Annotated in this window: 41 protein-coding genes (2 of these 41 cut by a window edge); 22 read left to right on the forward strand and 19 right to left on the reverse strand. The window is 44.4% G+C overall.

The window, feature by feature from the left end:
* From A2W93_02580 to A2W93_02605, 6 genes are all read left to right on the forward strand, one after another.
* Positions 1 to 155: the end of a hypothetical protein gene (locus A2W93_02580; GenBank protein ID OFY53555.1), read on the forward strand. 1,807 nt of this gene lie to the left of the window's left edge; only the last 155 of its 1,962 coding nucleotides appear in the window; the start codon falls outside the window, past its left edge; it ends in the stop codon at positions 153 to 155.
* 240 nt (positions 156 to 395) lie between these two features.
* Positions 396 to 1,820 carry a hypothetical protein gene (locus A2W93_02585; protein ID OFY53556.1) on the forward strand — a complete coding sequence of 475 codons (1,425 nt, stop codon included), beginning with the start codon at positions 396 to 398 and terminating at the stop codon, positions 1,818 to 1,820.
* A 58-nt stretch (positions 1,821 to 1,878) separates the two neighbouring features.
* Entirely contained in the window at positions 1,879 to 2,841 is a 963-nt protein-coding gene (locus A2W93_02590) for a hypothetical protein (GenBank protein ID OFY53557.1), read from the forward strand.
* Between the two features lie 11 nt (positions 2,842 to 2,852).
* Complete coding sequence (gene mscL / locus A2W93_02595; protein ID OFY53558.1) at positions 2,853 to 3,257, forward strand: large-conductance mechanosensitive channel; 405 nt, start codon at positions 2,853 to 2,855, stop codon at positions 3,255 to 3,257.
* A gap of 133 nt (positions 3,258 to 3,390) precedes the next feature.
* Positions 3,391 to 4,794: a hypothetical protein gene (locus A2W93_02600; GenBank protein ID OFY53559.1), complete on the forward strand. Its 1,404-nt coding sequence runs from the start codon at positions 3,391 to 3,393 to the stop codon at positions 4,792 to 4,794.
* The gene (locus tag A2W93_02605) at positions 4,794 to 5,813 is read left to right on the forward strand and encodes a hypothetical protein (protein ID OFY53560.1); all 1,020 of its coding nucleotides are present in this window, start codon (positions 4,794 to 4,796) and stop codon (positions 5,811 to 5,813) included. Before A2W93_02600 ends, A2W93_02605 begins: the two co-directional genes overlap by 1 nt.
* 110 nt (positions 5,814 to 5,923) lie before the next feature.
* On the opposite strand, the gene A2W93_02610 is transcribed toward A2W93_02605, so the two are convergent.
* The 3 genes from A2W93_02610 to A2W93_02620 all read right to left on the reverse strand — a co-directional run bounded on the left by A2W93_02610 (position 5,924) and on the right by A2W93_02620 (position 8,208).
* On the reverse strand, positions 5,924 to 6,907 hold the full coding sequence (locus A2W93_02610; GenBank protein ID OFY53561.1) for a hypothetical protein: 984 nt from the start codon (positions 6,905 to 6,907) through the stop codon (positions 5,924 to 5,926).
* On the reverse strand, positions 6,900 to 7,622 hold the full coding sequence (locus A2W93_02615) for a hypothetical protein (protein OFY53562.1): 723 nt from the start codon (positions 7,620 to 7,622) through the stop codon (positions 6,900 to 6,902). The genes A2W93_02610 and A2W93_02615 overlap by 8 nt, the downstream gene beginning before the upstream one ends.
* A 202-nt stretch (positions 7,623 to 7,824) precedes the next feature.
* Entirely contained in the window at positions 7,825 to 8,208 is a 384-nt protein-coding gene (locus A2W93_02620) for a hypothetical protein (protein ID OFY53563.1), read from the reverse strand.
* 128 nt (positions 8,209 to 8,336) lie between these two features.
* Here A2W93_02620 and A2W93_02625 point away from each other — a divergent pair, with 128 nt between their 5' ends.
* Together A2W93_02625 and A2W93_02630 are read left to right on the forward strand one after the other, a co-directional pair.
* Positions 8,337 to 10,736: a hypothetical protein gene (locus A2W93_02625; GenBank protein OFY53564.1), complete on the forward strand. Its 2,400-nt coding sequence runs from the start codon at positions 8,337 to 8,339 to the stop codon at positions 10,734 to 10,736.
* A 281-nt stretch (positions 10,737 to 11,017) separates the two neighbouring features.
* Positions 11,018 to 14,005 (forward strand): hypothetical protein, encoded by a 2,988-nt coding sequence (locus tag A2W93_02630; protein ID OFY53565.1) that lies wholly within the window; start codon positions 11,018 to 11,020, stop codon positions 14,003 to 14,005.
* On the opposite strand, the gene A2W93_02635 is transcribed toward A2W93_02630, so the two are convergent.
* The 12 genes from A2W93_02635 to A2W93_02690 all read right to left on the reverse strand — a co-directional run bounded on the left by A2W93_02635 (position 14,006) and on the right by A2W93_02690 (position 39,123).
* On the reverse strand, positions 14,006 to 15,031 hold the full coding sequence (locus tag A2W93_02635) for a hypothetical protein (protein ID OFY53566.1): 1,026 nt from the start codon (positions 15,029 to 15,031) through the stop codon (positions 14,006 to 14,008). It abuts the gene before it with no gap.
* A 12-nt stretch (positions 15,032 to 15,043) separates the two neighbouring features.
* Positions 15,044 to 16,801, reverse strand: coding sequence for a hypothetical protein (locus A2W93_02640; GenBank protein OFY53567.1), 1,758 nt, complete (start codon positions 16,799 to 16,801; stop codon positions 15,044 to 15,046).
* A 96-nt stretch (positions 16,802 to 16,897) separates the two neighbouring features.
* Positions 16,898 to 17,854, reverse strand: a complete 957-nt coding sequence (locus tag A2W93_02645) for a hypothetical protein (GenBank protein ID OFY53568.1) — start codon at positions 17,852 to 17,854, stop codon at positions 16,898 to 16,900.
* Positions 17,820 to 20,102, reverse strand: coding sequence for a hypothetical protein (locus tag A2W93_02650; GenBank protein ID OFY53569.1), 2,283 nt, complete (start codon positions 20,100 to 20,102; stop codon positions 17,820 to 17,822). Before A2W93_02650 ends, A2W93_02645 begins: the two co-directional genes overlap by 35 nt.
* Positions 20,071 to 25,869, reverse strand: coding sequence for a hypothetical protein (locus A2W93_02655; GenBank protein OFY53570.1), 5,799 nt, complete (start codon positions 25,867 to 25,869; stop codon positions 20,071 to 20,073). The genes A2W93_02650 and A2W93_02655 overlap by 32 nt, the downstream gene beginning before the upstream one ends.
* A gap of 323 nt (positions 25,870 to 26,192) precedes the next feature.
* Entirely contained in the window at positions 26,193 to 27,494 is a 1,302-nt protein-coding gene (locus A2W93_02660; protein OFY53571.1) for a hypothetical protein, read from the reverse strand.
* Between the two features lie 210 nt (positions 27,495 to 27,704).
* Positions 27,705 to 29,159 carry a sodium:solute symporter gene (locus tag A2W93_02665; protein ID OFY53572.1) on the reverse strand — a complete coding sequence of 485 codons (1,455 nt, stop codon included), beginning with the start codon at positions 29,157 to 29,159 and terminating at the stop codon, positions 27,705 to 27,707.
* Positions 29,160 to 29,549: 390 nt separating this feature from the next.
* On the reverse strand, positions 29,550 to 30,257 hold the full coding sequence (locus tag A2W93_02670; protein OFY53729.1) for a hypothetical protein: 708 nt from the start codon (positions 30,255 to 30,257) through the stop codon (positions 29,550 to 29,552).
* A gap of 5 nt (positions 30,258 to 30,262) precedes the next feature.
* Positions 30,263 to 32,173 carry a hypothetical protein gene (locus A2W93_02675; protein ID OFY53573.1) on the reverse strand — a complete coding sequence of 637 codons (1,911 nt, stop codon included), beginning with the start codon at positions 32,171 to 32,173 and terminating at the stop codon, positions 30,263 to 30,265.
* Between the two features lie 4 nt (positions 32,174 to 32,177).
* Positions 32,178 to 32,804 (reverse strand): 7-carboxy-7-deazaguanine synthase QueE, encoded by a 627-nt coding sequence (locus A2W93_02680; GenBank protein OFY53730.1) that lies wholly within the window; start codon positions 32,802 to 32,804, stop codon positions 32,178 to 32,180.
* 166 nt (positions 32,805 to 32,970) lie between these two features.
* Positions 32,971 to 33,342 carry a hypothetical protein gene (locus tag A2W93_02685; GenBank protein ID OFY53574.1) on the reverse strand — a complete coding sequence of 124 codons (372 nt, stop codon included), beginning with the start codon at positions 33,340 to 33,342 and terminating at the stop codon, positions 32,971 to 32,973.
* 24 nt (positions 33,343 to 33,366) lie between these two features.
* Complete coding sequence (locus A2W93_02690) at positions 33,367 to 39,123, reverse strand: hypothetical protein (protein ID OFY53575.1); 5,757 nt, start codon at positions 39,121 to 39,123, stop codon at positions 33,367 to 33,369.
* Positions 39,124 to 39,274: 151 nt separating this feature from the next.
* Here A2W93_02690 and A2W93_02695 point away from each other — a divergent pair, with 151 nt between their 5' ends.
* From A2W93_02695 to A2W93_02730, 8 genes are all read left to right on the forward strand, one after another.
* The gene (locus A2W93_02695) at positions 39,275 to 40,363 is read left to right on the forward strand and encodes a malate dehydrogenase (GenBank protein ID OFY53576.1); all 1,089 of its coding nucleotides are present in this window, start codon (positions 39,275 to 39,277) and stop codon (positions 40,361 to 40,363) included.
* A 75-nt stretch (positions 40,364 to 40,438) separates the two neighbouring features.
* Positions 40,439 to 41,038, forward strand: coding sequence for a nucleotide exchange factor GrpE (locus A2W93_02700; protein ID OFY53577.1), 600 nt, complete (start codon positions 40,439 to 40,441; stop codon positions 41,036 to 41,038).
* An 11-nt stretch (positions 41,039 to 41,049) separates the two neighbouring features.
* Positions 41,050 to 42,204, forward strand: a complete 1,155-nt coding sequence (locus A2W93_02705) for a molecular chaperone DnaJ (protein OFY53578.1) — start codon at positions 41,050 to 41,052, stop codon at positions 42,202 to 42,204.
* Between the two features lie 9 nt (positions 42,205 to 42,213).
* Positions 42,214 to 43,152 (forward strand): ABC transporter ATP-binding protein, encoded by a 939-nt coding sequence (locus A2W93_02710; GenBank protein ID OFY53579.1) that lies wholly within the window; start codon positions 42,214 to 42,216, stop codon positions 43,150 to 43,152.
* Positions 43,149 to 44,483 carry a hypothetical protein gene (locus A2W93_02715; protein OFY53580.1) on the forward strand — a complete coding sequence of 445 codons (1,335 nt, stop codon included), beginning with the start codon at positions 43,149 to 43,151 and terminating at the stop codon, positions 44,481 to 44,483. The genes A2W93_02710 and A2W93_02715 overlap by 4 nt, the downstream gene beginning before the upstream one ends.
* Positions 44,484 to 44,731: 248 nt before the next feature.
* Positions 44,732 to 45,406 carry a hypothetical protein gene (locus A2W93_02720; protein ID OFY53581.1) on the forward strand — a complete coding sequence of 225 codons (675 nt, stop codon included), beginning with the start codon at positions 44,732 to 44,734 and terminating at the stop codon, positions 45,404 to 45,406.
* A 51-nt stretch (positions 45,407 to 45,457) separates the two neighbouring features.
* Positions 45,458 to 45,970 (forward strand): hypothetical protein, encoded by a 513-nt coding sequence (locus tag A2W93_02725; protein OFY53582.1) that lies wholly within the window; start codon positions 45,458 to 45,460, stop codon positions 45,968 to 45,970.
* Positions 45,963 to 46,529 carry a hypothetical protein gene (locus tag A2W93_02730; GenBank protein ID OFY53583.1) on the forward strand — a complete coding sequence of 189 codons (567 nt, stop codon included), beginning with the start codon at positions 45,963 to 45,965 and terminating at the stop codon, positions 46,527 to 46,529. The genes A2W93_02725 and A2W93_02730 overlap by 8 nt, the downstream gene beginning before the upstream one ends.
* A gap of 89 nt (positions 46,530 to 46,618) precedes the next feature.
* Here the strand turns inward: A2W93_02730 and A2W93_02735 are convergent, their stop codons facing one another.
* A complete protein-coding gene (locus A2W93_02735; protein ID OFY53584.1) occupies positions 46,619 to 47,650 on the reverse strand; it encodes a hypothetical protein in 1,032 nt (343 codons plus the stop codon).
* Positions 47,651 to 47,883: 233 nt separating this feature from the next.
* On the opposite strand from A2W93_02735, the gene A2W93_02740 reads away from it, so the two are divergent.
* Complete coding sequence (locus tag A2W93_02740; GenBank protein OFY53585.1) at positions 47,884 to 48,384, forward strand: hypothetical protein; 501 nt, start codon at positions 47,884 to 47,886, stop codon at positions 48,382 to 48,384.
* Positions 48,385 to 48,543: 159 nt separating this feature from the next.
* Here the strand turns inward: A2W93_02740 and A2W93_02745 are convergent, their stop codons facing one another.
* From A2W93_02745 to A2W93_02755, 3 genes are all read right to left on the reverse strand, one after another.
* Positions 48,544 to 48,960: an OsmC family peroxiredoxin gene (locus A2W93_02745; GenBank protein ID OFY53586.1), complete on the reverse strand. Its 417-nt coding sequence runs from the start codon at positions 48,958 to 48,960 to the stop codon at positions 48,544 to 48,546.
* Between the two features lie 103 nt (positions 48,961 to 49,063).
* Entirely contained in the window at positions 49,064 to 50,212 is a 1,149-nt protein-coding gene (locus A2W93_02750) for a Na+/H+ antiporter NhaA (GenBank protein OFY53587.1), read from the reverse strand.
* Positions 50,213 to 50,217: 5 nt separating this feature from the next.
* A complete protein-coding gene (locus tag A2W93_02755; GenBank protein OFY53588.1) occupies positions 50,218 to 51,744 on the reverse strand; it encodes a hypothetical protein in 1,527 nt (508 codons plus the stop codon).
* 366 nt (positions 51,745 to 52,110) lie between these two features.
* Here A2W93_02755 and A2W93_02760 point away from each other — a divergent pair, with 366 nt between their 5' ends.
* The 5 genes from A2W93_02760 to A2W93_02780 form a co-directional block, all read left to right on the forward strand.
* Positions 52,111 to 52,563, forward strand: a complete 453-nt coding sequence (locus A2W93_02760; protein OFY53731.1) for a peroxiredoxin — start codon at positions 52,111 to 52,113, stop codon at positions 52,561 to 52,563.
* A gap of 7 nt (positions 52,564 to 52,570) precedes the next feature.
* Positions 52,571 to 53,596, forward strand: a complete 1,026-nt coding sequence (locus A2W93_02765) for a recombinase RecA (protein ID OFY53589.1) — start codon at positions 52,571 to 52,573, stop codon at positions 53,594 to 53,596.
* Positions 53,593 to 54,612: a hypothetical protein gene (locus A2W93_02770; GenBank protein ID OFY53590.1), complete on the forward strand. Its 1,020-nt coding sequence runs from the start codon at positions 53,593 to 53,595 to the stop codon at positions 54,610 to 54,612. Before A2W93_02765 ends, A2W93_02770 begins: the two co-directional genes overlap by 4 nt.
* A gap of 6 nt (positions 54,613 to 54,618) precedes the next feature.
* Positions 54,619 to 56,700 carry a peptidase S9 gene (locus A2W93_02775; protein ID OFY53591.1) on the forward strand — a complete coding sequence of 694 codons (2,082 nt, stop codon included), beginning with the start codon at positions 54,619 to 54,621 and terminating at the stop codon, positions 56,698 to 56,700.
* A gap of 217 nt (positions 56,701 to 56,917) precedes the next feature.
* Positions 56,918 to 57,671 carry the 5' end (the start) of a homoaconitate hydratase gene (locus A2W93_02780; GenBank protein OFY53592.1) on the forward strand. Its footprint extends 1,055 nt past the window's final position, so only the first 754 of its 1,809 coding nucleotides appear in the window; its start codon is at positions 56,918 to 56,920; the stop codon falls past the right edge of the window.

The raw sequence follows: 57,671 nt of genomic DNA on the forward strand, positions 1-57,671 counted from the left end.
AAAATGGTGTGCTGAATCCAGTTGATTTTGCACGAAAACCAATTGACAATCCGGCAACCATCGACAATCTAAACATTGTTTACGCCCGCGATTACAGGGTTTGGAACGATCTTCAGATTATTGCCCGGGGGATCCGCTTGCTTGGCCGACGGTAGGCGCATAAATAACAGATTCCCTGTTGCGATATATTTATCACTCCGTATTTCAATTGATTACGACAATCTAGACTTTAAGTGCTTAATGTTAAATAAAACATTGATAAAATACTTTTATTTTATTTATTTAACAGTCTAAATAATTGATTCCATACTTAATTCATTGTATCTTTACATTTCAAATTGAAATTAATATTCAGAAACATGAAAAAGTTAACAGGATTATTTTTATTAACCATTTTGTTATTACCTGCTTTAGAAGCACAAACAATCGATAACAAATGGTCTTTGGGACTCTACGGGGGAAAGAATGAGTATAATGGGGACCTTGGAAACGCCTTCGGGGATTTCAACAAAGCTTTTTATGGATTTGGGGCTCTGCAATTAAACCGCTATCTTAGTCCTTCTTTCGATCTCGGATTGAATGCCAGCTTTGGTGATTACGGCTATTACAATCAACCGACCGCAAATTTTCTAGGCAAGAAACTTGACCCGTCGGCATTATTTTCGTACAAATTGAACAATGATGTAATCTTCCCTTCCATGTGGAAGTTTTCTCCTTCAATAATTGCCGGGGTAGGCATTGCGTACTATTCCGGTGAAAGAATCAGCACCAGTGGCGTAGATTTCATCATTCCTCTTGGCGTGGGATTGAAGTATCAAATCAGTCCAAAATTGGCTTTTCAATACATTGGCATTTATCAGTTCACTCATAACGATGATCGTGATTTTCGCGTTGCAGTAAGAAATGATGGCTATGCTAAACATAACATAGGCCTTGTATTCAGCTTTGGTGCGCCATGTGATGGTGACAAAGATGGTGTGAAAGACAAATTTGACAAATGTCTCAATTCGCCTGCCGGCTCAGTCGTTAATACCGAGGGATGCCCTGCCGACAGCGATGGTGATGGCGTGATGGACAATGTTGATGAGTGCCCTGATGTTGCCGGACTTAGCAGTCTTGCCGGATGTCCGGACAGAGACAAAGATGGCATTGCCGATAAAAACGACAATTGTCCTGATGTTGCTGGTATTGTAAAATTTGCTGGTTGCCCGGATTCGGACAATGATGGCATTCAGGATAGCGAAGACAAATGTCCAAGCGTAGCTGGAATCGAAAAATTCCAGGGTTGCCCTGACACCGACAATGACGGCATTCAGGATAGCGAAGACCGTTGCCCGAAAGTTGCTGGTCCAGTTGAAATGAAAGGTTGTCCCGATCGCGATGGCGACAAAGTTGCCGACATTGATGACAAATGTCCGGATGTACCCGGTGTTGTTGCCAACAAAGGTTGTCCTGAAGTGAAGGCTGAAGTAATAAAAATATTTACTCAGGCCCTGACTGGTATTCAGTTTGAAACTGGCAAAGATGTTATCAGACCAACTTCTTTTATAATTTTGAATAATGTTGTGAAGATTATGCAGGAAAACCCGGAATACCTGCTCGAAATCAATGGTCACACCGATAATGTCGGTGACGACGATGCCAACCTCGATCTTTCGAATCGCAGAGCCAATGCCGTTAAGAAATATCTTTCCGACAAAGGTGTTGATGCAGCTCGCATGACAGCTCAGGGTTACGGAGAAGCAAAACCTGTTGAGGATAATGCTACAGCAGCAGGTCGCGCCAAAAACCGTCGCGTTGAATTCAAAGTAAACTTCTAATTATTAAACCATTAAAACGGCTATCTTTGAAATTCGGAGATAGCCGTTTTATTTTAAAATGCTGCTTATGAAAAATCTTTTACTTTTTTCTTTGTTGTTTCTGACCTTGTCTGTGTCAGCGCAGGTAACGGATAAAGAAACAGATTTACGCAAACTAAACAATGACTCAACCGAAGGTTGGAAAAAAGGCGGAATGTTTACCGTTGCGTTCAGTCAGGTGTCGCTCAGCAACTGGGCTGCAGGGGGTGAGAACTCATTCAGCGGAAACTCGCTGGTGAACACTTTTGCTAATTACAAAAAAGCGAAAATTTCGTGGGATAATACACTGGAACTTGGCTATGGCATAATGAAACAAGGCGATCAGGATATGCGCAAAACCGATGATAAAATCGACTTTTCATCCAAGTTTGGACGAAAGCTTACAACCAATAGTTTTGCTGCAGCCTTACTTAATTTCAAAACCCAGTTTATGCCTGGATACAATTATCCAGACGATTCCACGATTATTTCAAACTTTATGGCTCCCGGATATTTGTTGTTTGCCGCAGGATACGATTTCAAGAGAGGCGATTGGCTCAGTTTGTTTATAGCGCCTGTAACCGGCAAAATGACTATCGTTACGGACGAGCTTCTTGCAAATGCCGGTGCATTCGGGGTTGAACCAGCTGTGCTCAATCCGGTTGACAGCTCCATTGCGACACCTGGAAAGAAAATGCGTTCTGAGTTTGGTGGATATTTTAAAGGCGCATTTTCGAAGGACGTTATGAAAAATGTGAAACTGAATACCAAATTGGAATTGTTCACCAATTATCTCCATAATCCGCTGAACATTGATGTTTATTGGGAAACCAATATTGGTATGAAAGTCAATAAATTTATCACCGTAACGATTGGAACCACACTGATTTACGATGATGACATTGATATTGAGATCAGAAATGAGGCGGGTGATGTTATTGGAAAAGGCCCGCGTACTCAGTTTAAAGAAGTTTTCGGACTTGGATTTTCTTATAAATTCTAAATAAACAACCTATGAAAATGTTGAAAGAATTTCGTGATTTCATCAGCAAAGGCAATGTTCTTGACCTGGCTGTAGCAGTAATTATCGGTGCTGCTTTTGGAAAAATTGTCACATCGTTTGTCAATGACATTCTGATGCCACCGATTGGAATACTTATGGGTGGTGTCGATTTCAAAGACCTCTCCGTGGTGCTTCAGGATGCAGTCGGTGAAGTCCCCGCGGTTACTTTGAATTATGGCATGTTTATTCAAAATGTAATTGACTTTTTAATTATTGCGCTTTGTGTCTTCCTGGTTGTGAAGGTTGCCAATAACCTTTCGAAGAAAAAGGAAGAAGCTCCGGCTGCGCCACCTGCTCCAACTAAAGATCAGGAGCTGCTGAGCGAGATCAGAGATTTGCTGAAAGAAAGAAAATAAACCAGATTGAAACCGGATGAAGTCCGGTTTTTTTGTGGAAATGAGCAAAACCCACCCTGTGCTAACCATTTGATAACTGTAGGAAACAGCGCTGTATCGGGCTGATTGTTACTTTTGCGCAAATGTATATTGCATGCAAAAGTTTCTTGCCTTTCTGTTGTTTTTCTCAGCTACTCAAATTGTGTTCGCCAATAATGTTCAGCTTGGCACGCCGGTACTCAATGCTTCCAATGAATTGGTTTTCACCATAAGTTGGGATAATTCGTGGCATACGGCATCAGCTCCGCATAACTGGGATGGCGTTTATTTGTTTGTAAAGTACCGTAATTGTGCTTCGACCAATGCATGGAGTCATGCACAACTGAGCATGTCGGCTTCAGCACATTCCGTTCAGGCTCCGCTGATGATAGACCCATACAAGCTGAGCGATGGGAAAGGTCTCATCGTTCGCCGCTCATCTTCCGGCAGTGGCTCAATCAGCAACGATACGGTAAAACTTAAACTTGTTTCACCAGGGCTTGGCTCAAGCTACGATTTTCAGGTATTTGCTATTGAAATGGTGATGGTTCCGCGTGGCGCATTTTATGTTGGAGATGGGTTGTCATCGTATACTATTACGGATGGGGCAAGCAGCAACCCGTTTTATATTTCCTCTGATGGCGCTATAACCCGCAGTACAACGGCCGGCTGCATATACTGCAATAGCGCTTCAACGACACTTCCAGGAAGCATCGGAGCAACTTTTCCGGTAGGCTATGACAGTATGTATGTTATGAAATATGAATTATCGCAATCACAATATGTATCGTTTTTAAACACGCTTTCGTCCGATCAGGCAACAAACAGAACGCTTCTTGTGAACGCCAGCAGAGTGAATGTTTCGGGAACATGGCCCAATTATACCACTACCTTTCCCCACCGGGCAATGGCCTACCTGAGCTGGCAGGATTTGAGCGCTTATCTTGATTGGGCTGCATTGAGACCAATGACAGAACTTGAGTTTGAAAAAATATGCCGCGGACCGAATTATCCGGTTACGGGTGAATATGCCTGGGGAACCAATACAATCAATGATTGCAATACCGTTAGCAATGACGGAATGGCTACCGAGAAGAACACCTCGTTACCGGCTGCAGGTACCGGAATTGCCAACTTCAACAGCGATTATATTGTTGGACCCATGCGCAGTGGTTTTGCTGCAGGGCCTGCAACAGACAGGTTGCAGTCGGGGGCTTCTTACTACGGAGTCATGGAAATGTCGGGGAATGTTGCTGAGCTGTGCATTAATATTTATGATGCTTCTGGAAGGTCTTTTACCCCAACGAATGGTGACGGCTATCTGACCGGTTCACCCACCCCCGGATATGCTGATGCATCAACGTGGCCGAGTACTGTTACCGGAACTGCTGGAACAACTTTCAGGGGAGGTGGCTCCACCGAAACATATGGCTATTTGCGCGTGTCGGACAGAACTGTTTACATTGATGGTTCTTCGAACGGCAGATTCAATAACAGAGGAGGAAGAGGCATTCGCTGATGCGTTTTTTCAACTTCATATTGCTCTTTGCAATTCCGTTGCTTCAGGCTGTTGCTCAGGACTGTTATTTCGGTGGATCCGGAAGCGGTTGTGGATTGTCATCAGTTGAGTATTGCTCGATAAACACTCCATATACTTCATCAATGACGGGTGATGGGTTTGATGCCAGCAGCATGTATTATTGTGCTGACGGCGCACGATACACATCGAGTGGTACCGGATCCGGTCTGAGTAGTAGCGAAGTATGGTATTGCGATACATTAGGACAATTGATTGTTTTTCATTCGTCGGCCGATTACAGTAGCGGTTTTAGCATGTCTATGGTGGGTTATTGTCAGCCTTTTGGTTTTATTGGTGGATCGTCAGGGCAGGGCATGTCGTCAGTGGATTATTGTACAAACATCACCTTTTTGGGTTCGGATGCCAGCGGGTGGGGTAGTGTCATGGCTGTTTGTCAGGATCCATTGCCAGTTGAACTTCTTTCATTCACTGCGGTGAAATTGGGTGGTTCGGCTTTGTTGCTCTGGCAGACAGCATCTGAAATAAACAATAATTATTTTCGTGTCGAAAAATCAGTAAACGGATTTGATTTCAGTAGTATAGGGATCGTTTTTGGAGCTGGCAATAGCAATCAACTGCGGGAATATTCTTTTGTTGATGGAGCACCCGTTTTCGGATTAAATTATTACAGACTATCGCAAATTGATTTTGATGGTTCTGAAAATCAGAGTTCAGTAGTTGCTCTCGACTTTTTATTGGAAAATGAGTCGGAGGGAATTTCGATATATCCAAATCCTATAAGTTCTGAAAGTGTGATGAATATTGTCTTGCCATTCGATTTTGATGCACTTTTGAATATTTATGACATTAATGGCAGACTGGTTTATTCAGAAAAGGTTTCAGAAGATGATCAGTGTTTCAGGGTATTTGTGGATTCTGATTTATTTCGGCCGGGTGTTTATTTTGTTTCAATAATTTCCGGGAATCAGATTTACTCCGATAAATTCCTTGTTGAATAAAAAGGTCTCAGAGACTCAGATATTTTTCAACAACCGAAAAATGGCATCATGCATTTTTTTTCTGGCTTCAAAAATCAGATCAAAAATCTTAAATCGGATATCTTTTATCTCTATTCATCTTCCGGATTCGGCCGACCTTTCGGCTTTCCGTTTTTCCAAAGATATTCCAGCTCGTCCATTTCTTTCTGATGCTCTTTTGTGACTTCCTTTGTCATAAGTTTGTCCAGATCGGGCTGTCCTGCATTTACCCAGGCAGTATACCAGAATGAGGAGACATAGTAAATAGACATTACGAGTTTTCGGTAAACCATTTTCTGCATTTCCTGTTCCATCAATTTGCAGAAAACAAGACTGAATTGCTTTGATACAACCGTTCCGCGTTCTTCCATCACGTAAATGCTGCTCTGATCATAATTGAGCAACAGTGAATCAAAAATATTCAACACACTGTCCGATTCGTTATGACTCAACTCAACCAGTTCCCAAACTTTGTCCATAGGTTTGCCAATATATTTGGCACGGCCAATGAAGAAGTCGAAATTGCCAGCGATCAGTTCAGGAATGCGGCTTTCCCACAGGGCATGCACCCCTTTCTGATAGGGTTTGCGGCCATCGTAATATTTAGTTGTGTGAAGCGGCACGTTACAATCGCCGATGTAATGACCAAAATTGGCCGAAGCATTGATGATTTTATCTACGTCACCTTCCTTGAAAGCATCGGTTAAGCGATACATCATCCATTCAATATTCCAGGGCAGAATTCCGTGTTCTCTCAATGTGTCCTCGGTATACAGTTCAACTGCTTGTTTCCATTGGCGGGGAACAACATCAAACGGTTTTTCACCGAAACGATCAATGTCGATGTAGTGTTTTTCAGCCTCGCCTTCCACGGCATGGCTTCGCTTATCGGGATCAACTGAATGCTGGATGATATAGTCCATGTGTTTTTTATAGAATCCAACCATTTCGGGTGGCAACATAAATATCGCGTGTTTATTTATCAGCCGGTGACAGAAAAATCCCCATGCATTAGCTCCCAGTGGCAGAAATGAAATGACGATAATAAACAAAAAGGGTCTCAGTATTTTATTCATGCAAAGTGGCATTAATGATTTTGTGACCGTCGAAAATTGGCACTACATCAGTCAGGTCGGGAGTGAAGCAGTATTCAAGTATTGAATCAAGATTGAGTTTTTTCAGTCGTTCGCGGTGCATCGCTTTCTGAATATAAGCAACCGGATTTTGTTTTGCAATGGACCACAAATCAACTGCAGCCTGGGCGGAATCGCAGTTCATCGTCAGGCCCAGCTCCAGAAGTCCAGCCGTTAGTGCTCCGGCAAAAATGGAATCTTCAAGATTAAATTTGTTTTTCCAACCAGCGCATACAATAACAACGTTCTGATTTCGACTGGCAATATATTTTGAAACTGCTGTCAGATTAATGAATGAAGCAATGACAACCGGCTTGCCATTGTTTATTTGCTTGATGGTCTGTGTGCCATTTGTAGTACTATAAACAATACTGCGACCACGTACATGATCTTTTGTAAAGTTATCCGGAGAATTACCGAAGTCGGCAAAATCGAGTTTGACACCGTTTCGCTCGGCAGCAATCAGATATCCTTTGTTTTTATAATCCAGGGCCTCTTCGGTGGTGGCTACCGGAATAATTTCCTTCACCTGATTGTCGAAGGCTGCACAAATAGATGTTGTGGCACGCAAAATATCTACAATGGCCACCGTAAAAGGTGGCTCCGTTTGTATGTGACCGTATAGGGCCGGAGTAAAGCAGATTTCAATACTGTTCATAAAGGGCAGTTACAGAGGTGTAAAAATAATAAATTATTTTAAAGTATGACGCTGAATAGGAAAGCCAGATTGATTCAGAAAAATAAAAGTACAAAATAAATCTACGAAATGCTAAAATTTGTATGTTAAATAGTTTGGAATTGTTATACCAACGCAATTTGTAAGAAAAAGAAAAAATGGCAACACTTTATCCCAACCGCTATTACTCACTCTTTCTATATACCATCCCCTGAAATCCTGCCACCAGCTCTCCGTCTTTATTACGGATGTTAATTGAATAAGTTGCCAGTTTGCTGCTGCACGAAATTTCGCTGGCTTCGGCCGTCAGCAGTCCTTTTCCGGCGGGTTTGAAATATTTTATTTCGGACTGAATGGAAACCGCCACTAGCCCATGTGCATTCGAAGCCGCCGCCAGAGCCAGATCGGCCAGTGTAAACAGCGCACCGCCCTGTGCAATATTCACCGCATTCAGATGCTCGTCGGTAATTTGCATTTGTGTGACCGCATGTCCTTGTGCAGCTTCAATAAGTTCTATACCCAGCAGTTTCGCGAAGCGGTCGTTCTGTATAAAGTCTTTGATGTTCATTCTATTGTTTTACCAGTTCATATGATTATTTCAGCCAGCATGCACAAATGCGACTGGTTGGTTGCTCTGAATGGTCTTTTACAGTGGGTGCTGATCCACATGATTTCAAATGTACACAATTTTTCCACATGCAAAACATAAATCATTTTCATTTTGTACATTGCAACATAATTTTCAATATACTGTCTTATTCCAAAACTGATTGTATGAAAACCGCCATTATTCTTTTCTTCTTTGTTTTTGTGGCCTGGACTGCGAACAGTCAGGAAATGTATCAGCGTGCAAAAGTCAGTGGCAGCAACGATTTTCTGAATACCATCGGATCGCTTGGCATTCCGGTGGAAGGCGAAATAAAGAAAGGTGAATATCTGATCTGCGACTTTTCGCAAATACAAATTCAGAAAATGCGCGATGCCGGTCTTACCGTAGAGGTGATTATTCCTGATGTGCAGCAACATTATACAAAACAGAATCAATCCGACAATCAGCGAAGTGTACGAAATACGGGATGTTTTGAAATTCCGGATTACTCAATACCGTCTCATTTCAACCATGGCTCTATGGGCGGATTTCTGACACTTACAGAATTATATGCCGAGCTCGATGAAATGCGTTCGGTTTTTCCCTCACTGATTTCGGCGCGTCTGATTGTCGATACCATTCACACCATCGGCGGGCGTCAGTTGTATTATGTAAAAATCTCTGACAATCCCGATGTGGATGAAACCGAACCTGAAGTCATGTTTCTGGCGCTGAATCACGCGCGCGAGCCCATGGCCATGCAGCAGGAAATCTTTTTTATGTGGTATTTGCTGGAGAATTATGCGACCAATCCTGAGATCCAGTACCTATTGCAGAACACCGAAATTTATTTTATTCCCTGTGTGAATCCGGATGGATACGAATACAACCGAACGACCAATCCTTCCGGAGGCGGCATGTGGCGCAAGAATCGGAGAAACAACGGCGATGGAAGCTATGGCGTTGATCTCAACAGAAACTACGGTTATCAGTGGGGACTCGATGATATCGGATCATCACCAAACGGATCGGATGAGACGTATCGCGGTGATTCAGCTTTTTCTGAAGCCGAAACCCAGGCTGTGCGCAATTTTACGCTGGCGCACGATATCAAGCTGATTCAGGATTATCACACCTATTCGAATGTCATTCTGTATTCATGGGGATACGAAGATATGCCAACGCCTGATGATCTTTTGTACCGCACGTATTCGTCATACATGGCTTCGGAAAATTCATTTGCCTATGGAACTCCCATGCAATGCATCGGATACAATGCCAATGGTGGCTCGTTCGACTGGTACTACGGCGAGCAGACCGCAAAAGATAAAATCATTGCATGGGGACCTGAGGTAGGGGATCCTGCAGATGGCTTCTGGCCTGCTGCATCGCTGATTGATGATCTCTGCAAATTGTATGTTGCTGAAAATTTATACATGGTCCGTTTCGCCTGCAAATATGCTGAAGTGAAGGATTTATCGGATGTCGCAATTGAGATGTATGATAATATTCCTTTCAGCATTCAACGTCTGGGACTCGATTCGCCTGCAGTTTACACAGTGACGCTGACATCGTTGACTCCAAATGCAACGGTGATAACAACCCCATGGGTGTACAACGACCTGGCGCTGCTCGAAACCAGACTCGATGCTTTTCAGATCGAAACTTCAACCGGTTTATTTCCGGGCATGCCGCTTCCTTTTGAGCTTAGCATTTCAAATGGAATTTACACGGTGCGCGACACACTACAAAAAGTTTTTGGATGGCCAGCCGTGGTCTTTACCGACAGCGCTCAATCCATGGCAAACTGGAGTGGCGGCTGGGCTACAACCAGTTCGGATTTCGTGTCTTCGCCATCTTCTTTTACCGACAGTCCCGGCGGAAGTTACAGCAACTATACTTCGTCAACGATAACGCTGACATTACCCGTAAGTACGATGATGGCTGAGATGGCATGGGTTGAGTTTTATGCCAAATGGGATATCGAAGAAGGCTATGATTATTGTGTGTTTGAAATCTCCACCGACAATGGCAGCACATGGATCCCGCAATGTGGAAAATACACATCACGCGGAAGCGCTGATCAACTGCCGAATGAGCCACTGTATGACGGAACACAGAGCAGCTGGGTGAAAGAATACATCGACCTTTCGGATTACCTGCTCATGAATCTGAAATTCCGTTTCCGCCTGGAGAGCGATAGCTATGAGGAACGTGACGGCTTTTATTTCGATGACTTCACGCTGAATATTATTCAGTCTGTCGGCATGGAAGAAACGGAACTGAATACACTGAAGCTGTATCCGAATCCGGCTACCAATGAGCTTTACGTGAGTAATGTTTCATTAGGAAATTATTTTATTTCTGATGTCTCCGGCAACATTGTTCAACAAGGCGTCTGTGAAAACGGGAAGCTGAATATTTCGAACCTCGCTCAGGGACTGTATTTCATAACGGTCATTGAAAACGAAAAACGAATGCATGCGAAGTTTGTGAAAGCGGAATAAATTCAGTGGTCAATATTCAATAGTCAGTTGCCAGTACAATACCTCACAACTGGCTACTGACTACTATTACATTTTTCTCCCCGTTTTTCATCAGTATTTGACAAAATAGATAAAGCTATTGATTTGTAAGTCAACGTATACAGAAAACAAGTTCGGTCCTCTTTTTTTAATTATTATGAATAGATGAAACGCTTAAAAATGAGGATATATTTCAGCAATCATAATATCCCAATTTGTAAAATGTCGTAACTTGCAAGACTTTACCGAAAAATAAAAATGCCATGCGCATTTCAAAAATATTTTATATCATTCTTTTTGTTCTGATATTTTGTTCAGAGCGCGCTGCAGGCCAGATTCCGACCAAAGTATTTGAAATTACCAGCATTCTGGTAGATGGCTGCGCCGGAAACCTTGAAGGGCAGAATGAAATGGTCATGTTTCAGGTTGGACCCAATCCGGTAAACGTTTCGAATCTCAGGGTGGATGGCGCTATAGGAACGGGCTCCATCACCGCCGGTGTCTGGCCCAACAGTGCCAATTACTGGCGGGGGATTGCTGCATCTCCGGCCAAACCTGTTGAAGTTGCTGCAATCAATAATACGATTGTAAACTGCGGCCGGCTTATAGAGCCAACCGGAGGCATTCTGCCCGCTGGCAAAAAAGTGCTGATGATCACCAGTACTGACTTTGATTATACGGCACACAGCTTTGCATCACTTAGCGACACATTATATGTCATTTTTCAGAATGCCGGAAATACGGCCGGGCATTTTGTCAATTTCGGATCTTCTGCAACCCGGACCATGGTGCTGGTGCATCTTTCCACAGGTATTGCCGATACGATTACCTACGACAGATCTTTGCTTACAATGCAAAACGGATCGCCCGGTGCTCAGGATGGTGGCTCTGTTGCTTTCACCTGGCCAGGCGTTGCATCATATTACAACAACGGTTGTCAGGCTCCCTATATACCACCCAGTGCCGCATGGACCGCTCCGGCAGCCATGTGTCAGAATGCAGGATCTCTAAACCTGAATTCACTTGTAACCGGATCACCCGGTGGCACGTGGAGCGGCACAGGAGTAACCGGAAGCACGTTCAATCCGTCAGGACTTTCAGGGAATATCAGCATTACCTATACAGTTGGCTCTGCGCCTTGTATTTTTGACAGTACGCAGACGATCACTGTAAATGTTTCGCCTACCGTTTCGGTTTCGGCAACTGCATCGAGCATATGTACGGGTGGCAGCAGCACCCTGACTGCGAGCGGAGCAACATCATATGCATGGAGCACAGGTGCTTCAACAACATCAATAACGGTTTTCCCAACCTCTACAACAACCTATACCGTGACGGGTGACAATGGTACAAGCTGCAACGGAACGGCTACAATAACCATTGCGGTAAGTACCAATGCGACCATTGCTGCAACGGCTTCACCTGCTTCGGTCTGTGCCGGCGGCAGTACAACTATCTCCGCCACTGGTGGAACAACCTATTCGTGGAGCCCGTCCGGAACAGGATCTTCGTTTTCAGTTACACCGGCGACAACAACGACCTATTCCGTAACAGGTAGTTCTGGCGCGGGTTGTACGGGAACAGCATCCGTTTTGGTAACTGTAAATTCATATCCAACTGTTTCTGCCAGCGCTTCTCCGGCAACGGTATGTGCCGGGCAGACATCTGCACTTAGTGCATCAGGAGCTTCAACATACGTCTGGAGCAGTGGATCGGCCACTGTCAGTCCGGCCGCGACAACAACTTACACCGTGACCGGCACTTCTGCCGCGGGATGCACAGGTACAGCCAGTGTTACTGTTTCGGTGAATCCTGTCCCTGCAATTTCAGCCAGTGCTTCATCGACATCAATCTGCAGCGGAGCAAGTACAACCATTTCTGCATCAGGTGGAACAACCTATTTATGGAGTCCTTCGGGCAGTGGTTCTTCATTTTCAGCGACACCAGCTTTAACGACTACCTATAATGTAACCGGCACCGATGCACTGGGTTGTTCGGGCACAGCAACAGTTTCTGTTACTGTCAATCCGCTTCCTTCAATAACAGCAACTGCTTCTCCTGCGACTATATGCATTGGGTTCAGTACAACTATTTCTGCCACAGGTTGCTCAAGCTATTCGTGGGATAGCGGCCAGACTATTGACTCCTTTACGGATTCACCAATAACTTCTACGACTTATTCGGTCACCGGTTCCGATGCAAACAACTGCAGCAACACTGCAACGGTTACTGTTACAGTGATTACAGATCTGCCAGTGAGTATTACTCCGTCAACAATAAGTATTTGTGAAGGCGCAAGCACGACTCTCACAGTTTCATCGACCGGAAGCGGCGTTGGTTATTTGTGGGACACAGGCGCGAACACGGATGCTCTTACAGTCAGCCCTGTTGCGATGACAACATACAGTGTAACCGGCACCGACGTTTTGGGATGTTCAGGAACCGCAACTGCAGTGGTGAATGTCAATCCGGCTCCTGTTGCTATGTTTGATGCGGGACCATTAACAGGGTGCAATCCGACTTTGGTCAATTTTACCGATCAGAGTCCCGGAAACATTCAGTCGTGGAGCTGGGATTTCGGCGATGGAACTACATCGGGAGTCCAGAATCCAGACCATACGTATGATGCAGGCACTTTTTCCGTTTCGCTTACAGTGACAGATGCAGTCGGTTGTCAGGCGATTTTGTCAATGAATAACTACATCACAATTTTAGATAATCCGGTTGCATTATTTCGGGCCGATCCGGAGGTTGCATCCGAAAATGATCCGTTCATACAATTCATCAATCAATCTTCAGGTGCATTGGTTTATGCCTGGAATTTTGGAGATGGAGTGGGCGTGTCGCAGGCAGAACATCCGGCTTACACCTATGGCGGTAACGGTCAATATCTGGTTACTTTGTTGGTGGCAAATGCCGCGGGGTGCACGGATTCAACGGCATTAACGGTTTCGATAAGACCAATGTACACGATTTATATTCCCACGGCCATCAGCCCCAACGGCGATGGGATTAATGATGTTTTCAGTCCAAAAGGAACAGGGTGGAATACCGATTCCTATTTCATGGCAATATTCAGCCGATGGGGACAAATGGTTTTCAAAACCACCGACATCAACCATGGCTGGAACGGCTTTATGCCTGACGGAACTAAAGAAGCACCGGAGGATGTCTACACGGTGATTATTCACATCAAAGGATTCGACGGCAATGAGCGGGAGTATATACAGCAGGTGACTGTTATAAAGTAGCTATTGCAAAACTTTCCCCTTCATCTCCTGCAGATATTTTTCATCATACACTGTCCAGAACAAAGGTTTGAAGCCTCTGACAACATTGTATTGCGGATCGACTACAATCACTGAAGGATTAAGAGCCATCACGGTTTTGCGGAAGATAAACGGATTGCTTGAGTACTCCCAGCGTTCCGCAAATTTGATGCGACCGAATTCTTTTGCCGAGATCTTGTGCTCAATAATGGTACGAACCTCTTTATTATTTTCATCATAGTCGGTCAGTGTATCGCTGTAACCTTTCAAAACCCGCATGTCGGCTTCTTCGAGCGGATTGAAAAAGAAATTGTATCCGGTAACTTTTTTGTCAATGACAGAAGCGAGTAACGCATCGAAAAATTCTGTTTTGGCCGGATTTTTCAGATTGCAATAAAAATCAGCCGGTGTTGAATCAAGATATAAAATCATTTCAAGCTGATTGTAAACCAAAGCATCGGTGATAATATTTGTTGAAAGTACGTTTACTTCTTTCAAATCCTTTGCCGTATCGCACTGAATCCAGAATAGTGGTACAGCTTTGTAAACATAACCCAGCGTGTCGGCCAGTTCAATCAACGGTGCAACTGCAAGAACCGTTTTTTCTATTTTGAAATTCTCCGAATTGTAAACCCATTTTTCGCGGAAGCGGAGTTTGTTGATTTTCGCAGTGTTTAATTTGTAATACACCTCCGGATCTGATACCGTAGTGTCGGCATCCGGAAACAGTTCGCGGATGAGCATCAGTACTGATTTTGAATCTGTAGTGGCACCACTGTCGCTGAATGCTTTTCCGTTTTTGAGTTCTTCAAAAAGAAAATGGATAAATTCAACTCTGACATCTTCATTCACATGATTCATAATTGGATCCATTTTGCCGTCATTATTCACCATCACATCATATTCGATGCGATCAGTCAATACTTTCATTTCCGGCTCTCTGTCTCCTTTGCATGAATTCAGTACCACGACTGAAATGACGGATAAAAAAAGGAAAATCTTTTTCATAGGTTGATTTTTTTAAAACAGTTTGCTTATTGAAGAACTGTATTTTTCAGAAATTATTTTACGTCGGAGTTTTAAAGTTGGAGTAAGCTCGCCGGTATCTACCGACCAGGTGATATTAGTAAGCTCGAATTTCACTATGCGTTCGTGCTCACCCAGACTTGCATTCACGTTGTCGATCTCCTTTGCCACTCGTTTTTTTATGACCGGATTGCCAATAATTTCTTCGTTGGTTGTAAAGGTTATCCCTTTAATATCGCACCAGGAGCGCAGATGAAAGAAGTTGAGCGAAATGATCGCTGCCGGATATTTTTGATTTTCGCCCACCACCATCGCGTTGTCTATGAAAGGAGATTCCTTCAGTTTGTTTTCGATCAGCTGCGGTGAAATATATTTTCCTGCTGCTGTTTTGAATATTTCTTTTTTCCGGTCGGTGATTTTTACATTATTCAGTTTTGTGATCAGCCCAATATCACCGGTTTTGAACCATCCGTCTTCGGTCATCACTGACTTTGTTTGTTCTTCGTCCTTGAAATATCCTTTCATAACACTCGGTGCTTTGCATTGAATTTCGCCGTCATCGGCAATACGCACCTGCACGTTGGACAGCGGCGGGCCAACTGTTCCGAATTCGACTCCATTTTTACTGAAGTTGCTGACTGATATCACCGGGCTGGTTTCAGTGAGACCATATCCTTCGAGTACGCGAAAACCTGCTGCCCAGAAAATGCGTGCAAGCCGCTCCTGCAGCGCAGCTCCACCACTCACAATAATATCGAGTGAGCCGCCAAGTGCTTGTTTCCATTTTTTAAAAACCAGCCTGCGTAGCAGCCAGAGCTGCATGCGGTAAAAAATATTATTGCCTTCAATCCTGTAACGGTAGCCCAGATTGACGGCCCAGTAGAAAAATAATCTTTCGTAACCCGTGAGTTTGCGGCCTGTTGCCATGATTTTATCATGTATGCTTTCAAGAACCCGGGGCACACAGCAAACAATGGATGGATGCGTTTCGCGCATGGCTTCGGAAACCAAGGCAATATTATCGACATAATAAACCGTGTACCCATTGTATTGGTACATGTAATTTATGATGCGCTCAAGAACGTGACACAGCGGAAGAAAGCTCAGGGTCACCAGTTCCGGCTTCTGTGGCGGAATGGTATAAATGGCTTCTACATTGCTCAGCAGATTTTTATGCGTAAGCATTACGCCCTTGGGGATTCCGGTGGTGCCGCTGGTATAAATAATTGTTGCAACATCATCTTCCGTAATGGAATCTTTAATCGATTGCAGCTTTTCCTGTTGCGGATTCTTTGAACCCAATTCCATGAGTTCCTTCAAATGCTCGAGTCCATGCAGGTTTCGGAATGTATATACTTTCTCAATTTTTTTGCATTGCGGAAGGATTTCTTTGATGCGCGAATACATTTCTTCGCCTGCCACAAAAATCATCCGGGCTTCGGAATGATTAAAAATATGCCTGTATTCTTCGGAGCTGATATTCGGATAAACCGGCACATGAATGGCGCCACACATCATGATACCCATATCCAGAAAGTTCCATTCGGGGCGATTGGTAGTAATTGAAATAATTTTATCGCCGGGCTGAATTCCAAGCTGCATCAATCCATAGCTGATGTTCGTTGAGTTTTCGATGTGTTGCTGAAGGCTGTATCGCTGCCAGATACCATCAATCTTTCCACCGAAGAGTATCGGTTTATTGAACTTCTCTTTGTAGCGATCGAGTAAATCGAATAGTCGTTTTAATTCCATAGGCGTTGATGAAAAATCAAAAATAGTGTTTTCTTTTTAACTGAAAACGATCTTTCACAACCTGAATTTGTCAGCAATACATCACCGAGTTGCTTTTCAATTGAAATATCGCGGGCTTTTCAGATAAGGAAGTTTAGGTGGTTTGGGCTTTACAGAATACCGAAGTACAAGTTCATGCGACGATGGGCTCACATCGCATAGAGTTCCGTTGATAATATCATAGGCATACATGACTTCGAGGTTTTTGATGAGAGTAAGCCCCACAAGGAGCGCTAAACTTTCGCTGTAGCGGTAATTAAAGCCGAATCGCAATGTCTTTTCAAATTCAGCAATCAGACCAGCATTGTATTCCCAGTTTTGAAGATTGGTTTTCAAAAGTCCGTTTGGTTGTAAGGTGAGATGTTCATTGAAAGGAAGCATCAAGGAGGAAAACAGATAATAGTATCGTGCCGGTGAGAAAATCACCGTATTCTCAATTGAAGATGCATTTAGGTGGCGCGTGGATATTCCGGCGGTGAAGCGAGGAGCGTTGTAAGATAAACCCGCATTGGCGTTCAGATTATACCGGGTAACATTGTCATAAACAGCGTTGGGATCTGACATGTCATCGTAGATTAGTTGCGTGCCATCCAGATTTTTTGCCAGCAGATTCAGCCCGGTTCCTATTCCAAGACTGCGCGTATCACTGAGTTTGATAAAAAAAGAATAGTTGAGCGTAAGGTCATAATTATTCTCGTATCCGAGTTTATCATGAATAAACGCAAGTCCGATTCCGTGTTTTTTCCATGCGGGCATTTCCAGCGTAAGAAACTGTGTGGCGGGTGCTTTGGAAAAATCAATCCATTGTTGTCGCGCAAGCAGTGTGGCACGCCACGAGCGGTCGGCCGAGGTGAGCGACGGATTGAAAATACTTCCGGTGAAATTATTCAGCGTGAACTGAAGGTCTTTCTGGGCGCTGGCTGTCAGACTCATGATCAGCATCGCAAACAATGTATAAATTCCTGCTTTCATAATTTTCCTATTGAAGTTTGACAACACCGATTTTGTTTTCATCACGGAAAGCTGCAATATAGCAATCCGTCAAACCTTTGCTTCTGAGCTGGGTCAGCGCATCCATGGCTTCATCCATAAAAATGTAAGCCCCCATATAATAGCGATCCATTCCGTCTTCTTTCACAGTCAGGATATTCGTACCCGGAAACCATTGCCTGATATTGTTGTAATTCTCATCAAAAGCTGGTTCACCCTTTGTTCCGAAAAACACCCGAAAGAACATATGAGCCCTTGATTTCTGGATACCCTTGTCGATTTCAGCATACAGGTTTTCGAAATATTTATCTCCGTAATCACCGGCATTCAGAATATTGAAAGTGGTGCGGCGGTTCATTTGATGTTCTTCTTCGGACTGAGCATTTGTAATCATTAGCTTGCTTTCGCCCCAGCCTTTAAAGAGCAGTCGCTTCTGATCGATGCCTTGCTGTATCAGATATTCAACGACAGATTGCGCGCGTTTTTGCGAAAGATCCACATTGTAGATATCAGGTCCCCTATCGTCGGTGTGCGAGTTAAGCTGAATGCGCATTCCGGGATTTTCGTTGAGCAATTCAACAATCTTGTCAAGTTCTCTCTTCGATTCCTCGCGCAGATCCCATTTGTCGAAGTCGTAGTAAATATTGTTGATAGCAATTTCATCTCGTGTTATACGAAACAATTCAAAATCAATATCATGTCCGTTAGCTGCCGATAATTCGCGTGTATTCTTTTCACCGATGGTCACCAGTGTTTTGGTTTGTGGCATGTAGCCTTCCTTCACGGCATCAATCTGATATGTTCTATCGCACAGAATATTGGTAATAAAATATTCACCACTGGCATCTGTCAGCGTGGTATCGGTCACTTCACCGTTGAGTTTTACAATAACGAGTGCTTTGGTAATTGGTAGTCCCGATGTTTTATCAGTTACTTTTCCTTTGGCGCTCAAAACAAATGGTACAGGTTTGCACAGGTAAATATCATCCATTCCGTTGCCACCCGCCCTGTTGGATGCAAAAAGACCGTTTTCGGCGTTGAGAGGGAAATAACCAAAATCATCTCCTGCACTGTTGACCGGATATGGCATGCCCACAACTTCGCCTGTGATGCGGTTTCCGTTTATTTCTACCGCGTAAATATCCAATCCCCCCATGCCAGTACGGCCCGAAGAAGCAAAATACAATAGCGTGTCGCCTGAAATAACCGGAAACATTTCATCGCGGACAGTATTTATTTTTGCACCGCAGTTTTCGGGTCCAGACCAGTTCCCGTCGGGCTTTTTATGAGTAACGTACAAATCTTTTCCTCCAATACCTTCCGGATTATCGCTGACAAAAAACAATATTTCCCCAGTGCTGTTCAATGCAGGGTGGCCAACGCTGTATGTTTCGCTGCCAAGTGGCATAGCCGCCACTTTTGAGGCATCGTTGCGACCAAGATCAATCCGGCAACTGTAAATCCGGCAGATTTTTCCTTTACCGTTTGGTTCGTTGCAACGCATAAAGAGCATTTCTTCAGCTTTCGAATTCATTGAAACTGTACCTTCATTGAATTTTCCGTTTACGTCATTCGGAAGTTTTGTGATATTAATCCACTTTCGCATGGATGAATCGTATTGCGCCTGATAAATATCGCTAAAACCCTGTCCATCGAAATTGAATATCCTTGCCGAATCGCGGCCGGTGCGTGCCGAAGTAAACAGTAACCGGCCATTACTGAAGAAAGGCGAATATTCGCTGAATGGAGAATTCAGTTCCTGCACATTTACGATTTCATAAGAAGGCACTTTTAGCATTTGGCCGGCAGCAAAGCGACAGGATTCGGAGCGGTTGTAATATTTGCTTTTATCCGCACTGTTTTTAATCAGATGTGAATAGTGAATATCCGCTTCGGCATATTGACCCGCTGCCAAAAGCATTTCAGCAAGTTTGTCCTCAACTTTTAAATCCGAAGTAATATTGAAAGCAGTCTGATACCAGCGCACAGCTTTGCTGTAGTCAAGAAATCCCGCATAACAATCGCCGGCTTTTTCGGCAAACAATGCTTTTTCGTCATCGGCTTCGGTTGATTCCGCAAGCTTTTCATAGAGGCCTGCTGCCGAATAGAATTCCTGGTTTTCGAACAGTGCGTCGGCCTTTTCCTGTAATTTTCTGTTCTGGGCATGTAAGGCTGAAACTGAGAAAAACAGTACTATAACCGGTAAAAATAATTTCATTGCATTCATATCTCTGCTTTTTTTACTGGTTTCTGACCAATGTAACAACACCATTGAGAATTTTTACTTCGCTTTCCGGCTGAGGCAGGCGAATGATATAATAATAGGTTCCGGCTTCGGCAAATTCGCTTTTGTAGCGGCCATCCCATCCATCCATCCCTTTATAAATCTGTAATCCCCACCGGTTGACAATTTCCATATCAAGTCCTTTGACAAAAACGTCGTTGAATCCGTCTCCGTCCGGTGTAAAAGCATTGGGAATTTGCCGGATATGCATGAGCAGCGAATCTTCGGGACTTTCGCAAACAAAATCATTGGAGCTGACACTAACAATGTCGCCGTCGGTCAATCCATTGGTGGAATAAATATTTGATGAGGATTGTTGCACAAGAACTGAATTCACATAGAACAAGTACTCCGGATATGTGGAAGGAGTAGCTGTGAAAGTGACTATCTGTCCGGTGTACGAAGTATTCATAGGCATATCACTGGAGAGAATTACATAGGGCAGGCTGTTCATTCCGACAGCGACCGATACAGGTCCGCCAGCATTGTGGCACCCGTTGGAAGAAATATTTTCAGCATATACTGTTACGGGGCTGCTTACCGGGCCGAGCCACAGCGTATCGCCGGCACCGAGCAGATTTCCACCGGGGTTATCGTACCAGTTGATCACCGAACCAGTCTGATTGTAGAGCACATAGGCAAATCCGTTCTCATTCTCGCAAAACGACGGATTGTTGCTGGCTAGTACCGGGTCTAGCGGTGACGGGAGTACAGGAACCAGATGGAAAATGGTGGCAGAACAACTGTTGGTATCCGTCACAATAAGCTCCACCGGATAATATCCGCCTTCGCTGTAGCTGTTCTGAACCTGTGCTCCGTTTGCGGAATTGCCATCGCCAAAAGTCCATTGCCAACTACTGATAACGGAGCCGGTATTGGCCAGCAAAGTGTCATTAAATGAAGTGGGTGTTCCCGCACAGGCTGTATCGAATACAAAATCCATGATTATCGGCGGACTGATTGAAATGGTCTGTGATGCCGAATCGCTGCAGCCGCGTGAGTTTGTGACTACAAGAACTACGTCGTATGTACCGGCGCTGTCGTAATAATGAACCGGATTTTCGAGCGTGGAATAATAACTGTCTCCAAAGCTCCAGTAAAAATCAGTAATTACTCCGCCATTGGCCAGCGAAACATTGAAATACTGCGTTGTGTCTCCGGCACAGAAGTCCGAAATATTCAAAGCCGGAGTAGGAAGCGAATCAATGGCTGCTGTGTGGGTTATGCTGTCTATACAGCCATGAGCATCAGTCACGATCAGAGTCACAGGGAATACACCATAGCTTGAGTAGGAGTAGGTTGGATCTGAATCTGTGCTGGTGCCTGTCCCATCGCCGAAATTCCATAAATTGGCGGTAATGGCTCCGCCATTGCTGAATGATGAATTTGTGAATGGAGTCTGGTTGCCGAAACAGATGGTATCCATGCTGAAATCGGGCACCGGGAGCGGATATACAGCAACAGGCTTTACTACCGTGTCGCGGCAACCGTTTGCATCGGTGGTGATTAGTTGCGCGTTGTACATGAAAATATTTGCAACTGTGTCAGGATAAATATAAGTTACACTGTTGCCGGTCCCTGTGCCGGTGCTATCGCCAAAATTCCATTCCCATTGTGTAACAGCTCCACCAGTGCTGGAAGATGCGTCGGCGAAAGCGGTCGGAAAGCCGAAACAGGCCGAATCGCTTGCAAAATTGGCTATTGGCTGGGGATTGATCAGTACAGGCTGAACGATGGTATCGCGGCAGCCATTGTTGTCGGCTACCATCAATGTAACATTATAGGTAGTCGGGTTTAAAACAATATTGTAGAGATAGTCTGGATTTTGATTAACCGAGGTTCCTGTGCCATCGCCGAAATTCCAGTTCCAGACTGCCAGCGGGCCTCCAGCCCAGGTAGAATCGGTGAAAAAGGTTGTGTCTTTTGAGCATGAGATGGTTGCTCCGAAAGTGGCCATGGGTTTCGGATTTAGCCGGACTATGCTGGAAATGGTATCCAGACAGCCATGAGAATCTGTCACCGAAAGCGACACTGTGTAAAGCGTGTCTCCCGGATAGGGGTAAACATGAGTGGGGTTCTGTACTGCAGACGATTGCAAATCACCGAATTGCCAGGTCCATCCGTTGATGCTTGCTATTGGATTAAAGCTTGTGTCGGCAAAAGTAACCGGAAGTCCCTGACAAGCTTGTGTGGCGACGAATGCGGCGGTCGGAAGGGTATAAACATTTACTGTCTGTATTAGCGTATCGCGGCAGGTGAGCCCGTTTTCGGCTATGAGCGAAATTGAAAATGTAGTGTCTGTACCATAGAAGTGTGGTGAAGGATTTTGTACAGAGTCAGCGGTACCGTCGCCAAAATTCCATTCCCATGAAGTGATGGAACTTCCCTGAGTGGCATGAGACAGATTGTTGATAAAAACAGTATCGCCGAAACACACATGCGGGGCTGAAAAATTCAGGGCCGGCAGTGAGTCAATCTGAACCGGTAGGATGATTTCGTTGTGACAGCCATTGCTATCCCAAACGGTGAGCATGGTGTTGAAAATGCCTGGATTGGGAAACAGGTGGTTTGGATCCTGTAAGGTGTCAGTAGTCCCGTCTCCGAAGCTCCAGTCCCATGAAACAATATCAGCAGGCATGGGAACCGAAATATCCTGAAATTGAGTCAGTAGACCGTAACAAACAGTGTCGCGCGTGAAGGCCGCTACTGGAGGTATATATACTGTAATCGGCTTGTTGATGGTATCTGTGCAGCCGAATGCAGAATAGGCAATCAAACTGATATTATAAACACCAACTGCTCCGTAGGAGTAAACCGGATTTTGTATGGTTGTATCGTTGCCATCTCCGAAATCCCAATACCAGGCATTTACATTGCCGTTATCGGCCGGATTCATTATGGTGCTGGAATCTGTAAATACAACTCCGTAACTTACACAACCAGTCGAGAAACCGAAACCGGCCTGTGGCAATTCGTATACTCTTATTGGTTTTACAGCTGCATTACGACAGGCATTTGAGTCCGTAACAGTAAAAGTCAAATTATACAATCCCGGGCTGCCATAAAGATGACTGACCGTTTGTGCTGTATCGGCAGTTCCGTCTCCGTAATCCCATATCCACTGCTGGATTCCGGTATCCGTGGGCAAACTCAGATTCGTTGGGAACAGGGTGTCGTTGAAACACAAATTGGCGATTGAAAATGAATCAACCGGCAGATTATGAACAAGAATTGGTTTGACAATCGTATCGCGGCATCCATCAGCATTGGTCACAATCAACTGACTATTGACAGAACCCGGATTGCTGTAAAGGTGATCAGGATCTGTTAGTACAGAGTTATTACCATCGCCGAAAGTCCAGTTGTTCACTGTGATGGCTGATCCTCCGTCCGTTTGAGAGAGATTGGTAAAATGGGTTGTATCGAGCAGACAGACCGTATCTGTTATAAAACCTGCAATTGGGTTAATATGAACAATCAGTGGTTTTGTAATAGTATCGGAGCATCCGTAAATATTGGTCACAATAAGTATTGGGTCATAGGTTCCCGGAGGGCTGTAGCTGTGCGATGGACTGGCAGCATTACTTGCCGGTGATCCATCGTCGAAATCCCATTCATAACTCAGGGTAGTGTTCCAGTACCAGCCATCACACTGAAAGGTGGGATAACAATTCCATGACCAGCCATTCCAGCAGCAGCCGAAATGATGATGATCCAGTGCATAAGGCGATGAACTTGAGTTAGTAAACAATACCGATAGGTTTTCGCAGGCCAGTGAACTGGCATAGTCTGATGCTGGTTTTGGATAGGCAAGTACCTTTTTGTAGTTGCTGGTCCGGTAACAGCCGTTGGCATCGGTAACCTGCAGTGTGACCCAGTATTCGCCATGGGTAGGGAACAGATGATTGGGATTTGGATCAGTATCAACCGGGCTGCCATCATCAAAGTTGTAGGACCAGGCCGTAAGGGCAGCGCCATCAAGGCTGACTGTCGATAAGTCGGTAAAAGGAATACTGTCGTATTCGCAGCGGTTAGTGTAGGTGAAATTCGGATTTGGAAGATGCCAGACATATACCGGTTTAGTAATGCTTTCGGCACAGCCGTTGTCGGCATACACTGTCAATGTGGCATTCTGACTGCCTGGTGCGGTATAGGTCGTTGTTGGATTTGTTGCGTTAGATGAAGACGGTGATGCCGGGCTGAAGGACCATGAATAGGATGCTATGTTGATGATGGTGTCGGTTGACAGATTGGTGAAATGTGTCAACTCTTCTCCTGTACAGGCTGTATCTGATGAAAAATCAGGCATCAGGTCACCGATGGTAATGACCTGAGTAAAAATGGTGCTGTCGCAACCCCAGAGCGAACTGTTGCTGGCCCTGAGTTTTACAGTGTAAAAACCGGGATTGGTGTAGGTATGTGAGATTGTTTGCTGTGGCTGTGTTGAGGAGTTTACCAGTGTTGGTCCGAGTGTGGTTCCATCGCCGAAATCCCAGAAATAAACCGAGTTGGGATTGGCTGCACATTCATTGCGGGCCGAATAGTTGTAGAATGTTATTGCGGTATTGATACAGGTCGGCGACGAATGGGTAAAGGCTGCCTGCGGTGGCTCATACACCCGCACAGGAGCCCAGCTTGCCTGAGAAATTCCACACACATTTGAAACGGTCATGGTAATAACATACTGATTCAAAGGCTGAGAGCAACTCGATGTGCTGTAGGTGTGGTTGTAAAACCCTCCGGGTGCGGTTCCCAGCGGAAGGTTCTGAGTGTTTCCGTCGCCCCAGTTTATCGAAGATGCAGTCGATGAAGTGATGAAGGAATTGTTGTTCTGGACTGTAACTGTCAGTGGAGCACAGCCGAGGTTGGTTCCGGCCGGAGGTCCGATGATTCCGGCAATTGGAGTGTTTTCGATAAACAGGGTGGTGTCAAATACTGTTGAGCAACCATTGCTGCCGGTTGCCGTAATAACAATATTGTAACCGCCAAGGGCAGTGTACTCGTGTTCCAGTGTGTCGAATACAGCTGTATTGGTCAACGGACCTCCGTCGCCCCAGTCAATCAGATAGTTGGAGATATATCCGGCGCCCGGAGACATGTTCACGACTTCAAGAGTGTCCTTGATGATGGTGTTGTATGAACAGTGTTTCCAGTTGGTTTCCTCGAAATAGTACACATCGGGTTGCTGCAGGATCGTAACAATTTGCGACGCAGTAGCTGTGCATCCGTTGTCATCTGTAACCGTTAGTGTTGCGGTAAATGTCTGACTGGCGCCACCGGTCGATGTGTAAACATGCGATGGGTCTGCACTGGTATTTACCGGACTACCATCTCCGAAATTCCAGGAATAACTCAACCCGGTTCCGGTGGAGGTATTGGTGAATGAAATGGTACTTCCGGAGCAGACATTATCGGGTGCAAATGTAAACCCTGCTACTGGAACAGGAATCACATCAACGACCTGCAATGTAGTGTCAAGACATCCTCCGCTGCGAGTGATAATCAGCGTTACAGTGTAACTTCCCGATGCTGAGTACGTGTGCGAGGAATTGGCTGTGGTTCCGTGAACGCTTGCATCCCCGAAATCCCAGTCATAGTCTGTGATTGTTGCGGGAGTACTGGAAGTGTTTGTAAAGTTGATGGTCAGCGTGTTACAAGCCTGAGCAAGCGAAAAATCCACAGTCCCCGGGCACTGTGCATCGGCAACTTTAAAGATAATTAGCAGGGAAATCAGCAGGAATAAAGGTTTTCTCATAACCGTTGGATTAGCATTTACAAATATATGTATGTCTGATGCTTTAATTAATGTTGTGCTGGTTACAATTGGTTAACACGGACTTCAGTAGCTATCATATTTACGGGTGCTGCCGGTCATGAATATTTGTGTTTTAGGCAATCCCATTTGCCTAACCAGCGAAAATTACAGGCTGATTACCGAAAGATGTTCGAAATGGAATTAACTGCTTTTTCTGGGTTACGGACTCAGAATGCCTTTTGGCGTTATTTCCGAAAATCAAAAAATAGCAAAATTAATTTGAAGTTGTAGCTAAGTCTCAGACTACGCACAGTCCCATATCACTACAATTCTCTGTCAATGCAAAAAGCAGCATACAAGGGAATCGATTTTATCTGATTATCAAATCCAAAATTCTTTTCAGACAATCTAATGATTATTGACGAGTTATATTTTTTCCTAAAGACATCAATACTTCGCGATCGGGTATTGGTGCTGGCTTTCACTTCAATCGGAACAACACCTGTTTTGCCCTGAATTAAAAAATCAATCTCGGCTGTATTACCTGACTCCCAATAATAAAGTGGGATTCCTTGAGATTGAAAAGACGATGCTACATAATTTTCCACAATCGGGCCAATAAAGGAACTTGTGTGTTTTCCCTCCAGGAGTATTTCTCTGAGCGGCATTCCAGACTTCTGCACCAATAATCCCGGATCGTTCATGTACAGTTTGAATCCTGTCATGTCGGAATATGCTGCTAATGGTTCGTTGGGTACCGTTATCCGGTTGCATTTGTAAACTAGTCCAGCGGAAGAAAGCCAGTCAATGGCAGCTCCAAATATTCCGGCATAACCGCCTTTCTGAACAACTTTGTATTGAAACTTGCGGTTTTCTTTTGCCAGTTGAGCAGGGAGTGAGTTGTAGCTGGCGATTATTTTGCTGACTTCTTCGGGAGTAGCATATTTTGCCATATCAGCAATGTATGAATCAAGAATCTGTTGTTGTATGTCGGCAGCTTTCAGGTGATCATTGTTTTTTACGAATTCAGCAACAACTTCTGGCATCCCTCCGGTTATCAGATAATCGTGAAATAATGATAATGCCATTTCATGAAACGAACAAAATGCATCGTTTTCAAAACATGTCCTGATTTCTGGAATAAGTTTGGATTTCCCGACAGCCATTAAAAACTCCTCAAAATCCATGGGATAAACATGCTGCATTTGCGTTTGTCCTACCGGAAACGAGTATTCTTTTCTGTTCATGACTATTCCCAGCAAACTTCCTGCAGCAGCAATGTGATATTCGTTAGCGTCTTCATTAAAGTATTTCAGTGAAGACAAAGCCCGCTCCGATGACTGAATTTCGTCAAAAATCAACAAGGTTGTATTAATATCAAAATCCTCATTAAAAAAGATTCGAAGTTTTGAAATTATTGCGGCTGGCTCAATGCTCGTTTTAAATAGGCTGTCCAATCTTTTGTCGGATTCAAAGTTCAGGTAAAATACTTTACTGTACTCTTTTTTTCCGAATTCCTTTAACAAATAAGTCTTACCAACCTGCCTTGCACCTTGAAGTAAAAGCGGTTTGCGTTTTCTTGTTTTCTGCCAGTCAAGCAGTTTTTTATATACTTTGCGTTCCATATTAAGTACAAAGATAAACATTTATCTGGGTAAAAATCTAAATAAACAGATAAAAACCCACTTAAATATTTGTAATACGAGATAAAAACACACTTAAAAATTCATAAAAGCGCTAAGTTGTGCGAAGTCTCAGACTTCGCACAGCGCGACAATTTAATTTTCTCCAATACAGCTGCGCGAAGATTCTACCACTACGCTGTTCGAAGTTTCCTAACTTCGAACACCTCTCCGCGACAGCCCCCACAGCCCCATAAACGTCAGCAGCCCGTTAATGATCAGCAGCTCAAACCCAACCTGATAGCCACCAAACCATTCCTTGCTGTTGTTGGCCAAAATGTAGCACAGCACCGGAGCAACAATGACCGGAATAAATACCAGCTTATCGCGAATTGGACGCTTCGTGAATAATCCGAACGCAAACAGTCCCAGCAGCGGGCCGTAGGTGTATCCTGCTATGGTGAATAATTTATCGATGATGCTTCGATCGTTGATGGTGCTGAATAAAATAATGAGTCCAAGCAGCAGCAATGCAAACGAGAAGTGGACCAGCAAGCGAATGCGTTTTTGTTTTTTCTCGCTGTATTCTTTGCGGTTGATGCGCAATATATCGAGCGAAAATGAAGTCGTCAGCGAAGTGATAGCACCATCGGCGCTGGGATAGGCGGCCGAAATCAGACCAATCAGAAAAACAAATCCTGCAATGGCCGGCAGATAAGTAAAACTCACAGTCGCAAATAAATCGTCTGCCAGCGCCGGACGCACGATGTTCATGGTGTCGGTGTAAATGTATAATGCGGCTCCCAATACCAGAAACAGCAATGTGACACCTACAACAATAAAACTAAAAGTCACCATGTTTTTCTGCGCATCGCGCAGGTTGCGGCAGCTGAGGTTTTTCTGCATCATTTCCTGATCGAGTCCGGTCATGGTGATGGTAATGAAAATACCGCTCAGCAATTGTTTCAGCCAATGGTCCTTTGAATTGAAATCCGACACAATCATGTTGCTGTATTTGCTGTCGGCAATGGACGAAAATAAATCACCGATGCTCATATCAAGCTGTGATGCAATGGCAAATAGTGTGAACACAAGTGCCCCCAGCATAAAAGTTGTTTGCAGCGTATCGGTCCAGACAATGGTTTTGATGCCGCCCTGAAAAGTGTACAGCAACACTAAGGAAATAAAAATAACAGCTGTCATCACAAACGGAATTCCAAGCGCGTCGAACAAAAAATTCTGCAGAATCAGTACAACCAGAAACATACGCATAGAGGCGCCCAGTGAGCGCGACAGAATGAACAGCAACGAACCCGCTTTGTAGGAACCGTTGCCAAAACGCTGATCGAGATAGGTGTAGATGGATGTCAGATTCAACTTATAATAAAGCGGCAGCAACACAAAAGCCACCACCTGATATCCGATGAAATATCCGATGACGACCATGAAATAGGCGAAGCCATGTTGTTCCACCATACCCGGAACTGACATGAAAGTGACACCGGATAACGAGGCGCCGATCATTCCATAGGCCACTACATACCAGATGGAGCGCCGGTTTCCGATAAAATAAGTTTCGTTGTTTGCGCGCCGGCTTGTCAGCCACGTGATGAAAAACAACAACATCGTGTAAACAACAAAAACGAGAAGAATGATATTCGGGTTCATGAACAGACTCTTTGAAATACGAAAGTATGTGAAAATGTGGAAATGCGGAGATGTGGAAATACGAGATGCCGCAAAAATACGATTTTATGCGATGATTTGAATTTCAAAAAGAAAACGCATTCAGCTCCATGTCAGTGCTGAATGCTGCAAGCTTAAAGCTGACAGCTAATGTAATGTTTGTAACGCGTATCGTTTGTCTCTCTGTTACCCTGTCACATTGTTACTTCGTAACGATTGTAACGATTGTAACGTGTAACGATTGTAACGCGTAACGACTGTAACGGAAACGAGAACATGCAAACGTGAAGGCCTAAAATTACCTCACTGCAATTACTTCAAACTTCAAATTTATTTTTCAGATCAAAAATCTCAGATCTAATATCTCAAATCTTACTTCTTATGTATCCCGCACTCCTTGCTTTCCGGGTTTTCCCACCACCAGCGGCCTGCGCGAAAATCGTCGTCGTCGCTGACGGGGCGGGTGCATGGCAAACAGCCCAGGCTGCGGTATCCCTGCTTCTGAAGTTTATTGAATGGAATATTATTCTTTTCGATCTCGCTCCAGACCTCGTTTTCAAACATATCGGCCAGCGGACTTATTTTTATAATTCCGGTAGTTTCGTTCAGATCAAAAATCGGGATACCAATTCTTGTAACCGACTGCTCGCGACGTAGTCCGGTAAACCATGCGCTTTTACCTGCCAGTGCGCGGTCCATTGGATATTTTTTACGGATATGGCAACAAGCTTTACGCAGATCAAAACTTTCGTAAAAACAATTTACGCCATGGGTGTTTACAAGTTTCTCAACTTCGTTGGGGTCCGGGAAAAAAGTCTGTATTTTGATTCCAAAAAAATCTTCGGTTGCCGAAATTGTATCATAGGTTTCCTGGGGCAAACGGCCGGTGTCAAGCGTAAAAAAGCTGCAATTGTGTCCGCCTTTGTGAATAAGATAAAGAAGATACTGATCTTCAATACTTAGACTGGTAGCCATTGTGAGCGGTCCGTCAATATTTCTGAAAGCGAAATCGATAATTTGTTCCGGAGTAAAACCCGATGTTTCTTTGTTCCATTTTTCAATGGTTTCTGTCTTTGTCATCATTTTCAGTTGCTGATTACTTTAAATTCTGTTCTGCGATTCAGGGCGCGGCCCTCAGGCGTGTCGTTGGTGGCGCGTGGCATACTGTCGCCATAACCTTTATAAATCATCCGGTCTTTGGCAATGCCTTGGGCTGCGAGATAGGTGACAACAGCTTTCGCACGGTTTTCCGACAAGGTTACATTGTGTTGTTTACTCCCGGTGTTATCGGTGTGACCTCGGATTTCAATTTTCATTTTCGGATTGGCCAACATCATTTTTCGGACTTTTTCCAGTTCAATGAATGATTCAGTTTTAAGATCGTATTTGTCGGTGTCGAAAAATATATTGTTGAGCACGACCACGGCATCGCTTCCGATTGGTTGCAGATTTATATTCTTGATGTAAGGATCTGTTTTGGAATGTACGCCTGAAAGGCTGAAATTATCCGAATAAAAAAGATATTTATCTGCAGAAACATTCAGCATATAATCGCGGCCAGAAGGGATGCAGAGCAGAAAAGCACCATTTTCGTCCGACGTCGATTTGGCAACCACGTTACCGTTTTTCAGATCGGTGAGTTCGAACGATGCCTGCATTGGTCTTTCGGTGTTGATGTCGGTCACTACCCCTTTAAGGAAGGTAACCGGGTCTGGACGGGCTTCTTTGTAAAGTTCGAAATTGTAAATATCCATGCTTCGTACTTCAAGTCCGCCTGTAGCAAAGTAGGCTTTTTCACCTGAAGCCGAAACAAACAGAAACGCTTCGTCATTATGGGTGTTTATCGGATAGCCGATATTTACGGGGGTCGACCAGGTTAAGTCTTCATTGAGCCGGCAGTAAAAAATATCCAGTCCGCCCATGCCCAAATGTCCGTCAGATGTGAAGTACAGGGTTTTTCCATCGGGATGAAGAAATGGCGACATCTCGTTTCCGCCTGTATTAATATTCGCAGGAAGTACAACCGGTTCTGTCCAATCACCGTCATCGCCCAGATGTGTTACAAAAAGGTCCATTCCGCCATTGCGCGACGAGGTGAAATAAATGGTTTTTCCGTCTGGTGATATGCTTGGTTGGCTGTCCCATTCCTTTGAATTGATTTCATACAGATTCACCGGATAATCCCAGCCGCCTCTGTACCATTCGGACCTGTATAAATCACAACTGCCTTTTCCGGCCTCGCGGTTACAGGCGGTGAAATACAGAATTTTTCCATCAGGCGAAATGGTATGGGCGCCTTCGTTGCCCGCGCTGTTTAGTCTTTCGCTCAGTGGAATTGCGGTTGTCCATTGCCCATCAACAAGCTTGCTTGTATAAAAGTCTTCCTGCATGCTACCAGAGCTTTCCGTAGAAGTGCTTTTGATAAGACGGGTAAAAATGATGGTCGATTCATCAGCAGTGAGTGCAGGCATGTATTCCGAATTCTCTGTATTTATGCCAACTCCAAGTGGTTTCGGATCAAATTCTTTTGGGTTTTTAATTTGGTCTATTGCAAATTTGCACACTTCAATCCCATGCTCTGCCTGCATTTTAGGCCCTGGCTTGGGCGAATATTTCAGAAAAGACTGGAAATGTGACAATGCCTGTTCATATTTACCGGTCTTTATTTCCAGATTGCCTGTAATAAAAAAGGTGGATGGAAAAAAATCAGCATCCAGTGCAATACTCTTTTCATAATACTCGATTGCTTTGGGATAATCCTTTTTTTCCTCATACAAAGTCCCAAGCATGATGTAAGGCTCAATGAATTTTGGATCATACAGAATGGCGCGGTTGAATGAATTCACAGCGTCATCGTAATTGTATCTGTTCAGAAAACTTACTCCCTCATTGTATTCCTTGATCGCTTTTTTGTTTTTCGATGACAGTGTGTTTTCCTGTGCATTCATAAACAGTGGAAGCATTATCAGCAACGTGTATAAAAATATGTTTTTCATGACATCAGGGGATTTTAATGTATTTGTGTGTCTGTACTGATAAACGCCATTGGGGGTGCGTTGTTATGTAGTTTACGAGCATTGGCAATACTTCATTTCGCACACTCCATTCGGGCTGAAGTTGAATAATACAGGAAGGATTTACAAGATTGGCCAGCCCTTCAGCAAAAACCATGTCATTTTCTCCCTGAATGATAACTTTGAGTTCATGCGCCTTTGCAAACCAATAGGGATGAACAGTTACTCCTTTTTTAGGACTAACACATATCCAGTCGAATGAGCCGCTGGGGTTTTCACTCCCAGAAGTTTCCAGGTAAATGAAAATATTGTTTTTGTGCAACTCAGCTGTCAAATAGTCCATGCTCCACTTGAGTGGTTCTCCACCGGTAAGAACAACGGCCCCAAGCTTTGAGTTGACCACATTTTCAACAATACTTTCCGCGGGCATCAGTGGGTGAAGTTCCGGGTCCCACGATTCTTTCACATCACAAAAACTACAGCCCACATCGCATCCGCCCAAACGCACAAACCATGCGGCTTTGCCCGTATTGACACCTTCGCCCTGCAAACTGGAAAACTGCTCCATCACTGGCAGAAATCTGCCATCGTCCTGATTTATTTCTGAATTCATCAGCACAAAGATACAATTTTTTGCTCCTGTTTCAAAGCACAAATCAGTCAGTTTGTCTTTGAAAAAAGCTCGATAGATGTAAAATATATTTGATTGAAAGACGAATTCAGCTGGCGTTGAAAAAGCCATTGGTAGTGCCGAACATTTTGGCGTCTGTTGGACATTTTTAAAGCTGAGGTACGGACCCGGAATCGTTGGGCGCGGTTAAGCCTTTATTCCCGACGATTCCGGGTGGCTTCTTAAAATAGAAAAACGTTACGATATTCCATCGTTCCGGCCGGTTCGAAATCCCTCGAAGGGTTCTGAACCCTTCGAGGGATAATATTCGGCCGGAATATGGAATCGTCGTAACAGCTTCAAAAACAACGATTCCATATCCTCTCGCTCCTTCGTCGCTTTCGGACGATGGAATATTGTTTTTGAAGAAAGCGTTGTTTTGAGACAGCCTCGCTAATATATCGGGAATGCATTCAACATTTTGTTTTCCGTGACAGCCCAATCCATGCCCAACGCTAAGTCGTTGCACGCGGCCTTTCAACTTTACAACTTTATAAACTCTGTCCTACCTGACCACCGTCACATTTCCTTCGCGCTCAATTACAGATTCATCCAGCATGGTAGCTTTGATGTGCCAGAAATAAACACCACTCTGAACGGGTATGCCTTGAAATTCGCCATCCCAGCCAGTATCAATGCTCTTGCTGTCAAATACCTTTTCTCCGTAGCGGTCGTAAATATACCACGACATTGACTTTATGAAATTGCTGCGCACATACAAAACATCGTTTTCCAAATCACCGTTCGGACTGAAAATGTTTGGAACGTAAAGATCTGCTTCACCGCATGGTGTATCTTCGGCATTAATCAGAACACTGCTGGTTTCGGAACAAGAGCGGCTGTCTGAAATAGTCAGCAGGTAAGTATCGGGGGCAAGACCTGTTGTGGTGTCCGAAATCAAACTGCCGTCCAGATCATAGGCATAAGGGGGAGTGCCGCCGTAGATATTTAAAATCAATGTTCCGTCATTCAAATCGGGGCATGTTTCATCGGTAGATGTAAAATCGATAACCGGGATATCAGCTACTTCAATAACTGATGAATCCGTGTCTCCGCATAATCCGGTGATGGTGTAAACAATGGTGGTATTGCCAACACCTGCAACACCCGGATTGAATTCGCCCGTTGCCGCATTTGTGATTCCATCGCCGCTCCAGCTGCCGCCACCCTGTGCTGCAACAAATGAGAACGTAGTGCCGTTCAGGCACACATAAGCTACATCGGTAATCGAGGCATCTGCAAACGGGGTGGTTGAAACCATCACTGTATCCGCATTCTGACAGGTGTTTGCATCGGTAACAGTAACAGAATATGTTCCGGCTGTTGAAACCGAAATGGTTTGCGTTGCAACACTGGTGTTCCAGTTGAATGAAGCTCCTGCATTGGCTGCATCGAGTATTATATTAGTTCCTTCGCAAATATTAGTGTCGTTGCCGAGATCAACAACGGGCAAAGCATGAACGTCGATCTGATGGAAAGCTGTATCAAAACACAGGTTGGCACCAGTAACAATCACATAGACGTCATAGATTCCGGCGACCGAAGACGATACATTTGCAGCAGCGGTGCTCTGTCCGGTTGACCATTGATAGGATGCTCCGCCCGATGCAGTGAGTGTTGTGGAATTGAACTGACATATTTCAGTTACACCCGCAATGGCCGGTATTGGAAGAGGCAAAACGTCGAAACTTACAGAATCGGTGCTGGCACAACCATAAATATCGGTAACAATAACAGTCAGCGTATCTGTTGTCAGCGGAACGAATGTGATACTGGCGCCGGACAAACTGTTTTCCCACGCATATGAAACACCACCCGTTGCGGTAATTGTGATTGGATGACTATAGCAAACTACTGTATCTCCTCCAAAAGCAATGGTCGGATAGGGCTGCACTGCAACCGTGATGGAGTCAGCAAACTTACAGCCATTGGAGCCGGTGAGTTCCAGCTCGTAAGTGTCGGCCGTGCCAATCGTTATCGTTTGGGTGATTGCTCCTGTGCTCCAGTCATAGGCTGCAGCCGCAATTCCCGGTGTGAGTGTTATTGAGGTAAAAGCACAAATTGTGGTATCAGCGCCAAGATTAAATATGGGCTGTGGCAAAACGTTGACTGTGTGGAAAGCTGTGTCGCTGCAGCTGTGAATATCTGTTGCGACCGAATATACTGTATTGCTGCCAGCCGATGACCATACAAAATTGGCACTGGCAGCAGGTGTTCCTGACGACCATAAATACGAAATGCCGCCATTCACGGTCAGTGCTAAAGTATCATTGGTGCAAACGCTTAAATTGCCGCTTATTGCAGGCGTCGGCAGGGCATATACCATGAATTCCAGGCTGTCTGTCTTTGTACAGGTCAGCGCATCAGTGACTGTAACCGCAATAGTGTCAAGCCCGCTTGCGGTGGGCGTAAACGTGATGGTGGAAGTGTTTAATCCATTGCTCCACAAATAAGACGTACCAGTCGGCGCTGTTGCTGTCATCGTTATGGACGATTCAAAGCAGGTTGTGTCGGCTCCGCTGAAAGTAATGACAGGTAATAACTGAATGGCAACATCAATGGTATCCGCATATTTACAGGTATTTCCGTCTGTCAGTTGCAGCGAATAGCTGTCTGCGGAGTTTACTGTAATGGATTGCGTTGTCGCACCTGTGCTCCAGTTGTAGGTTGCGCCTGCAATTTCAGGATCCAGCGGAATCGATGTTAGGTCGCAAATGATGGTGTCCGGCCCCAGATTAAAGGTTGGCAATGCCAGAACGGTGGCTGTATAAAAAGCAGTGTCGCTGCATGCATGAATATCCTTTGCAATGGTGTAATAATTATAAGTCCCCATACTGTTGAAAGGAATGTCAACGGCTGTAGTAGTAGCGCCTGTGGACCAAACATAGGATATACCGCCGCTTGCAGTGAGTGTTGTGGTGTCATGCAGACACGGGGTAACATCGCCGGCAATCGTTGGAAGCGGCAGCGCGTATACCATGAATTCAAGACTGTCAGTTTTTGTACAGGTCAGCGCATCGGTGATTGTAACCGCAATGGTGTCAAGCCCGCTTGCGGTGGGCGTAAACGTGATGGTAGAAGTGTTCAATCCGTTGCTCCACATATAGGAAATGCCGGTTGGAGCAGTTGCTGTCATCGTTATCGATGATCCAAAACAAGTAGTGTCGGCACCGCTGAAAGTGATGACTGGAAGCGGCTGTACAGCAACATTGATGGTGTCGCTGAAATGGCAGTTGTTGGCATCGGCAAGGTCGAGCGAATATGTATCAGCCGATGAAACATCCAGTGTTTGTGTTACGGCTCCTGTGCTCCAGTTATAGCTTGCACCGGCTATTCCGGGATCAAGCGTAATGGTGGTAAGGTCGCAGATGATGGTATCGTTTCCAAGCCAGAATTCAGGCAGATTAGTTACCGTCGCCGTAAAAAATGCGGTATCGGAACAACCGTTCACGTCGGTGGCAATGACGTTGTAGTCAAATGTTCCGGTGTTGTTCCAGGCAATATCAATGGCGGGCGTTGTAGCCGTTGTGGACCAAACAAATGAAACGCCGCCGCTTGCCGAAATACTTGTGGTATCGTACAGACAGGGCGTATTGTCTCCGGTTATAAGTGGCACCGGTAATGGATAAACCGTTGTTTGAATGCTGTCTTGTGTTGTGCAGCCAAAGCTGTTCGTTACGGTCACTGTGAGAATCTCGCTGGCTGCGGGCAGGAATGAAATACTGTCGGTTGTAAATCCGTTTTCCCACACGTAGTTTACACCGCCATCAACACCGAGATGCATGGAATCGTTGAGGCAAACCATGGAATCGCCGGTGAAAGTGATTACTGGTAATGGCATAACCTTTACCACAAAAGTATCGCGCTCCACACAGCCCCAGAGATGAGTGGCAGTCACAATATAGGATGTGTCGGCAGTAATGGTCTGAATGATGGTGTCGTTTACCGATCCGGTATTCCAGGTGTAAGTGAAACCGCCTGTAGTTACCAGCGTGTCGGGCAGCCCGTAGCAGACTGAATCTAATCCGGCAATGGAGTTGAAATTTTCCGGGCAGGGAATGAATTTCATGATTACCGCATCGCGGTTTCCGTTGCCAGTACCATTGTTATTAATCTGGTTGTCAAAATAAGAAGTGCCCGGTGTCAGATCAAATAATGGATGATTTTGAGATTTTGTAAACCCAACCGCAAAAACATGATCAGATGGAGATACCCTTACATCCCTTAATTCATCATCATAGCTGCCACCAAGATAGGTTGCCCATCTGAGTGTGAAGTTTGAATCCAGTTCAAGTAAAAATTCATCGTAAGCTCCGGTATTTGAATTTTTAAAATATGAACCATCATTAGGATTAAGTGTAAGCAAGCCGGTTCCAGGCGTGTTCGTTGCACCAACAACGTATAAATTTTTACGAGAGTCAAAAGTTATTCCTTTTGCAGCATCATTTACGGACCCACCATAAAAGCTCGAGTAACGTTGTTGTCCGTTATTACCGAATCTTAAAATTACGGCATCAGCCCCCCCTCCTTTAATAGCCTGATAAAAGGAGGCGCTTATGTTATTAACAACAGGGAAATCAACCGATGCAGAAGAGCCAGTAAGCAACCAACCGTCATTAAAATCACAGATTATATCATTTATAAAATCATTTCCAGTGCCACCATAACATGTTTGCCAGGAAATCTGCCTCGATGTATTGAAAAGAGTGATTCCGTAATCAACTCCGCCGCTAAAAGCTTGCTGATAGCATCCGGGCAGCGTGTTTACCAATGGCAGATCTGAAGAAGTGCAGGCATAGGCTAACCCAAGCCGGCCGGATGAATCTATATCACAATAAACATCTTTCTCATCCACTGTCGCGCCTAACAGCGTACTCCAGCTCATAGAAAACGTTGTGGTAAACTCTGTGACAAAAACATCGTAGACCGAGAAAGTATTTTGAAAGTATGCCCCTGGCAAATTGACAAGCGGAAAGTCAGTTGCATCGGAGTAAGTATTTCCAACAACAATCAGCCGAGAACCATCAAAAGAGCAGTCATTTGCGTGATCATAATTGGATGTTCCTCCAAGATATGTTGCCCAGATACGCGTATCCATGGGGCCGAAAGTGATGATGAAACCATCTTTGGTTCCACCAAGGGTGTTATCGAAATAAGAGCCCGGAATTCCGGAATTCAGTGTTGGAAAATCAAAAGAAGTTGTTCCTCCGACAATCATCATAATGGTTCCGTTGTAAAAAAGATTACTGGGTTTGTCATCCAGTGCACCCCCGTAATATGAAGACCAGACGCGGATTCCGTCCTCGGTGAATTTCACGATTCCAACATCAACCGTCCCTGCGAAGGCGCCCTGATAAAATGAGGGAGCACCGGCATTGAGAACAGGAAAGTCGGTGGATGAAACTTCCATCAGTACATAGATGTAGCCGTTGTTGTTTCGTTCCATCACAATGGCCAGATCGTTTCCGGTGCCGCCATAATAGGTTCCCCACACCAGAGGCGGGTCGATAATCAGGGTTTCGCCGTCTTTCAGCTCCGGCATTTTTTCCAGCTGATAGCTGAGAATATTTTCATCAAGACTGGCATTCACACCAACGCTGATGCCAGTGGAGGTAAAGGACTCGATTTTATTTTCCTTCAAGGCTCCCAGCGAGGTTTCGATCAACAGACTATTTTCCTTCAGCGTTATTTTGTCCTGTCCTTCGAATTTCATTTTTATCTGCGACATATCAGCGCCGGCATGCAGTATGAAATTGTATTTGAGAAAATCTTCCTCAACCACAAACTGCCAATCGATGCCCGGATAAATATTTTTGAGAGTGACTGACTGAACCGGGCGCATATGTTCGAGTCCCTCTGGTACCAGCTCGTTGTAAAAACTTACGGTTCCGGTTTTTGAATAAACAATTTCAATATTTTTTTTATCGATGCTGGCTCCAACCGGAGTTGCATCTACGCGGTGCCATTGAATTTCCTTCAGCGGGGCAGGCCGGTCTGACATTATGGGATCATAAACCGCCTGTTCGTCCTCGATTCCGCGTTTAAACACATACGTTATTCCATCATTGGTCAGATAGAAATCGATTCCGGGGGTTGTCATGCTAAACAGCACCTGCGTGGCCGGCGTACCGTCGGAATTTGAAACCTGTCCGAGGTTTTCAATCAGATACGGGCTTTGTCTGCCGAATTCAGCAGTCTGAGCAAAAAGAGATCCCGAAAAAAGTAGAATAATAGCTACATTCAATAATCGCATAGTGTTCATATTACTGCGTTAAGACAATTATATTAATGGAACGTTGCAGGGCAAAGTTAGAACTTTTCCATTTACCCCTCGAAGGGTTTGAAACCCTTCGAGGGGTTTAAGTACCCTTCGAGAGGTGATAACAAAATCGTACTTTTGCAAAAAAATTGCAATGCAACGATACAGCAAAACACAACTGTTCTCACTGGTTGAAAAAATATTTCTCAAAGCCGGTTGTTCAGCCGACAATGCCCGGACGGTAGCCAATATGTTGATAGCTGCAGAAATGCGTGGCATTCCAAGCCATGGACTGATGCGGATCAAAGATTATATTGGTCTCTGGCAGAAAGGGCGCATCAACATGAATCCGGAGCTGAAAATAGTTCACGAAACTCCCTCTACGGGCACCGTGGATGGCGATCTGGCGCCAGGGATGATTGCCGGAAAATTCGCCATGGAGCTGGCCATCCGCAAGGCGGAGCAGGTGGGCTCGGGCTGGGTGGCCGTGCGCAATTCAAATCATTTTGGCATTGCTGGTTTTTACACCATGATGGCCGCTGAAAAGGATATGATTGGATTTGCAATGACCAATGCAAATGCACTGGTGGCTCCCACTTTCAGCATCGACCGCATGCTCGGAACCAACCCTATCGCGTTTACGATTCCGGGCAAGGAAGAGCCGGCGTTTACGGCAGACTTTGCTACAACGCCCATTGCCCGCGGTAAGCTGGAGCTCATGGAAAAGCAGGGTAAAGAGTCCCCGCAGGGTTTTGTGCAGGATGCTGAAGGGAAAGCAACCAACGATCCTTCAGTACTTCGGCGTGGTGGAGCTATTCTTCCGCTGGGAGGCGATTATGAACACGCCAGTCACAAAGGATTTTGCATGGGAGCCATGGTCGATATTTTATCAGCAATATTGTCAGGTGCCAATTTCGGACCTTTCGTGCCACCGCAGGTTGCTTATCTCGATCCAAAACCTGGTGCTCCGGGAGCGGGACTTGGACATTTTTTCGGCGCAATCCGCATCGACGGGTTCCGGCCTGCAGACGAGGTTAAGGAGTACATGGACCTTTGGATCAGAACATTCCGCCAATCGAAAGCTGCCGAAGGAAGAGAACATGTGATTATTCCCGGAGAGCCGGAGCTGTCACGTGAGCAGGAATACCTGCGTGACGGCGTACCCGTTGTTCCGCAAGTGTGGCAGGAACTGGTTGCCACCGCTTTATCACTAGGCATAGCTGAAGAAAACCTCCTGGCCTGACAAAACGACACTCAGAAGCCCGCTGGCAAACTTTTTGACAGCCACGCGCGCGAATAAATTGATAGATGTTTCAATATGAAATTTGGAAAAAAGAAAGAGAAAATGAGCGACAACGAAGAACTGAAAAATCAGGATCAACAACCTGTTGAGAATCCTGAGCAGAAAGAAACGGAATTGAATGAAGGTGAAACAAACACCGGCGACGAAAAGCAATGTCCCGATGTGGTAATAGAAACAATGGAAAGCCTGCAGATGAAAGCAAATGAATGGCAGGATAAATACACCCGGCTTTTTGCAGATTTCGAGAATTATAAAAAACGGATGCGCCAGGAACGTTTTGACCTGCTGCAATCTGCCGGATCAGAGCTGATGCTTGACATTTTACCGGTAATCGATGATTTCGAACGCGGCTTGGCAAGTCTGGCAACAGCCACCGAAATTGAAGCAGTGAAGCACGGATATGAACTTATCTACAACAAGCTTTTAGGCATCATGAAGCAGAAAGGACTGGAGTCGATGGAATCGGTGAACGAGGTGTTTGATACCGACTTCCATGAAGCCTTGACAATGGTTGAAAATCCTGAAATGAAGGGCAAAGTGGTTGAGGTTGTCGAAAAAGGATATACAATGCGGGGCAAAGTGCTGCGCTATGCAAAAGTAGTTGTTGGAAATTAATACTGAAAAGAGTGAGTAAACGCGATTATTACGAGGTACTTGGTGTCTCGAAAAATGCTACAGCCGATGAGTTGAAAAAAGCTTACCGGCAGATGGCCATCAAGTACCATCCTGACAAAAATCCGGATGATAAGACTTCGGAAGATAAATTCAAGGAAGCAGCCGAAGCGTATGAAGTACTGAGCAATCCCGACAAGCGTCAACGGTACGATCAGTTTGGCCATGCAGGCATGAACGGCTCTGGTGGCTATGGTGGTGGCATGAGCATGGATGATATCTTCAGCAATTTCGGAGATATTTTTGGTGACTTTTTTGGGGGCGGATTCAGTGGATTTGGCGGTGGATTCGGTCGCAGCCGTTCATCGCAACGCGTTCCGCAAGGATCGAATCTTCGAATCAGGGTGAAGCTAACGCTCGAAGAAGTTTCCAATGGCGTAGAGAAGAAAGTTAAAGTAAACAAGAATATTCATTGCGAAAGTTGCAATGGAAGCGGCGCCCGTTCAGGAAGCAAGCCAACAACCTGTACCACCTGTCAGGGTTCCGGCCGCGTGATGCGTGTGACCAATACATTTCTTGGGCAAATGCAGACAGCTTCTACTTGTCCGCATTGCAACGGAGAAGGAACGATTATTACAGACCGTTGTCCGACCTGTTCCGGATCTGGACTTACAAAAGGTGAGGAAGTGATTTCAATAAAAATTCCTGCCGGCGTCGAAAACGGCATGCAACTCAGTATGTCGGGCAAAGGCAATGCTGCTCCCCGAGGAGGAATTCCAGGCGATCTGATCGTTTTGATTGAAGAAATTGAGCATGAATTTTTCAAGCGCGACAATATAAATTTGCTGTACGAACACAATGTGTCCTATGCCGAAGCCGTGCTCGGTACGCAGGTCGATGTTCCCACGCTCGACGGAAAGGCCAGAATAAAAATTCCAGCTGGCACCACGCCCGGAAAAATGTTCCGGCTTAAAGGAAAGGGATTGCCTGCGCTCAACAGTTATGGACGCGGCGATCTGATTGTCAGCATTAATATCTGGGTTCCGCAATCGGTTACGAAAGATGAAAAATCTTTCCTGGAGCAAATGAACACCAAGAGCAGTTTCCAGCCCGACAATACGCAGAAGAAAAAATCGTTTTTCGACCGGATGAAGGAATATTTTGATTAACCTTGCACTATGATTTATTTCGAAGCACAGGATGTTTGTAAAAATTTCGCCAATCATACGGCGCTGGATCGGGTCTCGATTCAGGTAAAGGAGCAAAGTATTTTTGGTTTGCTTGGCCCCAATGGCGCCGGAAAAACCACCCTGATCAGAATAATAAATCAGATTATTGGTCCCGATAGCGGTCGTCTGTTGATCAAAGGTCATCCACTCGATGAGCAGCATACCGAGGATATTGGTTATCTGCCCGAAGAACGCGGATTGTATAAAAAGATGAAAGTTGGGGAGCAGGCGCTGTACCTGGCTCAGCTGAAAGGAATAAGTAAGTCGGATGCATATCTGCGGCTGAAACAATGGTTTGAGAAATTTGGTATCGAAGACTGGTGGAATAGGCGTGTTGACGAGCTTTCTAAAGGTATGCAGCAGAAAGTTCAATTCATAATTACGGTGATTCATGCTCCGTCGCTGCTTATTTTCGATGAGCCTTTCAGCGGCTTCGATCCTATCAATGCTGAAATGCTTAAGGAAGAAATTCTGCAACTGAAGGAAAAGGGTGCAACAATCATTTTTTCGACACACAACATGGCTTCGGTTGAAGAGCTTTGCGATGATATTGCTCTGATCAATCAATCAAAAGTTATTCTTTCAGGAAATGTCCAGCAAATTAAAAAACAGCACAGTTCAAACATCTACCAATTGAAATTGCGTGGTGTTTCCAACTGCGATGATTCTAGGTTAAGCCCGCTGGGAATTATCAGTGCAATTGAGCATAAAGAGGATTTTTGTTCTTACAGAGTTGAGCTCAATCCGGGTGTCAATTCAAACGACTTGCTAAAAGCTTCGATGGAAATTGGTCATGTAACTTCTTTTGAGGAATTGATGCCATCGATGAATGATATTTTTATTTCGGAAGTAACCGGAAACAAGATCCATAAAAAAAGCCGGAAATGAAAAAAATTCTTATAATTCTCAGAAGGGAATATCTCTCCAGGGTTCAGAAAAAATCATTCATTGTAATGACTATTCTTGGACCGATTCTCATGGCGGCTTTGTTTGTTGTTCCCGTGTATCTGGCCAATGTGTCCGATCAGCATAAGAAAATTGCCGTGCTTGATGAAACCGGGTTGTTTCAAAACAAATTTCCGAATTCGAACAAAGCTGTTTTCGAAAATATATATATGTCGTATCAGGCTGCCAGCGAAAATCTGGAAGGCCTTGGATATGACGCGGTGCTCTACATTCCTGAATCGGTAATTAATAACCCGAATTCTGTAAAAATGAGTTCGCAGAAGGACATGGGATTTGGCATTGTTGATCTGATTGAAGGTGTGATCAAACAGGAGCTCGAAGCGCACCGGCTCTCGCTTTCAGGTATTGATAAAAAAATTCTGGAAGACGTGAATGTCAATGTGAAAATCAGCACGTTTATCATGCGTGAAGGCGAGGAGGAACAGAGCTTTTCCGAAATCAGCTATATCCTTGGAATGCTTGGTGGAATTCTGATTTACACATTCATTTTCCTGTATGGTTCGCAGGTGATGCGGGGTGTTATTGAAGAAAAAACAAACCGTATTGTGGAGGTTATTGTCAGCAGCGTGAAGCCATTTCAGCTGATGCTTGGAAAAATTGTCGGCGTTGCATTGGTTGGGTTGACTCAGTTTGTTCTCTGGATCGGATTGACAGCGGTGATTGTTTTCAGTCTGCAGCAAATCAATCCTGAAATGTTTAAATACAAAGAACCTCCAAAAGTTGTTGTTCAGGACAAAGGCCTTTCGCAAACCGATATTGCTTCGCAGCAGGAATCCTTACAGCTTACCCAAAGCAGATCCAATCAGATTCTTGAGGGTGTTTCCCATATTCAATTCGGGAACATTCTGATTATTTTTATATTCTATTTTCTTTTCGGCTATTTGCTGTATGCATCCATGTTTGCAGCAATCGGATCGGCGGTTGATAACGATGCCGATACGCAGCAATTTATGCTGCCCGTAACGGTGCCCCTGATTCTCGCGCTGGTCAGTCTGAATTTCGTTCTCAATAATCCCGATGGGCCTGTGTCGTTCTGGCTTTCAATGATCCCATTCACTTCGCCCATTGTCATGATGGCGCGCATTCCATTCAATCCGCCTGTCCCTCTTTGGGAAATTGGATTGTCTATGCTTTTCCTGATTGCTGGTTTTATTGTCACAACCTGGATCGCCGGTCGCATCTACCGCACCGGAATTCTGATGTATGGGAAAAAACCAACCTTGAAGGAATTGTTTAAGTGGATGAAGTATTAGAAGCTGAGGGAATGGTCACGCGTTAGAGTCACGCGTCAGGAGACGCGCGCCCAGGTCGAGGTCAAGGTTGAGAGGCCGAAGGCATAAATAAAGCTACGATGTACAAAAAGCGCCAACGGCGCTGCAGATATTAGCCCGGAGCAAAGCTCCGTGAATAATAAAATCCGCGAAGCCCCATGATGATGTTTATTTTCAATTCGGTTTCAATCATTTTCCAAACAAGCGAAATTTCGTAGCTTTGTTTTATCATGACTATTAAAGAATACCATAAGTGCTTATCCGATGCGCTGCAGGCCGCAGCCAATCCGGTTGTTGCAGCAGGTGCAAAAAAATATATGAAAGATCAATCCGAATTTTTCGGAGTGGGATCACCGCTGCGCAAGGAAATTCTGGGCGACTTTCTGAAAACAAACAAACTGCCGGACATAAAGAATATACCTGCGTTTGCTGAACTTTGCTGGAATTCTCCGCAGCGCGAAATGCAGTATTGCTGCATGGAAATCATGTTTCGGGTGCGTAAAAAAATTACACCTGAGCATATTCCTCTTTTCGAAAAGCTAATCCAGAACAAAGGTTGGTGGGATTCAGTTGATTTTATTGCGCCGTCGCTGGCAGGTTTTGTTCTGAAAAATAATCCTGAAATTATCGATGATGTTGTTTCCCGTTGGCAGAACCACGACAATATGTGGATGCGCCGTTCAGCCATTTTGCATCAGCTGAAATATAAAAATGACACGAATGAAAAACGCTTATTTGAAACTTGCAAAAAGTTGGCTCACGAAAAGGAATTTTTCATCCGCAAAGCCATTGGCTGGGCGCTGCGCGAATACAGCAAAGTGAATCCTGAAGCTGTGAAACAGTTTGTTGCCCGCACCGAATTATCTGGCCTGAGTCAGCGCGAAGCGTTGAAAAGAATACAATAATTTCTGCTCTATTTTGGTGGCAATATCAATACTTTCATTAATTTTGGAATTATGAAATACACTTTTTTAGTATTAGCAATTCTTTTTGTCTCATGTAAAAATCAGAAAAACATGAAATCCGAAAAAACTGAAATCGGCACCATCCTGTATGAATATCAGGCTTCGTCAGTGGCACCGCAATATCATCGCAGCTACGAGCTGTTGGTAACCAAGAATGAAATAAAAGTAAAAGTCGATAGCTACGGCACAATACTGACCGATACTTCGATTGCAATTACCAATATTCAGTTTTTCGAAATAGTTGAATTTTACGATTCACTCGGTTTCAAAAATATTCCTAAAAAAGACAATAAAGGCTGCGTAGGTGGAACCGGTGCTGTTTTGAAAGTACATGACACCAATGATACATTAATTTTTGATGGTCACATAAGCTTTTGCGGAGGACAGGAATTTGGCACTATGGAAGGCGACGTGAAAAAATTGTCAGAAAAAATCAGATCATTTATACCTGATTTCGAATCTTTGCTGAAGCGCGACTGGAAGCCGGAGGGAATGGATGAATAATATTCTTGCAAATCTGCATCGCTTCGAAGTAAAAGATGAAGATTTCGATCATCAGTCATTTTTACATGGTCGGCTACACACACATCGGGTGATGGCCTGGGTGTGCGTACTGGCTCAAAAACTGAATATGGACGGGCAGGGCAGACTTGCTTTTTTTGCCGCCAAAGTGCATGATCTGGGACGTCTGACCGACGGCCGGGAACCAGGCCACGGGCTGCGTTCCGCTGATGAATTTCTGCCATACTATCGAGGATTATTCGAAGAATTTGGTTTGCAGAAATGCGATTATTTAACGGTGTACAATGCTGTGAAATGGCATTCAAAATCGGAAGAGCCAGCTGCAGAAACTGAAAATATTGATGTGATACATCTGCTGAAAGATGCTGATGGACTCGATCGAGTGCGGCTTGGTGACGATGAACCGGACATCCGCTTTTTCAGAAATGAAATTTCAAAAAGGTTTGCTTCACAAGCGCGACAATTGCATGACATCACCGAGGCGGAGCCGACCATATCGCTGCAGGAAATTGTGGCGCTGGCGTTTGAATTGTCGAAATAAGTTCACGGCCACGGAATGCAAATCCGCGTCAGTGCTAAAAAAATGGCTCGGATTACAAATGCGAGCCATTTTTTATTTCATTTCAAATATTATTTCGGAAGCTGTTTCGATTTTTTGTTTTTAGTAATGCGGGCGATGAGGAACCATACCAACGCACCGGCCAGCCAGAGCGGCCAGAGAGTGATCAGTCCGAGTACAAACAATTGCAGAACCTGCCAGCCGCGATTCAATGCATGCATCAAATTTCGTCCGAATCCGGGCTTGTAAGAGTCAATCTTATCTTCGTCTGCAAGCATGACATGACGGGTTTTGTCGCGACCGTATAAATGCAAGGTAATGGTTGCGTAATTCACCTTGTCATCCAGTTCCATGCGTTCAATCAATGATTCGTCGTTCTGAATCTGCTTCTGAAGTTGTGACTCCATTGCCGCCAGGCGGTCGCCTGTGTTTCCTGTGGTTGTCAATCCGCTCACCTGCATATTATACAGGTCGAGACGTTTCTTCTCCAGTTGCTTGCGCAGGTACGACAGACTAACGTCTTCAGCTTTGATGTTGCGATAGTCGAGAAAATCAATCATCGGCACTAGACATTTTAATGTGGTGTCCATATTTCGTACTGGAACACGAACGATCATTTCATTCGTAAAATGATAAGTGGTGGTTTCTACCAGCGAATCAGGGCTGACACGCGTGGTTTCCTTGTTCGAAATTTCGCTCGATAAATAAGTGCTTGCTGTGTAGCCACCATGTTTTTTTACCAGATCTTCGATGGCATACGAGGTTCCTGTAACGTCAAGGGTGCGGAATTTTAGCTCAGCTGTGCGAATGAGCTTGTGTGTTGAATCGAATTTGCTCATTTGTGCAGCAGATGAAGACACCATTGCAGCATAATCGTCTTTGGCATCTTTATCAGCTGTTTTTTTTGAACCATCAGATGTCGCTGTAGACGATGCATAGCCGCTCTGTTCCATTTCTTCGGCAGGCGCTTCTTCTTTGCTTATTTCATCAATTGTCGGCGCCTCATTGTTTTTTTGGTTCCCGTCGTAGCTCTTCTTGCCGCCACAGCTGAATGCTACCAATGTCACAATGATCAATGTGACAATCAGATTTCTTGTTTTCATGGGTTTCAGGTTTTAAGGTTTTGGTTTATTGGTACTAAAAGTAACATTTTCTCAGATGAAATATTGCAATTAATTCATAAAAGCTTTTTTGTTTCATTATATAGCTGTTTATCAGTTGTAATTAGTTGTTTAAAAATATCAATATAATGTGTATTATATCAGCTACATCGATAAAAAGTTTGATATAACATGCTAAATATGTATATTTGCACTCAAATTTAAATTCAACTGTTATGAAAAATCTGAAAATTTTTGCTGTTCTTCTTTTAGTTATGGGAATGATAGCTGTTTCATGCGAAGGTCCTGAAGGTCCGCGCGGACCAGCCGGTACTGCCGGAACCAATGGCACTGATGGAAATGCAAATGTGATTGTATGCGGTTTCCCAGGGGATACGATGACTACTGCACATCAGTACAATTACCTGATTTTACCAGTTTCGGCCGGCATGATGGATTCTTCTTTAATCATTCCCTATCTTCACCAGTACAACTGGTATCCGGTTGGCGGACTGGGCTATGGTGGCTACTACAATACCCGGTACTGGATTACTTCATTATACAATGAAGTTGGCGTGGCTATTACAAACCCTGATGGGTCTTCATATACAGGCGCTGACCAGATATGGGATTCATTACGAGTTTTTATAATCCCGGCCAGTCAGTTCCATGCTGCTGAATCCAAAGTGAATTTTGCCAATTACTACGAAGTCGAAGACTATTTCAGTCAGAAATAATCCATACTTTTTTAGAAATAAAGCCTGCTGATGTTTTATCGGCGGGCTTTATTATTTTATAAAAATTCCTGAAGCAGCTGTTAATCGAAATAGTACAACAAAACAGGCGCAGAAATCTCCGCGCCTGTTTTTAAGGTTATGAATTGTTGATCGAAAGGGTTAAGCGAGTTTTACTTTGAGATTGATTGTTGTATTCAGCAGTCCCGAAATAGGGCAGGTCTCCTTGGCAATCAAGGACAGTTCCTGAAATTTGGCTGCATCAATTCCGGGGACATTTCCAGTAAGATCCAAATTGATTTCGGTGATTTTCCCGTCTTCGAAAACAATACCTGATTTTGTATCCAGACTGGTCGGTGTAAATCCGTTTTCGCCCAGCACAAAACTGAGTTTCATGGTGAAACATCCTGCATGAGCCGCTGCTATCAGCTCTTCGGGGTTGGTCCCAATGCCTTCTTCGAAGCGTGAGCTGAATGAATATTGAGTGTTGTTTAAAACGGAGCTTCCTGTTGTCAGCGTTCCTTTGCCTTCTTTTCCCGATCCCTGCCAGTTGGCGCTTGCTTTACGTGTGAATTTCATGGTGTTTGTATTTTAAAATTGTCTGTTTTTATTGTTTATGCAAAATTACCTTTTATGAGTGAATTCTACAGACTGAAATGACAAATATCAGCTCTCGTAAAAATCAATCTGGTGTTCTTATCGGCTTTGCTGCTGTTCGTATCAAAAAGAAGCCTATGCTTCCGGCAACCAGCGAGGAAACAAGAATTACGAATTTGGTGTTGCTTATGATGGAGGAATCGGTAAAAGCCAGAATTGTAATAAATATCGACATGGTAAAACCGATCCCCGCCAGAAAACCAGCTCCCAGCAACGATTTCCAGCTGATATCGTCAGGTAGTCTTGCCAATTTCATTTTTACAGACAGAAAGCTGAAAACAATTACCCCAAGTGGTTTGCCTATGATTAATCCTGCAGAGACTCCGATGGCATAGTATTCTGAAAAGAGTTTGCCCAGGTCAGGACTGATTATGATAGCGGTGTTGGCAAGCGCAAAAAGAGGTACAATACCAAATGAAACAGGTATATGAATGGCATGTTGCAGCTTCCATGACGGAGATTTTTCGTCGCCTTTGCCAAACGGAATGACAAAAGCTAGTAATACGCCTGCAATCGTGGCGTGAACTCCTGATTGAAGCATAAAATACCACATTGCCACTCCCCCGATGAGATAAATCAAAAGGTGGTTTATTTTGATAATTCTAAAAAACAGCAACAGGGCAAATATGCCGAAAGCAGCAGCCAGCGCTGACAACAAAATGGTGTTTGTGTAGAAAATTGCAATTACGATGATTGCTCCAAGGTCATCTATTACTGCCAGCGCTGTCAGAAAAACCTTTAGTGAAACGGGCACACGGTTTCCGAGCATCATTAAAACAGCCAGCGCAAAAGCAATATCGGTGGCAGTCGGTATTCCAAACCCGGAGCTGGTTGATGTGCCTGCATTAAAAAATGTATAAATGGCTGCGGGTACTGCCATGCCCCCGATAGCTGCAAATATTGGCAGCAGCGCATCGCGGGGATTCGACAATTCACCTTTGTATATTTCGCGCTCAAGCTCAAGACCAATCATAAGAAAAAACACCGCCATCAGCCCATCGTTGATCCAGTGTTCAATGCTCATGATCCCGATTTTGGTCTGCCATAAAGCGATATAGTTTTCTCCGATTACCGAGTTTGAAATTAAAATGGATACAAATGTTGCGATAATCAGCAGCATGCCACTGCCTTTTTCGCACATACAGAATTCCTTGAACAGCCTCGTTGCAAGCATACAAATTACTTATTGAATGGTGATTTCAAAAAAGCTTTTTCAAGTTCATCGGCAATATCAGCGGGATTTGTCAACGGCATGTCCCGGCTGTATATTGAATAATCAAGCAGTTCTGATTTCTTCATTTTTTCAATCAACGGAAGTTTTGTTCTGTTGGTCGTTTCAATATGATTGCCCTTGTCATCCACAATAATAATTTTTGGAAAAAACACTTCTTTGCGTCCGATAAAACGATTCATTATTTCTACGGCTTCTTCGTATTCTTTTTTCTTTGCACGGCCTAATGATTCGTATCGCAGAATTGTCTTGCCGTCCCACGTATTAACCATCGCAAAACTTTCCGAAATTTTTTCATCGATATTCTCATTGTTGTTCAGTGTGTCGTGCCCAGAGGGCATCAGCAGCACTTTTCCGCCGCCTCCTTCAATATTCACCGCGTAGCGGGGCATGGTGACACCCGAAATCCATCCCTGCAAATGTTTCATGTATATTTTACCAACCTGTACAGGGGTAATGAAATGGACAATCCCTTTTTCTTTGTGACACTGTAACAAATAATATGGATGAACACCAATCCAGAACATGCGGCGGAAAGTTTCCGCCAGCGTTTTATAGTAATCATTTACATGATTTAGCAGAACCGTCTGATTTCGTATTGTGAAACCGTGATTTCGTATACGCCGCACACAGGCAGCCATCTCTGCTGTAATTTCATGATAGTGATTGATGTGTGTCATGAAATACACATATTTTTCAACCCCATTGTTGTATCGGTTCGACGCGGTATTAATCAGGTCAAGCAAATCATCGGTTACAGCCATGGGCATTACTACCGGAACACGTGTTGCAATCCTGATGACTCTCAAATGGTCTATTTTACTCAGTTCTTCCAAAATATATTGTAGTCGTTGACGCCCAACCATAAGCGCGTCGCCGCCTGTTACCAGGACTTCGTTTATATTGCTGTTCTGTGAAATATAAAACAAACCTTTGTCTATTTCTGTCTTGTTTACTTCATTGGTGCAATCGAGCGATTTAGCACGCTGGCAATGAACACAATACGATGCACAGCTGGTGTTTTGTGCCACAAAAAGTGCAACCCGGTTTGGATATCGCTGATACGCTGCGCCGAAACTACGGCTGCCTTCGCTCATGGCACCTTCGGCTCCGGTGTCCGGAAAAAAGAGGTTTGCCGGAGTGGGGACACTTTGCCAGAAAATCGGGTCCAGCCTGTGTTTTTCTTTCTCGCCGGGAAGCAATTTCGGATGAAATGGATCTTCCTGCATCAGCGATGCGTAATAAGGCGTTATGCGAAGAGGCTCTTTGCCCTCATTGCGCATAGTTTGCAGTGTGCGCTCAATTTCTGAAGCCTGATAATCACTGAGTTTTATTATTTTTCGAAGCTGAGTTACTGTGCGGATGGAATTTTTTTGCTGCCAGCCGGCATCGTTCCATTGCTCTTGTGAAATGTCTTTCCAAAGTTCAATTTGATTATATTGTCTTGGTTTGTACAAGAAATTTTGATCTTTCATTAAATCCTTTCCGTTGCTGATTCTCGGTTAATATTTGATTGATTTATGTCTGAATGTTTGTCAGCGTATTATAAAGCTGATAATCAATGCAGTTGTTAATGCATTGACGAAAATAATACTTTTTTTTGATTTAACCAAATTTCATGAATGTGTTTTTAAAGTCAATTATAAAGTAAAAGAGCTACTTAGAGTGAATTTATCCGACAACAAACGGTTACAAATAATTAAATCCGTTTACAAACGAAAGTAAGTACTTATTAACCGGATCAGGTAATGAAAACCATATACTTTTGTCAGCGAAATGTTGAAAACAAATTTCTTGTGCATTACATTATAAGTAGTAATTTTAAACCAAATTTCCCGAATATGGAAAAAGGCATGCAGGCACCCGATTTTTCCTTCAAAAACAGTGAAGGAAACGAGCAAAAACTAAGCGATCTCAAAGGCCGCAAGGTAATCCTGTATTTTTATCCGAAGGATTCCACTCCCGGTTGTACGGCTGAGGCCTGTGATTTCCGCGACAATTACAACATGTGGTTGAAAAAAGGATATGAGGTAATTGGAATCAGCGCTGACAGTGATGCTTCGCACATGAAATTTGCAGAGAAACATTCCTTGCCTTTTCCATTGGTGGCGGACATCGATAAAACCATCATAAAGGCGTACGGAGTCTGGGGCCCGAAAAAATTCATGGGCCGGACATTCGATGGCATTCTACGCACCACTTTCATTATTGATGCAGAAGGCAAAATCGAAGAAGTGATTTCGAAAGTTGAGACAAAAGCCAGTACGGCACAAATTCTTGAATTATTAAAATAAACACGATATGAGCAAAGAGAAAGAGAAAAAAGAAGAAAATTCGGTTCAATCCGAAAAAATGAAAGCGTTGCAATTAACCATTGAGCGACTTGACAAGACTTATGGCAAAGGATCAGTCATGAAACTGGGCGATTCTCCCATCGAAGAATTAGAGGTAATCTCTACGGGCAGCGTCGGAATCGATCTCGCTATTGGCGTGGGTGGATTTCCCCGTGGTCGTGTTGTTGAAATTTACGGACCGGAAAGTTCAGGAAAAACCACATTGGCCATACATGCTATTGCCGAAGCGCAGAAAAAGGGCGGAATCGCTGCATTTATTGATGCTGAACATGCTTTCGACATCACTTATGCAAAAAGACTGGGTGTTGATGTTGAAAACCTGCTGATTTCGCAGCCCGACAATGGAGAGCAGGCACTTGAAATTACCGAAAACCTTATTCGAAGCGGTGCCATTGATATCATTGTGATTGACTCAGTTGCTGCCTTGACTCCAAAGAGTGAAATCGAAGGCGAAATGGGCGATTCAAAGATGGGACTCCATGCACGTTTGATGTCGCAGGCCCTCCGGAAACTGACTGGAACCATTTCGAAAACACGCTGCGTTTGTATTTTCATCAATCAGCTCCGAGAAAAAATTGGAGTTATGTTTGGGAATCCCGAAACAACAACCGGTGGAAACGCGCTTAAATTCTATGCTTCGGTGCGTATCGACATTCGCAGGATTGCTCAGATCAAAGATGGTGACAATATTATCGGCAACCGTGTTAAGGTGAAAGTTGTAAAAAACAAAGTAGCACCTCCTTTCCATCAGGCAGAGCTTGATATTATTTATGGACTTGGATTTTCGAAATCCGGAGAAGTTGTGGACATGGGTGTTGATCTCAACATTATCAAGAAAAGTGGGTCCTGGTTTAGTTACGAAGAAACCAAACTGGGGCAGGGCCGCGAATCAGTCAAAGCACTCCTGCTCGACAATCCTGAGTTGATGGAAGAACTTGAAAATAAAATCAAAGAAAAACTCAGCACTCAATGAGAATGAAATATTTGATCGCTTTAATCATCGCCCTGGCTTTTGCTTCGGCGGTGATTTCGTGTGGAAACGGGAACGACAAAAACGAACAGCAAACGCAGGATTCAGCCATGTCGCCTCTCGAATTACTGAATAAAAAAATCGAAGAAAATCCAAAGGCAGATAGTCTGTACCAGCAACGGGCCGAACTGTTGCTCTCGATGGGCGAAACAGAGAAAGCTCTCAGCGATGTTCGCCAGGCCTTGCAACTGAACCCCGAGAAAACCGATTATCATATTCTTCTTGGCGATGTTTATCTGGCAATGGGAAATATTGAGTCCTGCAAAAAGTCGCTGATAAAGGCGTTTGAGATGGATCCGGGAAATCCGGAACCCAGTCTGAAACTGGCAGAGCTGAACTTGTTTCTCGAAGATTATGAAAAGGTCTTTCTCTACAGCAACAACGCTATTGAAATTGACAAGTACAACGCCAAAGCCTATTTCATCAAAGGATTTGCATTGCTTGAGCAGAAAGACACTGCCAAAGCCATCGTCAATCTTCAGAAGTCAACAGAGAACGATCCTGAATATTATGATGCATTTATTATGCTTGGACATGTGTTCGATGTCAAGAATGATCCCATTGCTGGGAATTATCTGAAAACGGCTGTGCGCATCAGACCTACTTCGGCCGAAGCCCGGTACAACTATGGCTTGTGGCTCCAGGAGCAGCAATTGATCGAAGAAGCTTTGCTGCAATACGATGCGTTGCTTGTAATAGAGCCAAAAAACAAGAATGCCTGGTACAACATCGGTTACATAAACCTTGTTGATCTGCAGAATTACAACACAGCCATAGATAAGTTTACGAAGTCAATTGAGTGTGATCCTACTTATGCCGAAGCCTGGTACAACCGCGGTCTGGCGTATGAAGAACTGAAGCAATACAGCAATGCCCGTGAAAATTATGCGCAGGCATTAAAGCTCAAACACAATTACGAAAACGCAATTATTGCACTTAACCGCATCGAAGGAAAATAAAATTGTATGAAAAAATCATTTCTGATTCTTGCATTGCCGTTTATCCTTGCGGCTTGCTGCCAGCCATGTAAGGAAGAGGCGAAAAGCGATATCATCGGTCAGCAGAATGTAAAACTTGAAAGCGACATCATGACTCCCGAAGTGATGTGGGCCATGGGTCGCGTGTCCGAAATACAGGTGAGCCCGGGCGACAGCCTGATTCTTTTTGGTGTCACATGGTACGACTGGAAACAGAATAAAGGCAATCGCGAACTATATACGATGAAGCCGGATGGAAGTGACCGAAAAAACATTACAAACACAAGCGGCGGTGAGTACAATGCTGTTTGGAATGCCAATGGCGAAATTCTTTTCATGACTGCGGCTGAAAACGATGAAATGCATATCTTTAAAATGAAATCCGATGGCACTGGTAAAACACAGGTCTCAAGCGACTCCGGCGGAGTTTCAGGATTCATTTTATCGCCCGACGAAAAAAATATTGCATATACCAAAGACCTTGCGCTGCCTACGGTGCAGGATATTTACAAGGATCTTGACAAAGCAAATGCGCGCATCATCGATGATCTGATGTATCGTCACTGGGATGAGTGGGTAACAACGCAGAGTCATTTGTTTGTGGCTCCGCTGACTGATGGCAAGTTAGGTAAAGGGACTGATCTGCTGCAAGGTGAACCTTACGAAGTACCGCAGAAACCTTTTGGCGGGCTCGAACAGATTTGCTGGGCACCCGATGGAAAGTCGATTGTGTACACTTGCCGCAAAAAAACCGGCGTCGATTATTCATTGTCAACAAATACCGATTTGTATTTGTATGATCTCAGTACAAAAAAGACCAGAAATCTGACCGAAGGAATGAATGGCTACGACTGGAATCCGGTCTATAGTCCCGACGGAAAAAAGCTGGCATGGGAAAGCATGGAGCGAGACGGATATGAGTCTGACAAACTTCGTCTTTTTGTACTCGATATAGCTTCTGGCGAAAAAGCTCAATACACTGGAAAGATTGATCAGAGCGCCGAACAATTGCGCTGGAGCAATGATGGAAAATTAATTTATTTCCTCAGCGACTGGCAGGGAACTCGTCACATTTATTCGCTGAACCTGGCTGATACAGCCATTACTCAGATATCAAAAGGCTTATGTGATTATCTGGCTTTTGAAATAGCTGGTGACAAATTTATTGCTCAGCGTCACAGCATTTCGAAACCGGATGAAATTTATTCGGTTGACATGAAGTCCGGAGCGGATAAAGAAATTTCTTTCATCAATAAAGATTTGCTTGCACAGCTCACCATGGGTCAGGTTGAAGAGCGCCGCGTTAAAACCACCGATGGAAAAGAAATGCTGACGTGGGTGATTTATCCGCCGCATTTTGATTCAACAAAAACTTACCCGGTCATTCTTTATTGCTCAGGCGGGCCGCAGGGAATGGTCGGCCAGTTCTGGAGTTATCGCTGGAATTTCCAGATGATGGCTGCCAACGGTTATATTGTTGTAGCGCCTAATCGTCGCGGCACGACTGGCTTTGGACAGGAATGGGTGGAGCAGATCAGTGGCGATTACGGTGGACAGAATATGAAAGATTATTTGTCAGCCATCGATGATGTTTCAAAAGAAACATGGGCTGATGAAAATCGCATGGCCTCAGTAGGAGCCAGTTATGGAGGCTTCTCTGTTTTCTGGCTGGCCGGACATCACGAAGGTCGCTTCAAAGCTTTCATTGCACACGATGGCATGTTCAATCTCGAAAGTCAGTACCTTGAAACCGAAGAACTCTGGTTTGTGGACTGGGATCTGGGCGGACCATACTGGGATAAAAATAATGCGATTGCTCAAAGGTCATACGCAAACAGTCCTCACCTTTTCGTTGACAAATGGGACACGCCAATTCTTATTTTTCACGGTGAGCGTGATTATCGCATTGCATACACGCAAGCCATGCAGGCCTTTACTGCAGCCAAAGTCAGAGGAATTCCATCACGACTTGTTTTGTTCCCCGAAGAAAATCACTGGGTCCTTAAACCGCAGAATGCTATTTTGTGGCAGCGCGAATTCAAAGGCTGGCTTGACAAATATTTGAAGTAGCTTTCACTTTGAACAGAAAAATGTAATTCTGAGCCCCGCCTGCTGTCATCCTGAGTGTCGCTCTTGCAGCGCTTTTTCAACAAAAGACTTGCGGCGTATCTCCACCGGCTTCACGTAAAACGAGATAAATCGCAGCGGACAAGGAAGGAGACAGCAGGATTAACTTAGTAAAAGGATGGAGATTTTTGCACGATTGACTTCCAAAAAAAACATAGATATGAAACAAACCCTTATTGAAAAAATCATTGCTAACCATAGCAATCAGAAAACAGTAAAACCCGGAGATATTGTTGACGTCTTTATTGACACACGTGCTGCGCGCGATTTCGGCGGCGCCAATGTTGTCAAGAATATTGTCGACAACGGACTCAAAGTCGCCGATCCGGCAAAAACGGTATTTACTTTCGACTGCAACCCGACAGGTTCAGATCAGAAGTACGCTGCCAATCAGCATTACTGCCGTCTTTTTGCACGCGACAACAACATTAAAGTCTATGACATCGATTCGGGTATCGGAACTCATCTTGCCATTGAAAAAGGGCTTGTATGGCCGGGTTCGACATTTGTCTCCACCGATTCACATGCCAATATCATGGGCGCTATTGGCTCGTTCGGTCAGGGCATGGGCGATCAGGACATTGCTGCCACCTGGGCCAAGGGCTCAGTCTGGTTTAAGGTTCCTGAATCAGTAAAATTAGTATTTAAAGGTAAGCGTCCTGCAGGTGTTTCCGCGAAAGACATGGTGCTCAATCTGCTTTCCATTTTCGGAGCCAACAAACTGCTGAGTTATTCAGTTGAATTTTATGGCGAAGCCATTGATGAGTTGACGCTGGATGAGCGCATCACCATTGCTTCGATGGGCACTGAGATGGGAGTGATTATTCTGTTGTTTCCGCCGACCGAAAAACTGCTGAATGACATCGAAAAACTCAGTGGAAAGAAATTTGAAATGATTGCAGCCGACGCTGATG

The sequence above is a fragment of the Bacteroidetes bacterium GWF2_43_63 genome, from assembly GCA_001769275.1.
GTDB lineage: Bacteria > Bacteroidota > Bacteroidia > Bacteroidales > DTU049 > GWF2-43-63.

Coding starts and splice junctions, on each gene's coding strand:
- A2W93_02710 (OFY53579.1), top strand. CDS start 42,214: ATGATTTATTTCGAAGCACAGGATGTTTGTAAAAATTTCGCCAATCAT.
- A2W93_02620 (OFY53563.1), bottom strand. CDS start 8,208: ATGAACATCAAAGACTTTATACAGAACGACCGCTTCGCGAAACTGCTG.
- A2W93_02655 (OFY53570.1), bottom strand. CDS start 25,869: ATGAGAAAACCTTTATTCCTGCTGATTTCCCTGCTAATTATCTTTAAA.
- A2W93_02625 (OFY53564.1), top strand. CDS start 8,337: ATGCAAAACATAAATCATTTTCATTTTGTACATTGCAACATAATTTTC.
- A2W93_02775 (OFY53591.1), top strand. CDS start 54,619: ATGAAAAAATCATTTCTGATTCTTGCATTGCCGTTTATCCTTGCGGCT.
- A2W93_02645 (OFY53568.1), bottom strand. CDS start 17,854: ATGAAAACAAAATCGGTGTTGTCAAACTTCAATAGGAAAATTATGAAA.
- A2W93_02770 (OFY53590.1), top strand. CDS start 53,593: ATGAGAATGAAATATTTGATCGCTTTAATCATCGCCCTGGCTTTTGCT.
- A2W93_02755 (OFY53588.1), bottom strand. CDS start 51,744: ATGAAAGATCAAAATTTCTTGTACAAACCAAGACAATATAATCAAATT.
- A2W93_02735 (OFY53584.1), bottom strand. CDS start 47,650: ATGAAAACAAGAAATCTGATTGTCACATTGATCATTGTGACATTGGTA.
- A2W93_02715 (OFY53580.1), top strand. CDS start 43,149: ATGAAAAAAATTCTTATAATTCTCAGAAGGGAATATCTCTCCAGGGTT.
- A2W93_02630 (OFY53565.1), top strand. CDS start 11,018: ATGCGCATTTCAAAAATATTTTATATCATTCTTTTTGTTCTGATATTT.
- A2W93_02725 (OFY53582.1), top strand. CDS start 45,458: ATGAAATACACTTTTTTAGTATTAGCAATTCTTTTTGTCTCATGTAAA.
- A2W93_02665 (OFY53572.1), bottom strand. CDS start 29,159: ATGAACCCGAATATCATTCTTCTCGTTTTTGTTGTTTACACGATGTTG.
- A2W93_02730 (OFY53583.1), top strand. CDS start 45,963: ATGAATAATATTCTTGCAAATCTGCATCGCTTCGAAGTAAAAGATGAA.
- A2W93_02605 (OFY53560.1), top strand. CDS start 4,794: ATGCGTTTTTTCAACTTCATATTGCTCTTTGCAATTCCGTTGCTTCAG.
- A2W93_02670 (OFY53729.1), bottom strand. CDS start 30,257: ATGACAAAGACAGAAACCATTGAAAAATGGAACAAAGAAACATCGGGT.
- A2W93_02600 (OFY53559.1), top strand. CDS start 3,391: ATGCAAAAGTTTCTTGCCTTTCTGTTGTTTTTCTCAGCTACTCAAATT.
- A2W93_02700 (OFY53577.1), top strand. CDS start 40,439: ATGAAATTTGGAAAAAAGAAAGAGAAAATGAGCGACAACGAAGAACTG.
- A2W93_02650 (OFY53569.1), bottom strand. CDS start 20,102: ATGGTGTTGTTACATTGGTCAGAAACCAGTAAAAAAAGCAGAGATATG.
- A2W93_02680 (OFY53730.1), bottom strand. CDS start 32,804: ATGAATTCAGAAATAAATCAGGACGATGGCAGATTTCTGCCAGTGATG.
- A2W93_02740 (OFY53585.1), top strand. CDS start 47,884: ATGAAAAATCTGAAAATTTTTGCTGTTCTTCTTTTAGTTATGGGAATG.
- A2W93_02660 (OFY53571.1), bottom strand. CDS start 27,494: ATGGAACGCAAAGTATATAAAAAACTGCTTGACTGGCAGAAAACAAGA.
- A2W93_02635 (OFY53566.1), bottom strand. CDS start 15,031: ATGAAAAAGATTTTCCTTTTTTTATCCGTCATTTCAGTCGTGGTACTG.
- A2W93_02760 (OFY53731.1), top strand. CDS start 52,111: ATGGAAAAAGGCATGCAGGCACCCGATTTTTCCTTCAAAAACAGTGAA.
- A2W93_02615 (OFY53562.1), bottom strand. CDS start 7,622: ATGAACAGTATTGAAATCTGCTTTACTCCGGCCCTATACGGTCACATA.
- A2W93_02590 (OFY53557.1), top strand. CDS start 1,879: ATGCTGCTTATGAAAAATCTTTTACTTTTTTCTTTGTTGTTTCTGACC.
- A2W93_02640 (OFY53567.1), bottom strand. CDS start 16,801: ATGGAATTAAAACGACTATTCGATTTACTCGATCGCTACAAAGAGAAG.
- A2W93_02720 (OFY53581.1), top strand. CDS start 44,732: ATGACTATTAAAGAATACCATAAGTGCTTATCCGATGCGCTGCAGGCC.
- mscL (OFY53558.1), top strand. CDS start 2,853: ATGAAAATGTTGAAAGAATTTCGTGATTTCATCAGCAAAGGCAATGTT.
- A2W93_02695 (OFY53576.1), top strand. CDS start 39,275: ATGCAACGATACAGCAAAACACAACTGTTCTCACTGGTTGAAAAAATA.
- A2W93_02675 (OFY53573.1), bottom strand. CDS start 32,173: ATGAAAAACATATTTTTATACACGTTGCTGATAATGCTTCCACTGTTT.
- A2W93_02610 (OFY53561.1), bottom strand. CDS start 6,907: ATGAATAAAATACTGAGACCCTTTTTGTTTATTATCGTCATTTCATTT.
- A2W93_02745 (OFY53586.1), bottom strand. CDS start 48,960: ATGAAATTCACACGTAAAGCAAGCGCCAACTGGCAGGGATCGGGAAAA.
- A2W93_02765 (OFY53589.1), top strand. CDS start 52,571: ATGAGCAAAGAGAAAGAGAAAAAAGAAGAAAATTCGGTTCAATCCGAA.
- A2W93_02750 (OFY53587.1), bottom strand. CDS start 50,212: ATGCTTGCAACGAGGCTGTTCAAGGAATTCTGTATGTGCGAAAAAGGC.
- A2W93_02690 (OFY53575.1), bottom strand. CDS start 39,123: ATGAACACTATGCGATTATTGAATGTAGCTATTATTCTACTTTTTTCG.